The organism is Vreelandella lutescens (genome assembly GCF_014640815.1).
Classification (GTDB): domain Bacteria; phylum Pseudomonadota; class Gammaproteobacteria; order Pseudomonadales; family Halomonadaceae; genus Vreelandella; species Vreelandella lutescens.
The window spans coordinates 170,186-227,856 of the sequence record NZ_BMHM01000003.1 but is presented as its reverse complement, the minus strand read 5'-3'; the positions used below and the strand labels follow the sequence as shown (position 1 = coordinate 227,856).

The 57,671-nt window shown below is 56.4% G+C and carries 51 protein-coding genes (2 of these 51 running past the window's edge); 13 read left to right on the top strand and 38 right to left on the bottom strand.

The window, feature by feature from the left end:
- The 3 genes in view from IEW65_RS08650 to IEW65_RS08640 are tightly spaced (at most 22 nt apart) and all read left to right on the top strand, a layout consistent with a single transcriptional unit that may run on beyond the window.
- Window positions 1-2,351: the 3' portion of an efflux RND transporter permease subunit gene (locus IEW65_RS08650; RefSeq protein ID WP_188639078.1), read on the top strand. 748 nt of this gene lie to the left of the window's left edge; 2,351 of the gene's 3,099 nt are visible here — the last part of the coding sequence; its start codon lies off the left edge, out of view; it ends in the stop codon at window positions 2,349-2,351.
- Complete coding sequence (locus IEW65_RS08645) at window positions 2,351-3,775, top strand: ATP-binding protein (RefSeq protein ID WP_188639077.1); 1,425 nt, start codon at window positions 2,351-2,353, stop codon at window positions 3,773-3,775. Before IEW65_RS08650 ends, IEW65_RS08645 begins: the two co-directional genes overlap by 1 nt.
- 22 nt (window positions 3,776-3,797) lie before the next feature.
- The gene (locus tag IEW65_RS08640; RefSeq protein WP_188639076.1) at window positions 3,798-4,544 is read left to right on the top strand and encodes a response regulator; all 747 of its coding nucleotides are present in this window, start codon (window positions 3,798-3,800) and stop codon (window positions 4,542-4,544) included.
- A 4-nt stretch (window positions 4,545-4,548) separates the two neighbouring features.
- Here IEW65_RS08640 and IEW65_RS08635 read toward each other — a convergent pair whose 3' ends face one another.
- On the bottom strand, window positions 4,549-5,463 hold the full coding sequence (locus IEW65_RS08635; RefSeq protein ID WP_188639075.1) for an alpha/beta hydrolase: 915 nt from the start codon (window positions 5,461-5,463) through the stop codon (window positions 4,549-4,551).
- Between the two features lie 174 nt (window positions 5,464-5,637).
- Here IEW65_RS08635 and IEW65_RS08630 point away from each other — a divergent pair, with 174 nt between their 5' ends.
- The 3 genes from IEW65_RS08630 to dauA all read left to right on the top strand — a co-directional run bounded on the left by IEW65_RS08630 (window position 5,638) and on the right by dauA (window position 10,207).
- The gene (locus IEW65_RS08630) at window positions 5,638-6,057 is read left to right on the top strand and encodes a hypothetical protein (protein ID WP_229755512.1); all 420 of its coding nucleotides are present in this window, start codon (window positions 5,638-5,640) and stop codon (window positions 6,055-6,057) included.
- A 203-nt stretch (window positions 6,058-6,260) separates the two neighbouring features.
- Window positions 6,261-8,309 (top strand): choline BCCT transporter BetT, encoded by a 2,049-nt coding sequence (gene betT, locus IEW65_RS08625; RefSeq protein ID WP_188639074.1) that lies wholly within the window; start codon window positions 6,261-6,263, stop codon window positions 8,307-8,309.
- A gap of 158 nt (window positions 8,310-8,467) precedes the next feature.
- Window positions 8,468-10,207: a C4-dicarboxylic acid transporter DauA gene (dauA, locus tag IEW65_RS08620; RefSeq protein WP_188639073.1), complete on the top strand. Its 1,740-nt coding sequence runs from the start codon at window positions 8,468-8,470 to the stop codon at window positions 10,205-10,207.
- 77 nt (window positions 10,208-10,284) lie between these two features.
- On the opposite strand, the gene exaC is transcribed toward dauA, so the two are convergent.
- A complete protein-coding gene (gene exaC / locus IEW65_RS08615; protein ID WP_188639072.1) occupies window positions 10,285-11,805 on the bottom strand; it encodes an acetaldehyde dehydrogenase ExaC in 1,521 nt (506 codons plus the stop codon).
- 117 nt (window positions 11,806-11,922) lie between these two features.
- Here exaC and IEW65_RS08610 point away from each other — a divergent pair, with 117 nt between their 5' ends.
- Window positions 11,923-12,612, top strand: coding sequence for a response regulator (locus tag IEW65_RS08610; protein ID WP_188639071.1), 690 nt, complete (start codon window positions 11,923-11,925; stop codon window positions 12,610-12,612).
- A gap of 7 nt (window positions 12,613-12,619) precedes the next feature.
- Here the strand turns inward: IEW65_RS08610 and IEW65_RS08605 are convergent, their stop codons facing one another.
- The 11 genes from IEW65_RS08605 to IEW65_RS08555 all read right to left on the bottom strand — a co-directional run bounded on the left by IEW65_RS08605 (window position 12,620) and on the right by IEW65_RS08555 (window position 26,562).
- On the bottom strand, window positions 12,620-13,999 hold the full coding sequence (locus IEW65_RS08605; protein WP_422822612.1) for an ATP-binding response regulator: 1,380 nt from the start codon (window positions 13,997-13,999) through the stop codon (window positions 12,620-12,622).
- Window positions 13,977-15,107, bottom strand: a complete 1,131-nt coding sequence (gene nosP / locus IEW65_RS08600) for a nitric oxide-sensing protein NosP (RefSeq protein ID WP_188639448.1) — start codon at window positions 15,105-15,107, stop codon at window positions 13,977-13,979. The genes IEW65_RS08605 and nosP overlap by 23 nt, the downstream gene beginning before the upstream one ends.
- A 7-nt stretch (window positions 15,108-15,114) precedes the next feature.
- Window positions 15,115-17,355 carry a hybrid sensor histidine kinase/response regulator gene (locus tag IEW65_RS08595; protein WP_188639070.1) on the bottom strand — a complete coding sequence of 747 codons (2,241 nt, stop codon included), beginning with the start codon at window positions 17,353-17,355 and terminating at the stop codon, window positions 15,115-15,117.
- Window positions 17,345-17,830, bottom strand: a complete 486-nt coding sequence (locus IEW65_RS08590) for a putative pterin-binding protein (protein ID WP_188639449.1) — start codon at window positions 17,828-17,830, stop codon at window positions 17,345-17,347. Before IEW65_RS08590 ends, IEW65_RS08595 begins: the two co-directional genes overlap by 11 nt.
- Window positions 17,831-18,027: 197 nt before the next feature.
- Window positions 18,028-18,849, bottom strand: a complete 822-nt coding sequence (locus tag IEW65_RS08585; RefSeq protein ID WP_188639069.1) for a DUF2189 domain-containing protein — start codon at window positions 18,847-18,849, stop codon at window positions 18,028-18,030.
- Window positions 18,850-19,151: 302 nt separating this feature from the next.
- Window positions 19,152-19,580: a universal stress protein gene (locus IEW65_RS08580; protein WP_188639068.1), complete on the bottom strand. Its 429-nt coding sequence runs from the start codon at window positions 19,578-19,580 to the stop codon at window positions 19,152-19,154.
- Between the two features lie 10 nt (window positions 19,581-19,590).
- Complete coding sequence (locus IEW65_RS08575) at window positions 19,591-22,191, bottom strand: TRAP transporter permease (protein ID WP_188639067.1); 2,601 nt, start codon at window positions 22,189-22,191, stop codon at window positions 19,591-19,593.
- A gap of 134 nt (window positions 22,192-22,325) precedes the next feature.
- Entirely contained in the window at window positions 22,326-23,306 is a 981-nt protein-coding gene (locus tag IEW65_RS08570; protein ID WP_188639066.1) for a TAXI family TRAP transporter solute-binding subunit, read from the bottom strand.
- A 414-nt stretch (window positions 23,307-23,720) separates the two neighbouring features.
- Window positions 23,721-25,022, bottom strand: a complete 1,302-nt coding sequence (locus IEW65_RS08565; protein ID WP_188639065.1) for a TRAP transporter large permease — start codon at window positions 25,020-25,022, stop codon at window positions 23,721-23,723.
- Entirely contained in the window at window positions 25,012-25,491 is a 480-nt protein-coding gene (locus tag IEW65_RS08560) for a TRAP transporter small permease (RefSeq protein ID WP_188639064.1), read from the bottom strand. The genes IEW65_RS08565 and IEW65_RS08560 overlap by 11 nt, the downstream gene beginning before the upstream one ends.
- Window positions 25,492-25,551: 60 nt before the next feature.
- Window positions 25,552-26,562, bottom strand: a complete 1,011-nt coding sequence (locus tag IEW65_RS08555) for a DctP family TRAP transporter solute-binding subunit (RefSeq protein WP_188639063.1) — start codon at window positions 26,560-26,562, stop codon at window positions 25,552-25,554.
- Window positions 26,563-26,798: 236 nt separating this feature from the next.
- Here IEW65_RS08555 and IEW65_RS08550 point away from each other — a divergent pair, with 236 nt between their 5' ends.
- On the top strand, window positions 26,799-27,662 hold the full coding sequence (locus IEW65_RS08550) for a DMT family transporter (RefSeq protein ID WP_188639062.1): 864 nt from the start codon (window positions 26,799-26,801) through the stop codon (window positions 27,660-27,662).
- A gap of 9 nt (window positions 27,663-27,671) precedes the next feature.
- Here the strand turns inward: IEW65_RS08550 and IEW65_RS08545 are convergent, their stop codons facing one another.
- The 13 genes from IEW65_RS08545 to puuE all read right to left on the bottom strand — a co-directional run bounded on the left by IEW65_RS08545 (window position 27,672) and on the right by puuE (window position 38,855).
- Window positions 27,672-28,193, bottom strand: coding sequence for a DUF192 domain-containing protein (locus tag IEW65_RS08545; protein ID WP_188639061.1), 522 nt, complete (start codon window positions 28,191-28,193; stop codon window positions 27,672-27,674).
- Window positions 28,190-29,323 carry an ABC transporter ATP-binding protein gene (locus tag IEW65_RS08540; protein WP_229755510.1) on the bottom strand — a complete coding sequence of 378 codons (1,134 nt, stop codon included), beginning with the start codon at window positions 29,321-29,323 and terminating at the stop codon, window positions 28,190-28,192. Before IEW65_RS08540 ends, IEW65_RS08545 begins: the two co-directional genes overlap by 4 nt.
- Window positions 29,316-29,984: a molybdate ABC transporter permease subunit gene (gene modB / locus IEW65_RS08535; RefSeq protein WP_188639059.1), complete on the bottom strand. Its 669-nt coding sequence runs from the start codon at window positions 29,982-29,984 to the stop codon at window positions 29,316-29,318. Before modB ends, IEW65_RS08540 begins: the two co-directional genes overlap by 8 nt.
- Entirely contained in the window at window positions 29,984-30,751 is a 768-nt protein-coding gene (modA, locus tag IEW65_RS08530; protein ID WP_188639058.1) for a molybdate ABC transporter substrate-binding protein, read from the bottom strand. The genes modB and modA overlap by 1 nt, the downstream gene beginning before the upstream one ends.
- A 3-nt stretch (window positions 30,752-30,754) precedes the next feature.
- Entirely contained in the window at window positions 30,755-32,239 is a 1,485-nt protein-coding gene (pyk, locus tag IEW65_RS08525) for a pyruvate kinase (RefSeq protein WP_188639057.1), read from the bottom strand.
- A gap of 84 nt (window positions 32,240-32,323) precedes the next feature.
- Entirely contained in the window at window positions 32,324-32,815 is a 492-nt protein-coding gene (locus IEW65_RS08520; RefSeq protein WP_188639056.1) for an ureidoglycolate lyase, read from the bottom strand.
- A 95-nt stretch (window positions 32,816-32,910) separates the two neighbouring features.
- Window positions 32,911-33,756: a bifunctional allantoicase/(S)-ureidoglycine aminohydrolase gene (locus tag IEW65_RS08515; protein WP_188639055.1), complete on the bottom strand. Its 846-nt coding sequence runs from the start codon at window positions 33,754-33,756 to the stop codon at window positions 32,911-32,913.
- A gap of 104 nt (window positions 33,757-33,860) precedes the next feature.
- Window positions 33,861-34,589: an amino acid ABC transporter ATP-binding protein gene (locus tag IEW65_RS08510; protein WP_229755509.1), complete on the bottom strand. Its 729-nt coding sequence runs from the start codon at window positions 34,587-34,589 to the stop codon at window positions 33,861-33,863.
- A complete protein-coding gene (locus tag IEW65_RS08505; RefSeq protein ID WP_188639054.1) occupies window positions 34,570-35,226 on the bottom strand; it encodes an amino acid ABC transporter permease in 657 nt (218 codons plus the stop codon). Before IEW65_RS08505 ends, IEW65_RS08510 begins: the two co-directional genes overlap by 20 nt.
- Window positions 35,223-35,900, bottom strand: coding sequence for an amino acid ABC transporter permease (locus IEW65_RS08500; protein ID WP_188639053.1), 678 nt, complete (start codon window positions 35,898-35,900; stop codon window positions 35,223-35,225). Before IEW65_RS08500 ends, IEW65_RS08505 begins: the two co-directional genes overlap by 4 nt.
- Window positions 35,901-35,908: 8 nt before the next feature.
- Complete coding sequence (locus tag IEW65_RS08495; protein ID WP_188639052.1) at window positions 35,909-36,763, bottom strand: transporter substrate-binding domain-containing protein; 855 nt, start codon at window positions 36,761-36,763, stop codon at window positions 35,909-35,911.
- A 269-nt stretch (window positions 36,764-37,032) separates the two neighbouring features.
- A complete protein-coding gene (locus tag IEW65_RS08490) occupies window positions 37,033-37,917 on the bottom strand; it encodes a MurR/RpiR family transcriptional regulator (RefSeq protein ID WP_188639051.1) in 885 nt (294 codons plus the stop codon).
- A gap of 14 nt (window positions 37,918-37,931) precedes the next feature.
- Entirely contained in the window at window positions 37,932-38,855 is a 924-nt protein-coding gene (gene puuE / locus IEW65_RS08485) for an allantoinase PuuE (protein WP_188639050.1), read from the bottom strand.
- Window positions 38,856-39,118: 263 nt separating this feature from the next.
- On the opposite strand from puuE, the gene IEW65_RS08480 reads away from it, so the two are divergent.
- From IEW65_RS08480 to IEW65_RS08470, 3 genes are all read left to right on the top strand, one after another.
- Window positions 39,119-39,877, top strand: coding sequence for an aspartate/glutamate racemase family protein (locus tag IEW65_RS08480; RefSeq protein ID WP_188639049.1), 759 nt, complete (start codon window positions 39,119-39,121; stop codon window positions 39,875-39,877).
- A 155-nt stretch (window positions 39,878-40,032) separates the two neighbouring features.
- Window positions 40,033-41,403 carry an NCS1 family transporter gene (locus tag IEW65_RS08475; protein ID WP_188639048.1) on the top strand — a complete coding sequence of 457 codons (1,371 nt, stop codon included), beginning with the start codon at window positions 40,033-40,035 and terminating at the stop codon, window positions 41,401-41,403.
- 65 nt (window positions 41,404-41,468) lie between these two features.
- Window positions 41,469-42,941, top strand: coding sequence for an NCS1 family nucleobase:cation symporter-1 (locus tag IEW65_RS08470; RefSeq protein ID WP_188639047.1), 1,473 nt, complete (start codon window positions 41,469-41,471; stop codon window positions 42,939-42,941).
- A gap of 140 nt (window positions 42,942-43,081) precedes the next feature.
- On the opposite strand, the gene IEW65_RS08465 is transcribed toward IEW65_RS08470, so the two are convergent.
- The 3 genes from IEW65_RS08465 to uraH are packed head-to-tail and all read right to left on the bottom strand — an operon-like array spanning window position 43,082 to window position 45,387.
- On the bottom strand, window positions 43,082-43,798 hold the full coding sequence (locus IEW65_RS08465; RefSeq protein ID WP_188639046.1) for a GntR family transcriptional regulator: 717 nt from the start codon (window positions 43,796-43,798) through the stop codon (window positions 43,082-43,084).
- Window positions 43,799-43,822: 24 nt separating this feature from the next.
- Window positions 43,823-45,022 carry a urate hydroxylase PuuD gene (locus IEW65_RS08460; RefSeq protein WP_188639045.1) on the bottom strand — a complete coding sequence of 400 codons (1,200 nt, stop codon included), beginning with the start codon at window positions 45,020-45,022 and terminating at the stop codon, window positions 43,823-43,825.
- 11 nt (window positions 45,023-45,033) lie between these two features.
- Complete coding sequence (gene uraH, locus IEW65_RS08455) at window positions 45,034-45,387, bottom strand: hydroxyisourate hydrolase (RefSeq protein ID WP_188639044.1); 354 nt, start codon at window positions 45,385-45,387, stop codon at window positions 45,034-45,036.
- A gap of 138 nt (window positions 45,388-45,525) precedes the next feature.
- On the opposite strand from uraH, the gene uraD reads away from it, so the two are divergent.
- Window positions 45,526-46,080 carry a 2-oxo-4-hydroxy-4-carboxy-5-ureidoimidazoline decarboxylase gene (gene uraD / locus IEW65_RS08450; protein ID WP_188639043.1) on the top strand — a complete coding sequence of 185 codons (555 nt, stop codon included), beginning with the start codon at window positions 45,526-45,528 and terminating at the stop codon, window positions 46,078-46,080.
- An 85-nt stretch (window positions 46,081-46,165) separates the two neighbouring features.
- On the opposite strand, the gene IEW65_RS08445 is transcribed toward uraD, so the two are convergent.
- From IEW65_RS08445 to IEW65_RS08435, 3 genes are all read right to left on the bottom strand, one after another.
- Complete coding sequence (locus IEW65_RS08445) at window positions 46,166-46,522, bottom strand: phasin family protein (protein WP_188639042.1); 357 nt, start codon at window positions 46,520-46,522, stop codon at window positions 46,166-46,168.
- A 177-nt stretch (window positions 46,523-46,699) separates the two neighbouring features.
- Window positions 46,700-47,389 (bottom strand): glutathione binding-like protein, encoded by a 690-nt coding sequence (locus IEW65_RS08440; protein ID WP_188639041.1) that lies wholly within the window; start codon window positions 47,387-47,389, stop codon window positions 46,700-46,702.
- An 80-nt stretch (window positions 47,390-47,469) separates the two neighbouring features.
- Window positions 47,470-48,162, bottom strand: a complete 693-nt coding sequence (locus tag IEW65_RS08435) for a glutathione S-transferase N-terminal domain-containing protein (RefSeq protein WP_188639040.1) — start codon at window positions 48,160-48,162, stop codon at window positions 47,470-47,472.
- Window positions 48,163-48,570: 408 nt separating this feature from the next.
- Between IEW65_RS08435 and IEW65_RS08430 the strand changes: the two genes are divergently transcribed.
- The gene (locus IEW65_RS08430) at window positions 48,571-50,262 is read left to right on the top strand and encodes an L-lactate permease (protein ID WP_188639039.1); all 1,692 of its coding nucleotides are present in this window, start codon (window positions 48,571-48,573) and stop codon (window positions 50,260-50,262) included.
- Window positions 50,263-50,352: 90 nt separating this feature from the next.
- Here the strand turns inward: IEW65_RS08430 and IEW65_RS08425 are convergent, their stop codons facing one another.
- From IEW65_RS08425 to IEW65_RS08400, 6 genes are all read right to left on the bottom strand, one after another.
- On the bottom strand, window positions 50,353-50,877 hold the full coding sequence (locus IEW65_RS08425) for a gamma carbonic anhydrase family protein (RefSeq protein ID WP_188639038.1): 525 nt from the start codon (window positions 50,875-50,877) through the stop codon (window positions 50,353-50,355).
- A 28-nt stretch (window positions 50,878-50,905) separates the two neighbouring features.
- Window positions 50,906-53,908 (bottom strand): FAD-binding and (Fe-S)-binding domain-containing protein, encoded by a 3,003-nt coding sequence (locus IEW65_RS08420; RefSeq protein ID WP_188639037.1) that lies wholly within the window; start codon window positions 53,906-53,908, stop codon window positions 50,906-50,908.
- A gap of 14 nt (window positions 53,909-53,922) precedes the next feature.
- Window positions 53,923-55,146 carry a pyridoxal-phosphate-dependent aminotransferase family protein gene (locus IEW65_RS08415; protein WP_188639036.1) on the bottom strand — a complete coding sequence of 408 codons (1,224 nt, stop codon included), beginning with the start codon at window positions 55,144-55,146 and terminating at the stop codon, window positions 53,923-53,925.
- Between the two features lie 91 nt (window positions 55,147-55,237).
- Window positions 55,238-56,425 carry a CaiB/BaiF CoA transferase family protein gene (locus IEW65_RS08410; RefSeq protein WP_188639035.1) on the bottom strand — a complete coding sequence of 396 codons (1,188 nt, stop codon included), beginning with the start codon at window positions 56,423-56,425 and terminating at the stop codon, window positions 55,238-55,240.
- A 52-nt stretch (window positions 56,426-56,477) separates the two neighbouring features.
- The gene (locus IEW65_RS08405) at window positions 56,478-57,284 is read right to left on the bottom strand and encodes an enoyl-CoA hydratase (protein ID WP_188639034.1); all 807 of its coding nucleotides are present in this window, start codon (window positions 57,282-57,284) and stop codon (window positions 56,478-56,480) included.
- Between the two features lie 11 nt (window positions 57,285-57,295).
- On the bottom strand, window positions 57,296-57,671 hold the end of the coding sequence (locus IEW65_RS08400) for a TRAP transporter large permease (RefSeq protein ID WP_188639033.1). It continues 908 nt past the right edge of the window; only the last 376 of its 1,284 coding nucleotides appear in the window; its start codon lies beyond the right edge, outside the window — the gene reads right to left on this strand; it ends in the stop codon at window positions 57,296-57,298.

Genomic DNA, 57,671 nt, shown 5'->3' with positions numbered 1-57,671 from the left:
GCGCTCCGGTGGTGCTGGGCGATATTGCCAGAGTGAGCGAAGGGTTTGCCGAAACCGACCGGGAAGAGTTCTATAACGGCCAGCCGGGTCTGTCGGTGGATGTGTATCAAATCGGCGACCAAACGCCGACCAGTATTTCCAATGCCGTTTATGGTGAGCTTGAGCAGCTACGCGCAAGCCTACCCGACGGCGTGAGCCTGGATGTTTCCCGGGATAGCTCGGAGGTTTATGAAGACCGCTTAGGTCTGTTGCTGAAAAACGCCTGGATGGGGCTAGCACTAGTGCTAATCCTGATGGCGCTGTTTCTAGAAGCGCGCTTGGCCTTTTGGGTCACGTTAGGTATTCCCACCGCCTTTTTAGGGGCCATGCTGTTTCTGCCCTGGGTCGGCGTATCGCTCAATATGATGTCGATGTTCGCCTTTATTATCGCCCTCGGCATCGTAGTGGATGACGCCATCATGGTGGGTGAAAACATCTACAGCTACCGTGAGCAGGGCTACTCACTGCGGGATGCGGCGGTCAAAGGTGCCCAGGAAATTGCGACCCCGCTTACCTTCGCGATTCTTTCTAATATTGTCGCGTTTCTACCGCTGCTCTTCCTGCCGGGCTTTTTAGGGCTGATTTTTGCCACTGTACCCGTGGTGGTCATCACCGTGTTTATTATTTCCCTAGTGGAAGCGCTGTTTATTTTGCCCGCCCACTTGGCCCACGCCAGCAAGCCTCGACAAACCCCTGCCTGGCAGCGCCCTATCGAAGCGGTACGGCTGCGAATGCAGCGCGGTCTTCACCATTTCACCTATCAACAGTTCGAGCCCTTTTTACAGCGTGCGCTGAATCAACGCCTACTGACCGTCTCTATTGGCGTCGCCATTTTATGCGTGGCCATGGCCTGGGCGATGAGTGGACGGCTTGGTTTTTCACTGATGCCAAGGGTCGAGTCTGATCAGGTGCAAGCCACCGTCACTCTGCCGATTGGCAGCCATATCAGCGTTAGCCGTGAGCTCAGCCAGCAGCTCCTGGATGCCGCCGCCCAGCTTAGCGAGCAGGAAGAGACCCTCACCTTCAGCAGCACCCGCAGCCGCCTGGATGGAGAAAGCCTGGAAGTGCGTTTGGATATCGCCTCGGAAAGCCTGGATGCATGGCCGCCTTCACGCATTGCCCGGGAGTGGCGGGAACTGACCGGGGATCTATTAGGCGCGCAGTCGGTGCGCTTTGAGTCTGACTTTGGCGGGCCCGGCAGCGGTGCCGCTTTAAGCCTGCGACTCTCTCACCCTAACACCCAAGTACTGGAAGCCGCCGCTGCCCGTTTGGCCGAACGGTTGGGCGAGTACGGCTTAACCGATATCGACAGCGGCCTGGGTGATGGCAAGCCGCAGCTAGAAATGCGCCTTTCCGCCGAAGGGCGTTCTCTCGGGCTAACCGGCAACGACCTCGCCCAGGCGCTCCGCGGCCCACTGCAAGGGGCGACAGCAGTGGAACAGTTTATTGGCCGTCAGGAAGTCAGCGTGGAAGTGCGCCTGCCGGAGCAGGCTCGGGACAGCCTCAGCGAATTATATCGCCTGCCGGTACGTACCCCCGACGGGATGAGTGTGCCGCTCTCGCGGGTGGCGGATATCACCCTTAGCCAAGCCTCCAGCAGCCTGCAGCGTATTGATGGACGGCGCATTATCACCGTCACCGCCGATTCAGAGGGCGACCAAGCGATTAACCAAGTGCTCGCGACCCTTCAAGAGGAGGTCTTCCCCACGCTCAGCAACACCTGGCCGGGGCTTGAAGTCAGCATGGGCGGTCGCCAACAAGACACCGCCGATAACCTTGCCACCCTGCGTAACGCCATGTGGCTGATGTTAGCCGCGCTCTATGCGCTGCTCGCTATTCCGTTTAGAAGCTACCTGCAGCCGCTCTTGGTGATGGCCGCGATTCCCTTTGGTATTGTCGGCGCAGTGGGCGGTCATATGCTGATGGGCTTTGGGCTGTCGATTATTAGCCTATTAGGTATGCTAGCGCTGTCAGGCGTCGTGATTAATGATGCGCTGGTATTAATTGACTACGCTAACCGTAAACGTCGGGAAGGCATGGCACCTCGCGAAGCGATTGTAGCCGCCGCGACCCGCCGTCTACGACCCATTATGATGACCACGCTGACCACGTTCCTGGGGCTTGCGCCGATGATTTTGGAAACCTCACGCCAAGCACGTTTTATGATTCCCATGGCAATTTCGCTAGGCTTTGGCATGCTCTTCGCCACCCTGATTTTGCTGGTGGTCGTGCCGTGCCTCTATTTAGGGCTGGAAAACCTGCGTGAACGGTTAAGCGCGCCGCGACAGCCAAGCCAACAGGGCGTCAACTAATGGGTAGATTAGCCCAATTGCGCCAGTGGCGGCCTTCGCGGCTGGGGCTAAAGCTGTTCGTGGCGATTCTCAGCGTTAACGTTGCGATCGCTGCCAGCGTGTTTCTCGCGGTCTCGTACAGTATCGACCGCGGGTTTCTTGAGTATCTCAACCAGTCCCAGGAGCGGCGCGCCACCCTTCTGGCCGACGGACTGGTCACTCGTTGGGAAACTCAGGGCGACTGGGCGTGGTTAGAAGCGTCACCTGACCGCTGGCCCTACATCGTGCGCTTTGAGCTGGGCCAAGAGCACCGTGACCGCCCTTCGCCTCTTGGCGAAGCCGAGGATTTTGCCTTGCGCGATACCGAGGGCGACTATGTCGTGCCACCTGTCGACGGACCGCGCGGCTCCATGGACTGGCGCTGGCTGACGCTGTATAGCGATATGACGCCAAGCGGCCAGAGGGAAGTGATTGGTACACTCGGCTTCCGCCCGCCACAAGAGATGATGGAGCGCATGGAAAGCCGCTTTTTGGAGCGCCAGCAGCGCAATCTGGTGCTCATCGTGATCTCACTGGGCCTTGCGTCGCTGCTGCTGGCGGGCGGGCTCTCCTGGTGGCTGGGTCGACGCACCCGTGCCTTGGCCGGTGCTACGCTGCGCCTAACCGAGGGCGACTACCACACTCGCTTGCCAGAGCGTGGCAAAGATGAGCTTTCCCGCCTTGCCCGGGATTTCAACGTGCTGGCCGCCACGCTAGAAGCCAGCCGCGAAGCCCGCGCTCGCTGGGTGTCGGATACCGCTCATGAGCTGCGCACCCCGCTGGCCGTGCTGCGGGGTGAAATTGAAGCCATGCAGGACGGCATCCGCCCGCTGAATCAGGAAAACCTGAGTTCGCTGGCCCAAGAAGTCGCTCAACTAGAGCGGCTGGTGACGGACCTACGCCTGCTCTCGCAAAGCGATGCCGGCGCGCTGGATATTCAACTGGCCCCCATGAACCTGAGCGAAAGCCTTGAGAGCCGTTTGAGCGACGCCGACCGTTGGTTGGAAGAGAGCGGCCTTACCCTCTCCACTGCCCTGGCCGATGATGTGATGATTCGTGGCGATGCCCAACGGTTACGCCAGCTGTGGAGCAACTTGCTGGATAACAGCTGCGCCTACACTCAGCCACCTGGAAAATTGAGCGTCTCCCTTACCTGCGAGCGCGGAGACGCCGTGATTACTTGGCAGGATAGCGCCCCAGGCGTTCCCGAAGGTGAGCTTTCACGACTGACTGAGAGGCTCTACCGTGTGGAAGGATCCCGAAACCGCGCCAGTGGTGGCAGCGGCCTGGGGCTTTCCATTGCCAGCGCGCTGGTCACCGCCCACGGTGGAACGCTCACTCCCAGTGCTTCAGCGCTTGGCGGATTGACCTGGACCCTGCGGTTTCCACTGCTAACCGCCCTTTAAACACACCATAAGCGAGCTTGCGATGTCTCCGAGTGCACCACCCTCCGATGCCTTACCCCAAGATGGCTTATCCCAAGACGCTGCTCTGCTGATCGTTGAGGACGAGCCCAAAATCGCTCGACTCATGGCCGATTACTTACAAAGCAATCATTTTGCGCCCAGCATTATTAGTCACGGCAATGAGGTCATCCCCTGGCTCACCCAGCACTCACCTGCGCTGGTGCTGCTGGATGTGATGCTACCGGGTAAAGATGGCCTGACGCTCTGCCGTGAAATTCGTCAGCAATGGCCTACGCTGCCGATCATTATGGTCACTGCCAAGGTGGAAGAGGTGGACCGGCTGCTGGGGCTTGAGCTCGGCGCGGATGATTACATCTGCAAACCCTTCAGCCCCCGTGAAGTGGTGGCACGCGTTAAAGCCGTACTGCGCAGAAGCCATGCTGCTGCTCAGGCAGATACCCCAAACACCGCAAAACACGCTCCGGTCACGCTGGATGAAGAGGGCTGGCAGGCGTTAGCCGACGGCCAGGATTTAGGCTTAACCGCGGTCGAATTTCAGTTACTGCGCGTCATGATGCAATCACCGGGGCGCATCTTTAGCCGCGAACAGCTAATGGATCATATGTACCGCGATAACCGCATCGTGTCTGAACGCACGGTCGACAGCCATATCAAGAAACTGCGTAAAAAGATTACTGAAGCCCTCCCCGACCAAGAAATTATTCGCTCGGTTTACGGGGTGGGCTATAAATATCAGCCGGAAGGGTGAACCACTATTCAGGCTGTACCTGCTGATTAAGAAACGCGATACCGGCTTCAATGGCGCTGCCTCTCAACAGGAAGCTGGCAAAGTGGCCCCGGCCTCTTTGTAGGTACAGCTCGCTGGGAATGCCTTGGGCTTGCAGCGCGGCGTAAAAGTCGGTGGCATGGTCAACGGGCACGAGCTGATCCCAACTGCCGTGAAATAGGAAAAAGGGCGGAGCGTTCGCGGTGATTTGCCGTGCCGGAGACGCCAGTGCGTAAGCGTCAGGCTGCTCAGCTCGGGTACCGCCAATAAAATCAATGACGAGGCGGCCATCGTTAAATTTCAACAGGTCGCTGGGCAGTCCGCCTGCGACCACCGCTGCCAAACGGGCGTGCTCGCCCCCATAGGGCTCTGCCAGTGGGCCTTCACTGCCTGCAAGCGCCAACAGGCTGACCAAGTGCGCACCCGATGAAAAGCCTACGCCCACGATGCGATCGGTATCGACCTGCCACGCGCCAGCATTCTCATGTATCCAGGCCATCGCCTGCTGCAAATCATGCAGCTGCGCGGGGAAGCGATAGTCAGGTGCAAAGCGGTGCTCAATATTGACCGTCACATACCCCTGCCCCGCCAGCTGTTCGGCAATGCCTTCCATATCCTCAGGGCCGCGATTGCGCCAGCCGCCGCCATGCACCACCAGCGCGGCTGGTCGCAGCGTGTCGCTATGCGACGGTAACAGCACGGTGGCACTCAACGCCTCGGGCCAATCGTCAGGCGTATAGCGCTGGGGATCAAGGCGAGTAAACGGCTGAGTATCCTTTAGCGCGCTTTGCTCAATGGCGGGTGCCCCCTGGCTTACTTGATGAGTAGCGCCACACCCGCTAAGCAGTAAGGCCAGTGCGCTAAGGCTTAAGAGTCGGCGTATCCCAGTGAGTTCTGGCATGTATATCTCCTATTGGCGATAGGTAATGGTGTCCCCTCACCGGTTACCCGTCCCGTGTCTTGCTGCTGTTGAGAAGATCACGGTTGTTGCACACTTTGTGCAAACGATTTACACCAAGCCCGTTAATACTGACATCGTCAAATTACCATGTATTCATTAAAAACGAGGTATGCCATGAAGATGTCACTACGTCAGCTATTTGCTCCTGCCCTGCTTGCAGTGGCCCTCACTCCGTTGGCCTTTACCGCTCAGGCAGACCACCATGAAGGCCGTGGTATGGATCGTGAAGCCATGATGGAGCGCATGGAAGAGCGTCGCCAGGAAGTATATGAACGCGCAGAGCTGAGCGAAGAGCAGCAAACGGCGCTAAACGAAGCGCACGCTGAGCACCGCGAAGCCGTGCTTGCCCTGCGTGAAGAGCATCAGGCCCGCGTCGCTGAAATTCTAACGGAAGAGGAGCAACAGGCGCTGCGCGACGCCATGCACGAAATGCACGCTGAACACCGCCATGAGCGAGGAGAGGGTGAGCGTGGCAAGCACGGTCATCATGGTGATGCCGCAGAGATGGATACAGAAGAAGCCTCTGCCGAGTAAGCGTTTATTTAGCGTCAAACCCGCTCCATGCGCCCAGCCTAGCTGGGCGCATTTGTTTCTATACTCCTGTCATAGCCCTTGTTGCCACCCTGATACGTTAGCCATCGACTTGAAGTGATTGTCTAAACCGCGTATTTTATTTGAACGTTCATTCAAAAATAACGTATCACTCATCTTTGTCTTAACAACAGGAGTCCGCCTCCATGGCGAAAGACAACCCCGTTCTCCCCTCACGAGACCGCCTGAACCCCGTGGTTTTCCACGGCAGCGTCGCGGGTATTCTTGTATTTCTCATCGTGACGATGCTGTTCACCGAACAAGCAGGTGCCTTTTTTGATGCGGGCCTTGCCTGGGTAAGCAAAACGTTTGGCTGGTACTACATGCTAGCGATTGTGGCCTACCTTGTGTTTGTAGTGATCATCGGTATGTCGCGTTTCGGCAGTATTCGTTTAGGGCCTGACCACTCACGTCCTGAATTTTCGCTGCTGTCGTGGTCAGCCATGCTGTTTGCTGCGGGCATTGGTATTGACCTGTTGTTTTTCAGCGTAGCCGAGCCGGTTGCCCACTATCTGGCACCGCCCGACTTAACGCCTGAAAGCCAAGAGGCCATGCGCAACGCCGTCGTACAAACCTATCTGCACTGGGGGCTTTCTGGCTGGGGCCTTTACGTGTTGATGGGCATGGCACTGGCTTACTTCAGCTACCGCCACCGCTTGCCGCTGGCTATTCGCAGTGCGCTCTACCCGCTGCTGGGCAAGCGTATTCATGGCCCGATTGGTAACGCCGTCGATATCACCGCCGTCATTTCTACCGTTTTTGGTATCGCCACAAGTCTCGGCATTGGGGTGATTCAGCTTAACTATGGCTTGAACTACATGTTCGACGTGCCAGAAACGCTGACCGTGCAAATCATCTTGATCGGCCTGGTCGTGATATTGGCCACCATTTCCGTGGTCACGGGCGTTGAGAAAGGCATCCGTCGCCTGTCTGAATTCAACATGCTGTTGGCCTTGGCGCTGATGCTGTTCGTGCTGTTCTCTGGCGACACGCTGGTACTGCTGGATAAAGTCGTCAACAACGCAGGCGACTACCTTTCTGGCTTTGTGGCAGCAAGCTTTGATACTTATGCCTTTGCCGATGAGGGCGCTCAAGAGTGGAAGATGTGGTGGACGATCTTCTTCTGGGGCTGGTGGATTGCTTGGACGCCCTTTGTGGGACTGTTCCTAGCACGTATTTCACGCGGCCGTACTATTCGTCAGTTTGTTGCCGGTGCGCTGTTTATTCCGCTGGCGTTTATGATGGTATGGATGTCGATTTTTGGTAATAGCGGTATCGAATTGGTGGCTAACCAAGGCGTTGTTGAACTGGGTGAGCAGGCACTTAACTCGCCGCAAACCACGCTATATACGCTGCTTGAGTACTACCCCTATGTGGGCATTACCGCCGCCGTCGTGACCGTTCTGGGTATCGTATTCTTCATTACCTCGGCGGACTCTGGCGCGCTGGTACTGGCCAACTTCACCTCGATCTTGAGCGACGTGAACCACGATGCGCCGGTGAAGCTGCGTATCTTCTGGTCGGCGGTGATTGGCCTGATTACTGTGGCACTGCTGATGGCGGGGGGCCTGAACGCGCTACAAAGTGCCGTCGTGATTACGGCGCTGCCCTTCTCGGTGGTGATCTTCGCCATTATGGTGGGCACCTACAAAGCGCTGAAACTGGAAGGCAGCAAAGCCGACGCTCGCCGCATGATTGCAGGCGGTGCCCCCGGCGGCGACTGGCGTGAGCGTCTAGATCGCGCGCTGGATACCTCCAACCGCGCAGGTGCCGCCGCGACCATTGAGCACTCGATTCGCCCGGCGATGACACAGTTTGCCCAAGAGCTTGAGAGCCGAGGCCAAACCGCTAACGTCACTGAAGAGCAGGTTGAGGGGGAATCCCTGCCCAACCTAATGCTGCAGGTCGACTTTGGCGACGCCACCAGCTTTGTCTATCAGGTTTGTCCGCATCGCATGCGTACACCGAACTTCATTCCAGCAGACGATGATTTCTACGTGCGCTTGGATGTGTACCTTGCCGAAGGCGGTCAGGATAAAGACCTCAACGGCTACACCCGAGGTCAGGTGATTGGTGATCTTGTGGCAGAGTACGAACGCCACCTGCACTTCCTCACCCTGGCGGGCCAGCAAATGGGCCATGTACAGGCAATGCCGGGCACTATCGGCGAACCGCCTGAAGACGCTCAGATGTAGTACCCGCGTTAACTGTAAGAACAATCCCGGCCTGCGTGCCGGGATTTTTTTGTCACCATGTCGAGACTAACGCCTTGTTGTGAGCGCCCGAACTCAGGCGTAGCGTAATAGCTCGTTTTCTTTATGGCTATTTCTTTATGGCTAGGGAGGGCTGCGCCATGTCTCGCGACCATCGTCCTTCGGGATATGTTTTCCCGATGCCCGGCAGTGCGCTGTTACAAGCGTGGCGTGAAGGGTATACGCTGGGCAAGTTGAAACGCGATGTGATGGCGGGGTTAACAATCGGCGTGGTCGCCGTGCCGCTCTCCATGGCATTAGCGATTGCCACGGGCGTGCCGCCTCAACACGGGCTATACACCGCGATTGTCGCGGGCGCGGTGATTGCGCTCTCCGGCGGGTCTCGGTTTAACATCTCAGGCCCTACCGCGGCTTTTGTCGTGATCCTCTTCCCTATTGTCGCCAACCATGGCTTGGGTGGGCTACTCATCGCCACATTAATGGCAGGCGCTATTTTGGTGGCGCTGGGGCTTTCCCGGCTGGGCAGCCTGATTCAGTACGTTCCCTACCCGGTGATTCTTGGCTTTACCGCAGGTATCGGCGTGGTGATTGCGCTGCTGCAGCTGCCTGACTTTCTCGGCTTAAGCGGCGTCGCACTCGGCGACAGCACCCTACATAATCTCGTGTTAATTGGCCAAGCGCTGCCGACCCTGTCGGTAGCAGAAATCAGTGTAGGGCTTGTCACGTTGGCAGCGCTGTTAACGTGGCCACGCTTAAAAACGCCGGTTCCCGCGCCGCTGGTCGGCTTAGCCGTGGGCACTCTGGCTGCCACGCTATTACTGTGGGGCGGCATCGAAGTGGACACCATCGCCTCGCGCTTTAGCTGGGAGTTCGAGGGAGAGAGCGGCACTGGTATTCCCCCGTTCGCGCCCAGCTTTACCGCGCCCTGGCATTTTCCGGGGGCAGATGGCACGCCGCTTGAGATCAACTTTGCCCTCATTCAATCGCTACTGGGCCCCGCCTTAGCGATTGCGCTACTCGCCGCCATTGAGTCGCTGCTGTGTGCCGTGGTGGCGGACGGTTTAACCCGAACCCGCCATGACCCAAACGCAGAGCTGATCGGCCAGGGGCTTGGCAACTTAGTGGTGCCCTTTTTTGGCGGCATCACTGCGACAGCCGCCCTGGCCCGCACCGCCACCAATATTAAAAGCGGCGCTTTTTCACCGATAGCTGCCGTGGTGCATTCGCTGGTGGTATTACTGGCCGTGGTTGCACTGGCAGGCCTGCTAGGGTTTGTGCCGATGGCGGCGTTGGCTGCACTGCTGTTTATCATTGCCTGGAACATGAGTGAAGCTCGCCACTTTATGCATACGCTAAGGAGCGCCCCCGCCAGCGATGTGTGGGTACTGGTGATCTGCTTCGCGCTGACGGTCATTTTTGACATGGTCATCGCGGTGGCCGTGGGCATTGGCCTAGCCGCTGCGCTGTTTATTCGTCGTATGGCCCAGTTAACCCATACACAGCGCTTAGCCGCGCCTTCTTCAGGCGAGCACTTCCCGCCGGAAGTCGCGCTTTATAAAATCACTGGCCCGCTGTTTTTCGGCGCCGCAGAGAAAGCCATTGCCACCTTGCGGGTGATTGATCACAACGTGAGAGTTGTGGTGCTGGATATGCGCGATGTACCGAGCCTGGATACCACCGCGATGGTGGCACTAGATACGTTACGCCGGGAACTGGGTGAGCAAGGTGTGGGCGTTATGTTTGTCGGGCTGCCACCCCGGTTGGCGCTGAAAATAAAGCGTGCGGGCATTCATCGTGAAGTCGGTAAATTGGCCGTGGTAAGCAACCTTGCCCACGCCGAGCGCATGGCCCGCCGCTGGTTGGGTCACGCACCACGCTAAGGGGCCACGCCAAAAAAAACATCCCGGCGATAGGTTTATCGCCGGGATGCGGTGGGGTTATAACGAATCGTTAACGATTAAAAGAAGCCCAGCGGGTTGATGTCGTAGCTGACCAGCAGGTTTTTGGTTTGCTGGTAGTGTTCAAGCGCCACTTTGTGGGTTTCGCGGCCCACACCGGATTTCTTGTACCCACCGAAGGCTGCGTGGGCGGGGTACTGGTGATAGCAGTTGGTCCAAACGCGACCTGCTTGAATGCCACGCCCCATACGGAAAGCCACGTTAATATCGCGGCTCCACACGCCTGCGCCCAAGCCAAACTCGGTGTCGTTGGCAATCGCCAGCGCTTCTTCCTCATCTTTGAAGGTCGTGACCGCGACAACCGGCCCAAAGATCTCCTCCTGGAATACGCGCATCTGGTTATTACCTTTCAGCAGCGTGGGCTGAATGTAGTAACCGCTGTTAATGCTGTCATCCAGGGTTTCCTTGTTGCCGCCAGTGAGGAATTCCGCGCCCTCATCCCGGGCGATGTCCATGTACGACATAATCTTATCGAACTGCTCTTGAGACGCCTGCGCGCCCACCTGAACATCGGTATCCAGCGGGTTGCCGCGCTTGATGGTTTTGGTGCGCTCAATCACCTTCGCCATGAACTCGTCGTACATGCTTTCTTGAATCAATGCCCGCGACGGGCAGGTACACACTTCGCCCTGGTTAAAGAAGGCCAGCACGAGCCCTTCTACCGCTTTATCAATAAACGTCGGCTCGGCGTTCATAATATCGGCAAAGTAGATATTGGGAGACTTGCCGCCTAGCTCTACCGTAGAAGGAATAATATTCTCTGCCGCGCACTTCAGAATATGCGAGCCCACCGGCGTCGAGCCGGTAAAGGCGATCTTAGCGATGCGTTTACTGGTAGCCAGCGCCTGACCTGCTTCTGCACCAAAACCGTTGACGATATTCAGCACGCCAGGGGGCAGCAGGTCGCCGATCACTTCCATCACTTTCAAAATAGACGCAGGGGTCTGTTCAGCAGGCTTGAGCACCACGCAGTTACCCGCTGCCAGCGCCGGGCCTAATTTCCACGCCGCCATCAGAATGGGGAAGTTCCACGGAATAATTTGCCCTACCACGCCCAACGGCTCGTGGAAGTGGTACGACACCGTGTTAGCGTCGATATCCGCCGCAGTGCCCTCTTGGGAGCGCAGGCAGCCCGCAAAGTAGCGGAAGTGGTCAACGGCCAGCGGAATATCCGCATTGAGGGTTTCACGGACAGCTTTACCGTTGTCCCAGGTTTCGGCCACGGCCAGCATTTCGAGATTTTGCTCAAGGCGGTCGGCAATTTTGAGCAGAATGTTACTGCGCTCTTGAACCGAGGTTTTGCCCCATGCCGGTGCGGCTTTGTGGGCGGCGTCCAGCGCTTTTTCGATATCTTCAGCGCTAGAGCGAGGAATTTCACAGAACACTTTGCCGTTGACTGGGCTAATGTTGTCGAAGTATTGGCCCTTCACCGGGGGAACAAACTCACCGCCGATGTAGTTGCCATAGCGTTTTTCAAACGAGACAACAGAGCCCGCTTCACCTGGGTTGGCGTAGATCATGGTACTGCTCCTGCGTATTATGATTATTAAAAGGTGCCTACCCAGTGTTGGTCACTCACGCCATTCACGATATAGCCCGATGGCAGGACGCACCCTCATCCTTTGGAAGGAGACGCCATGTATTCGCTGTTAGTTGCAGATGACCATCCGCTGTTCCGCGATGCGCTGCACGCGGTGATCAGCAGTGGTTTCACCGACACTCAACTGCTGGAGGCCGACAGCCTCGCGGGGGCCATGGCACGCATTGAAGCCTTGGAAGGGTTAGATCTGCTGCTATTAGACTTGAGCCTGCCGGATGCCGATGGGTTAGAGGGGCTGAAAACCCTGCGGGAGACTTTCCCCTGGCTGCCCGTTGCCATTGTATCGGCCCATCAAGAGCGCCAGCTGGTGCTGGATGCGATTACGCTGGGGGCCGTGGGCTATATTCCTAAATCGACCCCCAGAGAGCAGCTTCTCAACGCGCTGCATCAAATTCTTCAGGGCCAGCTCTACCTGCCCGCCGATATTATGCGCCGCCCGCCTCCTCGCGGTATGCCCTCTACTACAACAGAGGGCGCGGACAGCAAACCAACCCGATTGCCGCGTCTCACCGACAAGCAACTGGATGTATTGAGCTGTATGAGCCAGGGGATGTCGAACAAGCAGATAGCCCGCGAGTTAGCGATTGCTGAAACCACGGTAAAGACACACGTATCGGCCATTTTGCGCAAGCTAGGGGCGACCAGCCGAGTACACGCTATTGTGGTCGCCGGAGAGGAAGATTTAAGCGGTTTTCTCGCCAAACGTACGGCGCTAGCGAAGGGATAGCGAAGGATTAGCGGCTATCTAACAGCGTGCCTAGCAACATTTTTAAGCGCAGCGGTTTGAGTGGCTTTAACAGGCAGTGCATACCCGCCTGCCGCGTGGCGCGTTTCACCGCCGCTTCATGGTTAGCGGTAATTACCACCGTGGCTAAACCCGGATAACGCCGACGCAGCCGGGCCGCTAAATCAATGCCATTTTCCCGATGTTCCCCTAGGTGATAATCCACCAGCAGTACCGCAGGGCGCTCCCCGTCGCTGGCGGCTTCCAGCGCGCTTACCGTTGCTGCGGCCCGTACTCGACATCCCCAACTACCCAGCAGCGCCTGCATACCCTCAATAATCGCGGGGTCATCATCCACTACCCACACCACGCAGCCGTGTAACGGATCGTCGTCCCAGTGCGCAAAAGGCGGCGAGTTAGGTGCTCTTTCAACACTGGCACGCGGCGCTGCATAAGGCACTAAAATAGAAAACAGCGAGCCACGACCTAGCTGTGACGCCAGCGTTACAGGGTGGTCGAGCATGGTACTAATACGGTCAACGATGGCCAGGCCCAGCCCAAGGCCTCGACTATGATTGGCCTGGGGCTGGCTGGCACGGCGAAACTCTAGAAAAATCGCTTTGCGCTGGGGCTCAGGAATACCAGGGCCGGTATCGCCTACCATAATTTCGAGCCCGGTCGCGCGGCGTCGGCAGCCTAACAGTAAGTGGCCATACTCGGTATAGCGCACCGCATTACTGAGAAAATTGCGCACCACCCGCGCGAGCAGCGCCAGGTCGGAGTCTACCCACGCACTGGAGGGAACGTAGTGCAGCGACAGCCCTCGCACAGCGGCCACTTGCCGATACTCTTCCGCCAGAGCATCCAGCAGCGTGCTTACGGCAAACGGCGCTTTATCGGCATGCAGCACCCCGGCATCCAGTCGCGATATATCCACTAGCGTGCCCAACAAGCCCTCAACATCTTTTAACGAACGACCAATATGGCCGACCAGCGCCTGGGAGGATTCAGGCAGCGCATGGGTTTCCAGAGCGCTGGCAAACAGCCGTGCGGCGTTTAGGGGCTGCAATAAATCATGGCTGACGGCGGCCAAGAACTTAGTTTTCGAGACGTTGGCGGCCTGCGCCTCCGCATTCGCCGCCAGCAGGCGTGTATTCACCTGGCTGAGTTCATCCAGCGTACGATGCAGCGCATCGGTGCGCTCACGCACCTGTTCAGCCAGCAACACCGAGCGCTCGAAGGCCGCATAGGGAGCACTGTTGGGACTACCCCCTGACTCCACTCGCTCCATTAACGCTTCGCATACTTTGCGTAAGCGGCGATTCTCCTCATGCAGGGCAGCTATGTCATCGGGGCATCGCTGTGTATCAGGGAGTTGGAACAGTGCCAAAAGCCACCCCCGTAAACGTCTGGTTTACATGCATGCCGTGGTGCTGCTCGCCGTAGGTATTGAACCCCACCACGCGGGCTTGGCTCAGCAGCGAGGAGGCTTGATCAAGCTGGCCCAACGACTCCAAAGCCATCCGACGTAAAAAGCAGTCGCAGCCAATGATCGCAGCGGGCTGGCCCAGGCGTGCGGTGACCCGCTCCAGCATGTGCGCTAAATCCGACAGTAGCGGTGTGGGCTGCATCGCGGTCAGCACAATGCCGTTTTCTACCGCGCAGTAGAAACTCAGGCTACCGTCATCATTAACGCGCTGAATTGAGCGTATATAGTGTTGCCCGCCTAGATGTACCGCGAGCGGATGTTGGGCAAAGATAGCAGGCTCAAGCGCGGAAACCGGGCAACCCACCAGCGCGGCATAAAGCTCAGCCGCGGGAACACCATTGAGCTCAAGTACCCGACGGCGCTCTCGGTCAGCCGCTGTCACCACCAGCTTATGCGTGAGTGGCTCAAGGTGATGGGTTGAGAACACTTCAAACGGCAGCTTGGTATTAAGCATCACCACCACCGCTGCCCGGGTATAAAAACGCCCGTTAGCATACACATGGGTATGGGTTAAGTGGTTGTCATCCCCTGCGGAGCCGCCAAAGCTGGGAATTCGCCCAAGCGCGGCATCCAGCGTTGCCAGCACCTGCTCTTCTCGGCTGGATAACCCATCTAACAGCGTCAGGGCAAAACTGTGCTCGTTCACCGGGGCGACGGCCTGACGACGGCAACGCTCTAACAGCGTATCCACCAAGGGCTGTGCGGTAGGTAGGTCAAAGTGTTCTAGGTCATCGATGAGCGCCGTTTCGACGGCAAAAAATCGCCGATCAAAGCCAATCGCGACGATAGAACCGCGATCATAGCCATGAGGCGTTAGCTCTCCTGCCGTGGTGCAGCCGCTAATAGGAAGCGTGCCAAACGCACTGCTCATCGCTTGGGCAAGCTCAGCCAGCGGGTACTCTGCGCTACAGAAAAACAGCACAAAGCCCACATTCTCGTGGCCCAATATGCTGGCCAGCTCATTAGCGGCCCGTCGCGGGTTGGGATCACGGCTGGCGGCCGCCACCATGCCGCTGCTAGTGAAGCTTTTGGTCACGACGCCATTGCTCCAACGCAGCGTGGGTGCTGGCCGCACAGTGGCACAGCGTCTTCAAGCACGCCTCTAGCTGTTCCAATGACGCGTGATCATTGGCCGCCAGCCTCTCTAAGTGCTTCGCTTGAGCAGCAAACTGATCAGCACCAATGCTCACTGACTCTCCTCGTAATTGGTGCGCAAGCCGTTTTACCTGTTGCCATTGATCACGCTTAAGATCATCACCAAACGCGAGATAGCCTTCCAATTGGGCCATGTAATCACTCACCTGCTGGTGATAGAGCGCGATCAGTTGATGAACGCTGTCGATGCCCAGTGAGCTCACTAGCGTCTCAAGCGTTACTGCATTCATCAACGCGGCGTCGTTCTGCTCATCACCTGCTGCCACGGGAGGGTATGAGGGAGGCGTCGACGACAGTTGAAGCGCCAGTACGTTGCTTAACGCTAGTAGCGACAGCGGCTTAGTGATGTAGTCATTCATGCCAGCAGCCAAGCAGCGGCTGCGATCATCTTCCGCACCGCCCGCCGTCATTGCCACAATAGGCACTGTGCTGCACCAACCACCTCTGGCGCGCAGCTGCTGGGTCACCGCCACACCATCAATATCAGGCAGCTGTATATCCATAAAGATCAAATGCACCTGCTGACGATTCACCCATGCCAGCGCATCGTGCCCATTTTCAGCGCAGATGACTTCGCACCCTAGCCGTGATAGCAGCCCGACCGCTACTTTACGGTTCACCGCGTTGTCTTCGACCAGTAGCAGTGAGGTACCGCTAAAATCTTGGGTCGGCTCAGCAGGCAACGGCGTAGTCACCGGGTTGGCCTCCAACAGCGGCAGCTCACACCAGAATGTACTGCCCTGGCCTGGCAGGCTAATGACGCCTAGGCGACCCTGCATGGCCTCGCTTAACCGCTTGCAAATCGCAAGCCCCAGCCCTGTACCGCCATAGCGGCGCGCTACGCTCTCATCGGCCTGCTGGAAGGGCTCAAACAGCGTCTCCTGCTGTTCACTATTGAGCCCACATCCGGTGTCGCTAATCTCAAACGAGAGGTGCTCTACCGTGGAAGACACCTTAATAGTGACGCTGCCGTGGTCGGTAAATTTGATCGCATTAGCGATCAGGTTCAGCAAAATTTGGCGTAACCGCCCAGCATCAATCATGACCCAGGCGGGCACTAACGGGTCAACGTGTAACGAGAGCCGCAGGTCTTTCTCATGGGCGCGAGGCTCAAAGAGCGCCATCACCCCTTCCACCAAGGGCTTGAGCGCAGTGGGCGAGGTTTCAAGCGTTAAGTGCCCTGCTTCAATTTTAGAAAAATCGAGAATTTCATTAATCATCGCCAGAAGCTGGTTGGCGCTGTCGTGAATCGTACGGGCGTAATCCTCCACTTGGACGGGGCTTGCCGGTTCACGCAGCAGCTCGCTCATGCCAATCACCCCATTGAGCGGCGTACGAATTTCGTGACTGACCATCGCTAGAAAATCTGACTTAGCATGGTTAGCCGCTTGAGCCTGCTTGGCAGTGACTTGAAGCTGTTTACCTAACTGCTCTTGCTCACGGCGCGCCGCTGCGCTTTCGCGCATTTCACGCACCAGAAAGATAATGACCAGCAGCACCGCGAAGCTCATGCCGATCAGTAGCGAAATTAAGAGCTTATACAGCGTACTCAAGAGTGCCCGCTCTTCAGTGGCTGACTCTGCCAGATATCCATTAATGGCGATCACAAACCGTTCAGTCAGCCGCGTAAGCACATGCAACTCGGTTTCCAGCCCAGTGACTGGCAGCGGTGCCAACACGTCATGGGGCTCGAACATCGGGTCTAAGATATCAAGCTGTTGCTGAATTTGATCTAACAGCTCACGCGCAGCACTAATGCTCTGCAAAAGCGAGCTAACTTCCCCTTCTCTTAACAGGGTGATCCGGCTGTAGAGCAGTTCAAAACGTAGGTTGAGTTCATCTTGGGCCGCTGGGGAAAGGGGGCCTCGCGTGTCTGCTAGCAAGTGGTTCAGTAGCTGTACGGCGTCGCGGTCAAGTTTATAGACCACCCAGGCGGTGTCTTCTCGCAGGCTCTGTGTCAGATTATCCTGCCGCCATGCAGACAACGCGGCCACCACTAAGGCGGCCGCAAACAGCAGGACCGTAATGATAGCAACTAACTTAAGGCGACGCGGGTAGCGCAGCAGGCGAGGCGCTCGTGTTACGGAATCACTAACGGACATTAATATGCATTACCTGCCATACCGCTCTAAAGCGCATACGCTCACTGAGCAACGCTTCGTCATGGTCAAAGGGATACAGCACCCACAACGGCCCATACTCCCGAATAGGAATCGTCTGATCGTCCCGCTTGAGGGCTAAAATAACCTCGTAGTCGTAGAAGTCGGCGACAGGAATTTCAGCTTCATAACCGTTCAATGCAGCAACGTTAATAGTCTCGCCCTCGGCCCCCACATGCTCAAGCAGGGTACGCATGAGTGGCCCCTGGTAGTGGCTGGCACCTTCTGTCCATGGTGTGCCGGTGGTGAAGTCATGCTGCGCAAGTTCACTCAGCATCGCGCGATCAAAATGGGCTTCTTCGCCTACATTGGTCGCTGCAATATCACCATCAATTTTGAGTATCACTGGCCCACTCGGTGCTGCCAACGTTTCTGCCGCCTCAGCTAGCCCCGTATGGGGAATGCTGTACGCCAGCATAGTCCACCCCAATAACAACGCTTTCACTACTGTTTCCTCATATCGTAGTGCCCTAGGCGACGAAGCCACGAATGCCAACGAACGCGCAAAGCAATAAAAAAAAGAGATGGCGCTAGGGTACGCCATCTCAATTCATAGGTCAGGCTAATGTCGATCTTTTTGGTAAACAGTCAGTAACATAGGTGGCGTGTAAGTCGTTAAGTTTTCAGCTTTTCGATAGGCTCAAAGCGTACTAGCTCCTCATAGGCATGCCAGCTTGCATGGCCCAACACTGGCAGAATCAGGGCCAAACCAATATAGAAGGTCATAACGCCGACTAATACGCAGCCGGTCAGTATGGTCGCCCACAGCAGCATAGGGCGAAAGTTTCTGGCCACGCAGCGAACGCTGGCTTCAATACCTTCCATAAATGTAAGGTCTTGATCCATTAATGTGGGAATGGCAACCACGCTAATAGCGAAGGCACCAAATGCCAACACACCGCCTGCCATCGTACCGACCGCCAACATCCCTAGCCCTTCCGGTGTGGTCACCATCGTGGTGTAGAGGGTCGCTGGGCTGGGCACTTCAAAGCCGAAAAACAGCGCAAATAGCAGCGTGGCAAGGCGAATCCAGGCGAGGAAGAAAATCATCATCATAACGCCCATCATGGCTAACTGCCCTGCATGAGGACGCCAACTACCAAACGCATCGCCTAAATTAGGGACACGGCCACACTCAAGCGCGCGACTAATCCCATAAGAGCCCACCGCGACTAACGGCCCCACAAACATAAAACCTGAAATCATCGGGAGCAGCCAGTACCAGTAGCCTAGCGTGTAGGTTCCCAAGGTAATCGCAATGCTTAACCCTACCCAAAACATACCGTAGGCAAGGCTTATAGAAGATGCCCGACGGAAATCCTCCATCCCGGCGGCAAGCCAGGCTCTGGGCCTGTCCATCCCCACTTTATTGATAATAATTTTAACGTTGGGCGCACCGGCTGAGTGGTCGTGTGTTTTTGTTGTTGCTGCATTCATGGCGTAACTCCTGTGATTTACCCCAAATGGCTGTCACTGACCCAAGCACCAAGGTAAATAGCTACCATGTGTGTTGATGACCATTAATCCAACGTTAATGGCTTAATGTTCTATTAATGTAGCTGAGCCGCTGCTAAGCGGGTGCTTTTCGATGGACTCAGTACAAAAAATCCTCCACTCGCGCTGTTAACAACAATTAATTCGATGCGTTAGTAAGTTTTAATATGGGAATTACTCTCTGATCGCCAGACAAAAAAAAGCCCCAGGCCAGAAACCTGAGGCTTTTACGATGCACGTTACGTTTAGCGCACGATCATCACCGACACCTTTGCGTGATGAACGACGTGCTCAGCGTTAGGACCCAATACGTAATCAACGAATTTACGCTTGGTATGCGACGCCATCACAATGAGGTCAGCATCAATTTTCTTGCCAACCTTGATAATGGCCTCCCACGGCGAGCCATCCACAATCACGCTCTGGGTTTTCACCCCTTCGGGCACCTGCTCCTGAATAAACTTATGCTGTGCTTCTTTCATCGCCGCATGCGCTTTTTCAGAGAAGTTTTTCGGAAAATAAGCGCCCACCATCGGCATTTTAAATTCCGGCAGTACCGTGACCACATGCAGCGATGCGCCAAAGGTTTGACACAGCGTTACCGCAGTGGGCAGCGCTTTCTTCCATGAAGCTTCTTCGTTTAAGTCCACGGGGAGCAGCACTTTATGGTACATAGCAACCTCCTTAAGCAGCAGCCACTTCGTTCGATTTCTCATGACGCCGACGGCGACGCTGCATGACAACAACCAGACCAAAAAGGCCAAGCGCAGGTAACCACATCCACTCTTTGGTCCAGCGATCAACCGGAGCGAGCACTTCGAGGATCTCTTGATCGAAATCGAAACCAAGGTCAGCCGCTTGGCTACCAAACTCTACAAAATCGACGAGCGTTTGATCACCATCGGTGTAAAGCTCCATGCCCAGATTCGCCATGCGCTCTTCGCCGTTATCGCCACGGGGCACAGGCACCAGCATATAGGTCGTCATAGGCGAGCCAAAGGCATCTTCACCAGCAATTTGTACCCGAAGGTTGCTGCCGTCTTCCACACGATCAAGGGCCTCTACGAATTGGGCCGGTGGCACCGATTCGTAAGGGTCATGGATTTTATCCATCCAGAATCCCGGACGGAAAAGGGTGAAGGCAACCAACAACAATAGCAGCGACTCGTACCAACGATTACGGGTCAGCATGTAACCTTGCGTGCCTGCCGCAAAGATCAGCATGGCAATAGTGGCCACTATAAACACCACAATGCCCTGTATCACCGTGACATCAATCAATAGCAAATCGGTGTTGAAGATGAACAAAAATGGCAACGCAGCCGTACGTAAGCTGTAGTAAAACGCCTGGAAGCCAGTACGCAACGGGTCCCCACCTGATACGGCGGCCGCTGCAAAGGAGGCTAAACCTACCGGAGGCGTCACATCCGCCATGATGCCGAAGTAGAACACAAATAGATGCACGGCAATCAGCGGTACGATCAGACCATTCTGCTGGCCAAGCATGACGATGACGGGTGCCATCAGTGCCGAGACCACGATGTAGTTGGCAGTCGTTGGTAGACCCATGCCTAAAATCAGACTGAGCAGTGCCGTTAGCAGCAGAATCATCATCAGGTTACCGCCAGAGAGGATTTCCACCACATCTGCCAGCACTAAGCCTACCCCGGTTTGTGACACCGCACCCACGACAATACCTGCAGTGGCGGTAGCAATACCGATACCGATCATATTGCGCGCGCCCGTCACCAGGCCATCCCACAGATCCTTAAAGCCTTCTTTAATATCTGCGGCCATTTGGCTACGACCACGGAAAATCGCAATAATCGGACGCTGCGTCACCATGATGAAGATCATGAACATGGTGGCCCAAAACGCGGACAGACCAGGCGAAAGACGCTCAACCATCAAACACCATACCAGTACAACAACGGGTAGGATGTAATGCAGTCCTACCATCACTGTCGGACGAGTTTGCGGTAATTTAATAACTTCAGAGTTAGGGTCGTCCATCTCCAGTTCGGGGTAGTTAGCGCCTACTTTCAACAGCCCGACATAGACAATCGCCAAACCAACAGAGACTACCCACGGGGTCGCATCGCCCAGCAATGGCTTCAGCCAGCCCAGGCCATAGTAAACAGCGATCGAGAGGCCCATGAGCAGTAACAGCCCGGTCATAAAGCCAATCACTTTATTCAGCAACGGACGCGCCGGGTTGCTTGACGGCAGGCCCTTCATGTTGGCTTTCAGGGCTTCCAAGTGGACGATATAGATCAGGGCAATATAAGAGATGAGGGCAGGCAGAAAAGCATGCTTAATGACATCGACATAAGGAATGCCCACGTACTCCACCATCAGGAAGGCGGCTGCCCCCATCACGGGCGGCATGATCTGACCGTTCACTGAAGAGGATACTTCGACCGCACCCGCTTTTTCTGCACTAAAGCCGACTCGCTTCATCATCGGAATCGTAAACGTACCGGTGGTCACGGTATTGGCAATCGACGACCCCGAGATCAAACCGGTCATACCAGAGGCCACCACAGCCGCTTTGGCCGGGCCACCTTTGAAGTGGCCCAGCATCGAGAATGCCACTTTGATGAAGTAGTTACCGGCACCTGCTTTATCCAGCAGCGCACCAAACAGCACAAATAGGAAAACAAAACTGGTGGAAACCCCCAAGGCAATACCAAACACCCCTTGAGTGCCCAGCCACTGGTGGTTAATCAAACCGCCCAGGCTAACGCCACGGTGGGCCAAAATACCCGGCATGTAAGGGCCAAACAGCGAGTAGGCAATAAACACCGCCGCCACAATCATCAGGGGCGGCCCTAATGCTCTGCGGGTCGCTTCCAGCAGCATCAGTATGCCGACAACACCAATCACAATATCTTGAGTAATGGGTCGACCGGGACGCTGCGCTAGATCCGAATAGAAAAGAAACAGGTAAGCACCGCAAAAGGATGCTACCGCTGCCAACACCCAATCGGCTAAGGGTACACGGTCACGGGGCGAGCGCTTAAAGGCGGGGTACGCCATAAAGGCTAAAAAGAGCGCAAACGCTAAATGAATCGAGCGCGCTTCCGTGGCGTTAAACACGCCAAAATTAACAATAAACGGGAGTGGCGATGCAATCCATAGCTGAAAAAGCGACCAGACAGCTGCAATACTTACTAGCAGCTTGCCAGGTGCGCCTAGGGGTTTCCGTGCCCCTGTATCACTGGAAGCGACCATATCCTCCAGGTCGTTTTCAGCGGCTGCCGAAGGTTGTTTGTCATCACGCATACGCTTGCCCTGCCTAATGGTCAGCGCTGACAATCAGCGCTCTCAACAAGAAGCGCGGACACCCAAGGTGCCCGCGCTTTGCAACTCAAAGCGACGCTACTCACCTTCCGTCAATAGCGTCACTCTTTTACGATTTACTCGATCCAGCCACGCTCACGGTAGTAACGTGCTGCGCCATCGTGCAGCGGAGCCGTTAAACCGTCGGAGATCATGTCTTCTTCGCTGAGGTTCTCAAACGCTGGGTGCAGGCGCTTGAAACGATCAAAGTTTTCGAAGACCGCTTTCACAGTTTCGTAAACGATGTCTTCATCAACAGCAGTAGAGGACACGAAGGTTGCCGCGACACCGAAGGTTTCAACGTCTTCGTCGTTACCACGGTAGAGACCACCCGGGATCACAGAACGGGTGTAGTAGGGGTACTCTTCAATCAGACCGTCGATCTCTTCGCCCGTCACAGAGACAAGACGTGCATCGATAGTGGTGGTCGCTTCCTGGATAGAGCCGTTCGGGTGGCCTACCACGTACACCATGGCATCGATGTTGTTGTCAGACAGGGCAGCCGCCTGCTCAGCAGCATCTAACTGAGAAGCCAGTGCGAAGGTGTCTTCGTCCCAACCGAACGCATCCATGACTACATCCATGGTGTTGCGCTGGCCAGAACCAGGGTTACCAATGTTGACACGCTTGCCCGGGAAGTCACTGATGTTTTCAATGCCGGAATCTGCACGTGCAACAACAGTCAGCGGCTCGCCGTGCATGGTGAAGACAGCGCGCATATCTTCCCAAGCGCCTTCTTCTTCAAAGTTAGCTTCGCCGTGGTAAGCGCGGTACTGAACGTCGGACTGTACAACGCCCATGTCCAGCTCGCCGCTCTTCATGCCGTTGACGTTAGCCACGGAGCCACCGGTAGACGGGGCATTACAGCGAATGTTGTGCTCATCGCTGCCACGGTTAACCATGCGGCAGACCGACTGGCCAACCACGTAGTAAACACCGGTTTGGCCGCCGGTACCGATAGTGATGTAGCGCTCTTGGGCAACCGCCGGGGAGGCAAACGTTGCCGCAGCAATGAACGCGCCTGAGAAAGCCGCGGTAGAAAATACATGGCGTTTCATGAACACACCTCTTTATCTTGATGTTGTGAGCGTTATGCGCTTTGCAACCACCTGCAGAACGGTTCCCTTCAGGTGCTTCGGTTCCAAAACGTTGTCAAGACAGTCTGTTATCAACCTCGGCATTTAGTGCCGACTGTTCCTACTTTAGCGAAAAAAAAGCTAATTGGCGAAGCACGATGCATTTTTGCCCTTGCTGCAGTGCAATAGTGCGGCTTGCTCACCTTAGATTTCTCAACTCGCTGAGTACGCCTGTGGGGATGCCTTTCTTAAACGGTTGCCCTCTATTTCAGGCCCCATCACGGTGTCATGACCTTGTATTAGTTTAGCGGCCTGTAACGTTTAGTAAACGTTAAACCTCATCAACCCCGCATGCCATATCGGCATAGGGCATCCCTAATTGATTACCCCTTACGACTAAACGTTGTAACCCAGTACCGTTGGCAGCCACAGCGCAATGCTGGGAAAGATAGCCACTAGCGCTAACGCGCACCCCATCGCGACCACAAACAAGAGCGCCCAGCCAATCGTATGCTCTAGACGTATCTTCGCCACTTCAGTCGTGACCATTAAATTCACTGCCACGGGGGGGGTAAACTGGCCAATCGCGATATTCATCGCCAGCAAGATGCCGAACCAGACAGGGTTCCACTCGAAATGCTGCATTACCGGAATCAAGATCGGCATCATGATCAGGTAAATAGAGATGGCATCGAGCAACATGCCGGCCACCAGCACCGCAAGCATGACAAGGATCAGCAACAGCACGCCGTTATCCGTCAGGCTAATAATCCACTCGGCTAGATGACGGAACGTACCCAGCATGGTACCTGCCCAGGCAAAAATACCCGCCAGCGCGATAATCAGCATCACCACGCCTGAAATAATCGCCGCTTCGCCCAGAAGCTCCCAAAGGTCACGAAATGAAAGCTCTTTAGTGAGCAGAAGCCCCACCAGCGCCCCGTAAGCAACCGCCACCACGGCGGCTTCTGTGGGCGTAAACAGGCCTGAGCGCAGCCCACCTAAAATCAGCACTGGCGCAAACAAAGCAGGCAGCGCCTCGCGGAAGGTTCCGCGTACCGTCAGCTTTTCGGCTCCGTCTACCGGTGTGCCTTCCCAACCGTAACGCTTGGCGACCAGCATCGCCGGTACCAGCAGTGCAAGGCCCGCCAAAATACCGGGGAATAACCCCGCAGCAAACAGCGCACGCAGATCAACGCCCGGCACCACAATCGAGTAGAGAATCAGCGCCACCGAAGGCGGAATTAAGATAGCCGTGGAGGCCGAAGCCGCAATGAGCGTGGCCGAAAACGGCTTGGGGTAGCCTGCTTTCGTCATGCTAGGCAGCATCACCATGGCTACGGCAGCGGCGTCAGCGGGGCCAGAGCCACTCATGCCGCCCATAATCATGCACACCAATACCGCAACCAGCGCCAACCCACCGTGGCGGGGCCCAATGAGCGCCTGGGCAAAACGCACCAAACGCAGCGCCACGCCTGCTCGCTCAAAAATCAGCCCGGTAAGAATAAATAGTGGAATCGCAATGAGAGGGTATTTAGCGATGCTGTTATAGGTATTGGTACCCAGGGTGGCCAGCATATCCGGCGAGAGCCCAAGCACAATACCCACCGCACCAGAAAGCGCTAGAGAGAAAGCCACCGGCACTCCAGCGATTAACAGCCCCGCAAAGGCGAGAATCATCCAGATATCAGGTGTCACTGATTAATTCCCCTTTCAAACGGTCGCGGGTTTGCTGCACTAAACGCCATAGCATGGCGGCAGACAAAATAGGCAACCACACCAAGTACCACCACTGAGGCAAGCCTAACCCGGGCGACAGCGACTCCCACTGATACTCCTGCCACGCCAACTTGCCGCCATACCAGGTAATTAAACCCAGGACGATCAGTCCACACAGGGCTTGAAAGAGAATCAGCGCGCCCCGCCACCGCTCAGGCAAAGCACGCTCTAAAAAGCCAATGCGGATATGCCGGTCGCGGCGTAACGCTACCGACGCACCGGCAAAGGTCAGCACGACCAATAGGAAGACAGAAAACTCTTCCGTGAACGAAAATGAGCCACCTGTTAGGTAACGCGTTATTACATTACCCAGGCTAATCAATGAAATAACAATCAGCGCCAGCGCACCTAGCCAGCGCTCTGGGCGTGCATCAGGAAAGCCTTTCATGGCAGCCTCACAGCAAAGAACTGCCGCCCTTGTTAGGCGGCAGTCAAAACACTCGAAGAATTAACGTGCGTCGATAGCGGCTTGGGCGGCGTTCACTACTTCTTCACCAATGCGCGGGGCCCACTTTTCATACACTGACTGAGTGGCATCCACAAACGCCTGGTACTGCTCATCGGTCAGCTCGGTCACCGTGACGCCACGCTCTTGAATCGCGGCTAACCGCTCACTCTCCTGCTCACGGGTCATGGCAATTTCCCACGCGCCCGCTTCTTCGGCTGTCTCACGCAGCATCGCCTGCTGCTCTTCACTCAACGACTGCCATACCTGCTGGTTAACGGCAAAAATCAGCGGGTCATTCATGTAGTTCCAGAGCGTCAGATGCTCTTGGCCCACCTGGTCAATACGCGCTACGTCAAATACGGAAAGCGGGTTCTCCTGGCCATCTACCGCGCCTGTGGTGAGAGCGGGCTGAGCATCGGTCCAGCTCATCTGCGTAGGGTCAGCGCCTAAGGCGGAGAACGTATCCTGGAACAGCGGCGAGCCCACTACGCGGATCTTCAGGCCATCCAGATCATCCGGCTGGCTGATCGGGCCACGGGAGTTGGATACCTGACGAAAGCCATTTTCACCCCAGGCCAGCGGAATAACGCCACGGGACTCAATCGCCTCGAACACCAGGGTGCCTGCGTCACCGCCGGTCACAGCATCGACGGCAGCTTCATCAGGGATAAAAAACGGTAGCGAGAATAGGTTAAGTTCGGGCACCTGCGGCGACCAGTTAATCGTCGAGCCTACAGCGGCATCGATCAATCCAGAGCGCATGGCAGAGAACTCGCGGGTTTGGTCACCCGACACCAGCTGAGAGTTGGGGTAAACCCGTAGCGTGAGTTCACCACCGCTGCGCTCTTCTACCAGCTCTGCCCACTTTTCAGCGGCTTGGCCCCAAGGAAAGGCCTCTGAAAGCACGGTAGAGACCGACAGTTCACGAGCCTGAGCAGAGAAGGCCGCAGAGAGCAGTGCAGCGCCAGCTAAACCAGCGGTAAAACGAGCCATAGAGCGTGTCAGCGTCATTATTATCATTCCTTTTTTCTTTTTTATGAGATGTTCATAAGGATGTTAGGGCAAGCTTACACCCTCCTGCCCTAGTATCGTTCAGTGGTGGGCAGTCGCCATAGCGAACGACATCCCATTGTAGGCACTCAACGGTTGAAAGAAAGCCATTGATTAGGCTTTTAACTATCAACTTTCGATGCACCGCGTGCTTGCTGATAAGCTGTCGGCTCCTTTAGCGTTTCAAGGATAGATACGTGCCGCTTCGTGATTTACTGCTAGGCCTGCTGGTCATTGCCATCTGGTCGCTGAACATTATTGTGATCAAGGTGGGCGTGGCAGAACTTCCCCCACTGCTGATGACGACCCTGCGCTTTATTTTAGTGGCCGCGCTGCTGGTACCGTTTTATCCGGTAGCCCGGGCGCAGCTGCCGTTTTTAGTGCTGCTATCCATCACGTTTGGCAGCCTACACTTTGCGCTGCTGTTTATTGGGCTGGGCCAAGCCGAGGCAGGTACGGGGGCACTGCTGGTGCAGATGGGTACGCCGTTTGCCACGCTGCTGGCGGTAGTATTTTTGAAAGAGAAGCTAGGGCTTAAACGCCTAGCAGGCCTACTGCTCTCTTTTGCGGGGGTGGTGGTACTGGCAGGCGGGCCTACCCTGCCCTCGCCAATACCGCTGACGATTTTGCTATTAAGCGCGTTTGGCTGGGCGGTATCGCAACTGTTGATTAAGCGCGGACCGCCCATTGCACCACTGGCGCTAGCAGGCTGGGTAGCCCTGTTTGCCGTGCCTCAGGTAGCCGTGGGTTCTTGGCTTTTTGAGCACAACCAGTGGCAAGCGATCACTCAGGCAAGCTGGCTGGGATGGGGCGCGGTGGCGTACACCGCCATTATGTCGTCGATTGTCGCTTACGGCATTTGGTATGCGCTGCTGCGCCGCCACCCGGTGAATCGCGTGGTGCCAATGACGCTGCTTACCCCGGTGTGTGCCGTTGGCCTTGGGGCGCTGCTAATGGGCGACCCGATGGGATTCCATAAGCTGGTGGGCGGCGGACTAGTGGTCGCGGGTGTGGCCCTGATTGTGCTGAATGTAGGCAAACAGCGGCCAACCAGGGCGTAACAAAGCGCGTTACTCGGGGCGGCAGAACCCGGCCAGTGCAGGTACCGAGACACAGTCACCTACCTGGATACCACGCTCAGCAAAGTAGCCGGCATTCACTTCTAACGCGGCATGATAGGCAGCACCCGCAGGGTACGACGGGCACTCGCGCGGCGTATCCGACTCGCACGGCGGCATGGTGTTAATGGCCACAATGCGCCCTTCGCCGTCAATATAGGCGATATCTAATGGGATCAGCGTGCGATACATCCAAAAAGCGTTACCGGCGGGCTGCTCACTCTCGAACCGAAACAGCATGCCGCGAGCCTCGGGCAGGTGCTCGCGCCCCATTAAGCCACGCTGGCGTTGCGAGACTGTTTCCGCCACTTCCACATCCAGGCGGTGTGGGCCACCTTCGCTATGGATCGCAAGCGGCAGCGTGTTAGCAAGCGCGGGCTCAGCTGCCCAGGCTGCTAACAGCGGCAGGGGCAAACAGGCGGCAAGCGAAACGCCTACAGCAGTTTTTAGCAATTGGCGGCGAGTCAGGGTCATAACAGAGTCCTTTTGTTGTGTGGTGCCTGGGAGGTAGGTTGCGCCGGCATAAGATGGATCCCCTCCGCTAACAGCGAAACATACACTGACGCTCCCAGAGTGAGCTGATTGCGTTTAGCCGCGTGGGTGGCGATGTCGAAACGTAGCATATCTCCGTGAGAAACACGCAGCGAGATTGACGTCATGCTGCCCAACACCACCATTTCGCTTACCGTGGCAGCTACCGGATTTTCCCGCTCACCTTGAGAGGGGCGCTCCCGGCGATGCAGCACGATATCCGAGGGCGGCAGATACCAAGTCAGTGTCTCGCCTATGTCGCCACTTTCTAACCCGTTAGCGACTTCCAAGTACCACTCCCCCCACTGTAAGCGCCGCCCTGCGGCGGTCTCGACGATTTTCCCGGCAAACACGTTATGGCGATCCAACAGCTTGGCAACTGTCGCTGAGCGAGGCCGCCGAAACAGCGCCTCGGGGCTGCCTTGTTGCAGGCTCACGCCGTTGTGCAGCACGCAGATTTGGTCGGCGAGCGCAGTGGCCTCTTCTAGGTCATGGGTAACGAGAATGATGGGGATAGAGATTTGCTGGCGCAGTAGCGCCAACTCGCGCTGCAAGCGGCGGCGGGTGACTTGATCCACCGCGGAGAACGGCTCGTCCAGCAGCAGCGCTTGCGGCTCTCTGGCCAACGCACGGGCCAGTGCCACTCGCTGACGCTGGCCGCCGGAAAGCTCACTGGGGTAGCGCGCCTCTAGCCCCTGTAAGCGTACGTTTGCCAGCCACTGGGCCGCTTGTGCAGAGCGCTGAGCGCGGGGCACATGTCCCATAGCGAGCTGAACATTCTGCTGGGCCGTTAAATGAGGAAACAGCGCATAGTCCTGAAACACCATCCCAATCTGGCGCGCTTGCGGTGGCAGGGAGTGGTGCTGCCCTTCTTCCGCCAGAAACCACGCTTTTTCCCCACAGCTCACACGGCCTTGCTGTGGCTGATACAGCCCGGCAATGGTGCGCAGCAAAGTGGTTTTGCCACTACCTGACGGCCCCACCAACGCGAGCAACTCTCCAGGCGCACAGCTAAACGTCGCCTTAAGAGGAATCGGCCCGGCCTGATAAACGTCCACGGTGAGGTTACCCACGCGCCCACCTGCGCTTGCCAGCGAGCCCATACACAAGGCCCAGTGTGGCCAGGGAAATCACCAGCAACAGCGCAGACATGCTCGCCGCGCCCTGCTCATCAAAGGCCTGTACGCGGTCATAAATAGCAATAGAGAGCGTTCGGGTCTCGCCATCAATCGCGCCACCTACCAGCAAAATCACGCCGAACTCCCCGAGGGTGTGGGCAAAGGTCAGCGCTGCCGCCGAAAGAATCCCAGGCCACACCAGCGGCAACTCGATACGCCACAGAGTTTGCCAGGGGCTAAGCCCACTGCACCATGCAGCCTCACGCAGGTTCGCAGGCACATGCTCAAAGGCACGCTGAATGGGCTGGATAGCAAAGGGGAGATTGGCGATCAAAGAGGCCAGCAAAATACCGCTAAAGGTAAAGTTGAGCCCGCCGCCCGTCAGCGCCGCCCAGGCACCGCCTAGCGGTGCATCGCGGCCAAACTGCTGTAGCAGGTAAAACCCTAATACCGTGGGCGGTAGCACCAGCGGCAGCGCAATCAGTGCTTCACACAGCCCTTTGCCGCGAAACTGTGCCGTGGCCAGCAAACGCCCCAGCCAAATGCCGAGGGGTAATAAGAAGAGACAGGTCAACGCCGCAAGCCGCAGCGATACCGAGAGCGCCGACCAATCCATTAATCGGTACTGAATCCGTAGGTGTGAAAAATCGCCTGTGCTTCAGGCTGCTGCAGCCACTCATAAAACGCTTTCGCCACCGCACCGGCTTGATGTGTCAGCACCATGCGCTGACGTAGTGGTGCGTGCCACGTGTCAGGGATAAGCACGTACTCACTACGCTCTCTGAGGGCCGGAGCGAGCGCCAGTGAATACGCGACTAAACCACCCGAGGCATCATCAGAAAGCGCAAACTGCGCCGCTTGGGAGACGTTTTCACCCAACACAATTAGTGGCTCAGCGCGCTCCCACAGCCCTGCGTATTCAAGCGCTTGCTGAGCAGCCACGCCGTAGGGCGCATGCTCAGGATTCGCCAACGCAATGCGCACAGGGTCGCCGCTGGCGTGCCTTTCCACGGCGGCAGATACCGCCGCAAGCGGCGTCTCTTCAGAAGGTACATCCCCCTGCCCAACACGTTGCAGCCAAACCAAACGGCCAATGGCGTACATCACGCCTTGATCTGGGGTGTGACCTTCTGCATACAGGTCATGAACGTAGCGTTCGTCTGCAGAGAGGTACAGCTCAAAGGGTGCCCCTTGGGCGATTTGGCGACGAAAATTCCCCGACGAACCAAAGTTCAAACGCAGCGAATGGCCGGTTTCTTGGCGAAACTGTGCTGCGGCTTCCGTCAGTGCAAACTGCAAATCAGACGCTGCAGCCACAATAGGCGCACCGGCAAATGCCGGTGCACTTAGCAGCCAACCGCACAGCCACAGTAGTACGCGCATGCGTTACGCCTTAGCGTTTTCGGCGTGCTGCTCGTTGATCACCATTACTTTCATGGTGTTGGTGCCGCCGTGGGCATTCATATGGTCGCCACGGGTCAGAATGACGTGATCACCCGGCTTGGCGACGCCCTGCTTCACCAGTAGCGTGAGGGCTTGGTCGTTCAGCTCGGTAGCGCTCATTTCCGAGGTATCGAAGGGAAGCGAGACCACGCCGCGGTACATGGCCATACGGCGTTGGGCAATCGGATTGTGAGCAAGGCCCACGATGGGCAAGCCCGAGCGGATGCGCGAGGCAATCAGAGGCGTGTAGCCAGAGGCCGTCATACAGGCAATCGCTACCACGCCTTTCATGTGGTTAGCAGCGTACATGGCCGACAGTGCAATGGTTTCATCCGGGCGGGTAAAGCCTTCATGGATACGGTGACCCGACTCTTGGGCGACCCGCTCACGCTCGGCACCCAGACATACACGCGCCATCGCTTCTACGGTTTCCAGCGGGTAGTCGCCCGCGGCGGTTTCCGCCGAGAGCATGACCGCATCGCTGCCATCCAGCACCGCGTTAGCCACGTCGAAGACTTCGGCGCGGGTGGGCAGCGGCGCGGAGATCATGCTCTCCATCATTTGGGTAGCGGTAATCACCGCACGGTTGAGCGAGCGGGCGCGTTTAATCATGCGCTTTTGCACGCCTACCAGCTGGGCATCGCCAATCTCAACGCCAAGATCACCACGGGCGACCATCACCGCTTCAGAGGCTTCGATAATGCCATCCAGCGTGGCTTCATCGGCCACCGCTTCAGCACGCTCCACCTTGGCAACGAGGCCAATTTCCTTGCCCTCTTCGCCCAACAGGCGGCGGGCCTCTAGCATATCTTCTGCGGTACGAGGGAAAGAGATCGCCAGGTAATCGACGCCAATCTCAACAGCGGTTTTGAGGTCGGTTTTATCTTTTTCGGTCAGCGCGGGGGCCGAGAGCCCGCCGCCCTGCTTGTTAATACCTTTGTGGTTAGAGAGCTTACCGCCCACGACCACTTGGGTGTGTACCTGCTTGCCCTCTACACGGGTGACATCAAGCACTACCCGGCCATCGTCCAGCAGCAGACGGTCGCCCGCGGTTACATCATCCGCCAGGGTTTTGTAGTCACAGCCAACGCCGTGGATATCGCCAGCATCGCTGTCCATGGCCATATCCAGTACAAATGGCTGGCCCTCTTCTAAATACACGGCACCCTCTTTAAAGCGGGCAACGCGGATTTTAGGGCCCTGCAAATCCCCCAGCGCGGCCACGCTGCGGCCGAGCTGAGCGGCGATTTCACGCACGCGGGCTAGGCGGCGGCGATGGTCGTCGGCGGTGCCGTGAGAAAAGTTTAGGCGAACCACATCCACCCCCGCCTTCAACATGGCTTCCAGCACGCCTTCACGGTCGCTGGCAGGGCCGAGGGTCGCGACAATTTTGGTACGACGAAGGGGGATATGGGTGTTTGCGCTCATAAATGTCCTAACCGTTCATAAAGTGGAGTGTCAGCTTATCAGCATAACCCAACCAAGATGACACTCGCATGCTCTTGCAGTGGGCTATTGCGCTAAAGTGACGGTAACATCTAGAGGATATTCGTCACAGTTATTGCCATCCCCACCGCGGTCCACCACCAAGAACTCCCCTTCGCGCTCCAATACCGATTGAATCGCGTGCCAAGTACCGGCGCGATAATTCACTCCTTGGCGGCCATCGGTCACAAACGCCTGCACCTCGTCTAGCGCAATCGTCTCGCCAGGCGGGGCAACCACAATAATAAAGCGCTCCTGGCGCAGCGGCATAAACGCTTGGCTGCCCTGAGGGTGGCGCTCCAAAAACGTGAGGGATAGCGGCAGTGACACCGGCTGGCTGACGAAAATATTGATCAGCGTATGGGCGTTATCGCCGAGGGTTTCTACCTTGGCGAGATCATGGTGGCGCTGGGTGCGCCCGGCGTTAATTGGATACGACGCGGACGTGCGGGCATCCAGTACATCCCCAAACGGTGCAAAGGCGTCTGCCGTGAGCAGCTTGGCTTCAAGCGTTAACATAACGGTATCCCTTTAACCTATGTGATGCTCCCGATACGGTAGAAGGCCGCTAACCTGCGAGCATCTACCGTGGGAGGTAGCTTAACTCGCGCCTATTAGCGGACACCCAGACGTAGCGCCGCATGACGGTTAACGTCTTTGTACAGCAGGTAGCGGAACGGGCCGGGGCCACCGGCATAGCACGCCTGAGGGCAGAAGGCGCGTAGCCACATAAAGTCGCCCGCTTCTACTTCGACCCACTGCTGGTTCAGGTGATACACCGCCTTGCCTTCCAGTACGTAAAGGCCATGCTCCATCACATGGGTTTCATCAAACGGGATCACGCCGCCCGGCTGAAAGGTGACGATATTGACGTGCATATCGTGGCGCACGTCGTTGGGGTCGACAAACCGCGTAGTGGCCCAGCGCCCTTCGGTGCCCGGCATCTCAATCGGCGCAATGTCTTGTTCGTTAGTCACGAAGGCTTTCGGGACCTCCAGACCTTCCACATACTCGTAAGCTTTGCGCACCCAGTGGAAACGCACCGGCTCGCGACTTTCATTGCGCACCAGCCAGTGGCTGCCAGGAGGAATAAACGCGTAGCCACCCGGCCCCATCGTATGGCGCTCGCCCGCTAAAGTGAGCGTTAACTCACCCTCCACAATAAACAACACGCCTTCCGCTTGGGGGTCCAGTTCAGGCTTATCGCTACCGCCTTCGGGCTGCACTTCCATAATGTATTGGGAGAAGGTTTCCGCAAACCCCGACAGCGGGCGCGCCAGCACCCATAACCGGGTGCCTTCCCAAAACGGCAGGTTGCTGGTCACGATATCGCGCATCACCCCTTTGGGAATCAGTGCATAGGCCTCGGTAAAGACAGCACGATCAGCGGTGAGCTGGGTTTGCGGCGGGTGCCCGCCCGTTGGGGCGTAATAGTGAGCGGGTTGGCGTGTTGTTGGCATTGTCTCTCCCTGGAGTGAGTGGCGTACTCAGCGGTCATGGCAGCATGAGGATGCTGCGCCTATTTCTTGTATACAATATTACGCGGTGCGACTTCAGACAAACCTTAAAGCACCGCAGAGATAAACTGCTTAAGCTCTGGGGTTTTAGGGTTACTGAACAGCTCGGCAGGCTCACCCTCTTCGTGAATACGCCCTTGGTGCATAAACACCACGCGGTCGGCCACATCCCGAGCAAAGCCCATTTCGTGGGTCACCAGAATCAGTGTCATGCCTTCTGCCGCCAACGCTTCCAACACGCGCAATACCTCGCCGACTAACTCAGGGTCTAATGCCGAGGTCACCTCGTCACACAGCAGCACCTTTGGGCGCATGGCCAGCGCCCGGGCAATCGCCACCCGCTGCTGCTGGCCGCCGGAAAGCTGTGCGGGGTAGGCATCGTACTTATCTGCCAGACCCACTTTATCCAGCACTTCTCGGGCGACTTTTTCGACATCGGCACGGGCTTCGCCACGCACCACCACGGGAGCCAGGCACACGTTATCGCCCACGGTTTTATGGGGAAACAGGTTAAAGCTCTGAAACACCATCCCAACATTTTCACTGAGCTCTTTGGGCGACATGGAACCGGCATCGAGCTGCTGTTCGGCAATGGTAATCTCGCCGCTATCGTGCTGTTCGAGCTGGTTCAAGCAGCGCAGCAGCGTACTTTTGCCCGAACCGCTGCGGCCAATAATGGCGACCACTTCCCCCTGGGCAACGTTGAGGTCGATACCCTTGAGCACTTGCAGGTCGCCAAAGGCTTTATGAACGTTATTAACGCAGACCAGCGTCATAGAGCTTTTTCTCCAAATGGCGCGCGTAGCAAGAGAGCGGGTAGCACAGCGCGAAGTAAAAAAGGGCCACGAGGGTGAAGATAGTGAACGGTTCAAACGTTGCGTTATTGAGCATCGTGCCCGCTTTGGTAAGCTCCACAAAGCCGATGATGGACGCCAGCGCGGTGCCTTTAATCACCTGAACCGAAAACCCGACCGTGGGCGGAATCGAGAGCTGCAGCGCCTGGGGTAAAATCACATGGCGCATGGTTTGGAAGTAGTTCATGCCCAGCACGCGGGCGGCGTGCCACTGCCCTTTGGCCACGGCTTCCAAACAGCCACGCCAGATATCGCAAAGAAATGCGCTGGTAAAGAGCGTCAGTGCGATGGAAGCGGCCCACCAGGCAGAGATGGGGTGCCCCATAGCGGCCGCGCCAAAAAAGATCAAAAACAGCTGCATCAATAGTGGCGTGCCTTGAAACAGATCCACATACAGCGAGGTAAAACGCTGCAGCCAGCGGCGGCTGGAAAGACGCATGAAGGTAAGCACCAGCCCCACGGTGGCACCGCCAACAAAGGCAATCAGTGACAGCACCACCGTCCAGCGGGCGGCGAGCAGCAAATTGCGCACGATATCCCACAGCGTGAACTCAATCATCGTTGCTCTCCTTGCTGATACGCGAACACACGCTTACCTACCAGCATAAAGGCACGGCGCATACCGAACGCCAGCAGCAGGTACACCAAGGTAATCAGCAGATAGACTTCAAAGCTTCTAAAGTTGCGCGACTGAATAAAATTGGCCGCGTAAGTGAGGTCAAAGACGGAAATTTGCGACACCACCGCCGAGCCCAGCATGACGATAATGGCTTGGCTAATCAGCGAGGGGTACACCCTGGCAAAGGCAGGTACCAGCACCACATGGCGGTAACTTTGCAGGGTGCTCATGCCCAGCGCTCTGGCGGCTTCTAGCTGCCCTTTCGCCGTGGCGCTGATGCCTGCGCGTAAAATCTCGGCGCTGTAAGCGGCCAGATTCAGCGTCATCGCAATAAACGCGGCGGTAATGGCATCAATTTTGATACCCAGCCCCGGCAGGCCAAAAAAGATAAAAAACAGCTGCACAATAAAAGGCGTGTTACGGGTGACTTCGACATAGCCGCCTAACCCCCAGCGCATCCAAGGCTGCCCGTTCACACGTAAATACGCAACCGCTACTGCCAGCCCAAGCCCGGTTAAGGTGGTCACCACGGTCAGTACGACCGTGGTGGTTAAGCCTTTGACCAGCTCACTGACGTAGGGCAACAGGGTGAGAAAATCGAGTGTTGGCCCCATACCGCCTCTCAGCTACCGAAGTTGTCAGGAAGGTCTGCGCTGAACCAGCGCTGAGAAAGCTCGTTAAGCGTGCCATCTTCCAGCGCCTGGGCAATTAAGCGGTTTACTTCGGCCTGCAGCGCCGCTTCGTTTTTATTCAAGCCAATGTAGCAAGGGGAATCTTTCAACTGATACATCAGTGAAGGCGCACGGCGACTGTTGCGCTCGGCAATTTCTGCCGCAACCACGTTACCGGTGGCGACATAATCCACTTGGCCAGAAAGGAACGCCGAGATGGTGGTGGCATTATCTTCAAAGCGCTGAATAGTGGTGGAGTCGGGAGCGACATTAGAAAGCTCCATATCCTCAACCGCACCACGGGTAACGCCTATGGTCTTATCAGCGAAGCCTTCGGGGCCCTCGACACTCTCGTCTGCATCCGCACTAAACACGCCCAGGAAGAACGGCGCGTAAGCATCAGAGAAATCAATCGCCGCTTCGCGCTCCGGGTTTTTACCCAGGCTTGAGATCACCAGATCCGCCTGCCCTGTTTGCAGATAAGGGATGCGGTTGGCGCTGGTCACGGTAATCAGTTCCAGAGTGACGCCCATCTCGTCGGCAATGTAGTTGGCCATATCGATGTCGTAACCGCGCGGCTGTAGATCAGTGCCTACCGAGCCAAACGGGGGGAAATCCTGCGGCACTGCGATACGAATCGTGCCGCGAGATTCAATGGCTTCCAGCGCATCGGCATGGGCCGCCGTGCTAGCGCTCAGCCCACCCACGGCCAGGGTGGCCGCCATACCGGTGGCCACTACGCCGGTGTGAAGACGTTTCAAGTAGTGCTGAACCGAATCTTTAAAGCCCTGAGGGGTAGTTCCCATGACGCTCTCCTGAAAGTGAGTCGCAAGCCAATGCCGAGAAGAAGTAACGTGTGTGATGCAGTCCACTGAAAGCTTTGTTGCACAAAGCCAATCAAAGAAACTTTTGTTTCACACGACCACCAGCATTAGCAATAACGAGACCAGCCGTAGAGAAAGCAGCTTAAGAACAGCGCGTTAGGTCACTATCAGGCAGGAGAGCACGCAAGGTAACCCAGCGTGCGTTCAGTAAAGCGGTTATATTTGGTGCAGCAGGCAGGCACATCGCACCATTATTGATGGGCGTCCCAATCCACGCTCATGACGGGCGATGCCAGCTCGTTTAATTCCGCGTACTGGTCGCTAATCGTGCTGATCCGTTCGCGACCATCCGCTAAGCGTTGGTGCAAAACGGCATTCGCCAACAGGCAAACCACGCTGTTGGCGGTGGCATAGCTGTCAAACGCTGAGAGGCTCTCAAGCGGTACTTCTAACCACCACGTCACTTGCGTAGCAAACTGCGAGGCGGTGGGGTCAGCAATCAAGAGCACGTTAGCGGGTGAACGCTCCAGTGCAGCGACTAACGCTGCAAACGCCGATGGGCGGCGACGAAAACCAAACAGCACCACGGTATCGTGCTCGGTTAAATCCACCAGCTCTTCGGCCAGCGACTGGTTAGGCTGCGGTGCCAAACGCACGTGGCTACGGGCTTGGACGAGCTGCTGACGTAAGTGCAGCGCCAGCGGGTAGCTGTTGCGGAAACCGACGATCACGACCTGATGAGCCACCGCTAACGCGTCGACCATCGCAGCAAAGTCCTGGGGGGCAAGGCTCGCGAAACAGCGCTGCAGATTTTCCTGCTCCCGCTGGAGGTGGCGCTGGAACGGCGCACCGCTCTCGCTCTCCTCCTCCATGGCATGGGCATCAATCACCAGCGGTACACCCAAATTACGCAGCTCGCGGGCGTGATCTTTTACCGTCCGGTAGCTTTCAAACCCTAGCCGCTTGAACAGGCGGCTAACGGTCGATTTTGACACCCCCGTCAAACGCGCCAGATCAGCGGCGCTATACACGGCCAAATCATCAAAGTGATCCAGAATAAAGCTCGCCACACGCTGCTCTTGGGCGCTAAGTGCATCAAACTGGGCGGCAATCCGTTGTCCGATATGGGGTGTCATAGTGTCCTGTTTCGTTATTTGGGCGCGGGATGATGCTCTGCCCAGTGGCGAGCAATATCGACCCGGCGAGCCACCCACACACGGTCGTGGGCTTCGATATGGTCTAAAAAGCGCTGCAGCGCACGGAACCGCCCGGGGCGACCCAGCAAACGGCAGTGCATACCAATGGAGAGCATTTTCGGCGAATCCTCTCCTTCGGCATACAGTACATCAAAGGCGTCACGCAGGTAGGTAAAGAAGTGGTCCGCCGTGTTGAACCCTTGCGGAGCAGCAAAGCGCATGTCGTTGGTATCTAAGGTGTAGGGCACAATCAGGTGGTTGTGCTCAGCGCCCTGGCTATCGCTCACTGTGGTCCAGAATGGTAGGTCGTCGCCGTAGTAGTCACTGTCGTAGAGGAAGCCACCTTCGTCCAAAATTAAACGGCGGGTATTGGGGCTATCGCGCCCGGTGTACCAACCTTCAGGCTTTTCACCGTACAAACGCTGGAAGATCTCCATGGCTTTTTGCAGATGCTCACGTTCGACGTGCTCCGGGGTCTCTTGGTAGTGAATCCAACGGTAGCCGTGGCACGCCACTTCATGGCCCAGCTCTTTAAATGCCTGGGCCACATCCGGATGGCGCTCTAGCGCCATCGCCACCCCAAATACGGTCAGCGGCAGCCCACGGCGCTCAAACTCGCGCAGAATACGCCACACGCCAGCGCGAGAGCCGTATTCGTAGATGGACTCCATGCTCAGATGGCGGTCTGGGTAGCTGGCCGCGCCAATAATCTCGGACAAAAACTGCTCCGAGCCTGAATCTCCATGCAGTACGCAGTTCTCACCGCCCTCTTCATAATTCAGTACAAATTGAACGGCAATCTTAGCCTTGCCCGGCCAGTTAGCGTGGGGCGGCGTGCGGCCATAGCCGATTAAATCGCGTGGGTAATGAGAGGACATGGTCAGGCTCCTTAATAAAGGCAGAGCGTTTTAGTTTGTATACAAAATAGCCATTTTAGCGAGTGGCCGCAATTCAACGCAGGGCTAATTCGCTGAGATATCGACGCTTTTAGCTGCGCTAACGCGCTAAACCCTTGAAACCTGAACGATTGGTCAACTTCATAACGCGCTACAGCCGCCAAAATGGGGCTTGCGCTTATTAAAAAAGCCCCCTATTTTCGTATACAAGATTACAAATATTGTTCACACGCGAGTGTCTCAACGTGCATATACGCCTGATTAACCCCAACACCACAGAAGCCATGACAGCCACCATCCGTCATGCGGCTGAACAGCTGGCCGGCCCATCTACCACCATTAGCGCCACCCAGCCCGACGCAGGCCCGGTTTCCATCGAAAGCCACTTTGATGAAGCCATCAGCGCGGTGGGCGTGGCCGAAGAGGTGCTGAAAGGCGAGCGCGAGGGCAATATTGATGCCTACGTAGTGGCCTGCTTTGGTGACCCCGGCCTGCTGGCCGCCCGCGAGCTGACCCGCGCCCCAGTGATTGGCATTGCCGAAGCCGCTTTTCACATGGCCACCTTGATTAGCACGCGCTTCTCGATTGTGACCACCCTAGGCCGCACCGGCATTATTGCCGAGCACCTGCTTGAGCAGTACGGCTTTAGCCACCACTGCCGTCGCATTCGCGCCGCTGAGATTCCGGTACTGGATTTAGAAGACCACCCTGACGCTGCCTTTAGCCGCATTGTGCAAGAGTGCTGCCGTGCCCGCGATGAGGATGGTATCGGCGCGATTGTGCTGGGCTGTGGCGGTATGGCGAACCTCACCCACGCCATTAGCAGCGAAGTTGGCCTGCCCGTGGTGGAAGGGGTAAGCGCGGCGCTAAAGCTTGCCGAATCGCTGGTGTCGCTGGGCTTACATACCAGCAAATACGGCGATTTAGACTATCCACGCCCGAAACCCTTTACCGGCAAGTTCGCGGATTTTTCCAACCTTACCTTGCCACCCACACGCCGTTGAAACACGCAACATGACGCTAAAAACACGCAACACAGCACGACCAAAAAGATAACAACGTTACGAATACCGCCATTAGCACGCCACGCCGCAAGCGTCTCTTGGGCAGACACTGCCCAGGTTACCAATAACATCGATAATCTTGCGAGGACGGTAACATGAGCACTTCAACCTCTGCTCTTACCTCAGATGAAGCACCGGGAGCGGCTAGCCCCGCCACTGCCAAAGCCGTTGGGGCCGAAAGCTTAGCGCCACAAAGCACCCGTATTATGGGGCGCACCTCCTACTTTTTAGCCTGGTTTGGGGGGTGTGTCTCTATTGGCACCTTCGCCATGGGTTCAAGCGTGGTGGGTACGCTCAACCTGCTGCAAGCCACCCTGGCGATTGCCATTGGCTGCTTTGTGATTGGCATTGCGCTCGCCATTAACGGGGCTGCCGGTTACAAATACGGCATTCCGTTTATGGTGCAGGCACGCAGCGCGTTCGGTTTTACCGGCACGCGTATTCCAGGCCTTGTGCGCGCCGTGCCTGCCATCGTCTGGTACGGCTTTCAAAGCTGGATTGGCGCAGGCGCGCTCAACATGGTGTCGGCCACGCTGTTCGGCTTCGATAACCTGATCTTCTACTTTATTACCTTCCAGTTTTTGCAGATTGGCCTTTCGGTACTGGGCTTTCAGGGCATTAAGTGGCTGGAGAACATTGGCAGCGCGTTTATTCTTTGCTCGCTGATGTATATGTTCTACGCCACGGTGCAGCGCTACGGCGACGAGCTTTCCACCAGCCTGCTGACCATGGAAGGCTCTTGGGGGATGCCCTTCTGGAGCGCCACCATGCTGTTTTTGGGTATCTACAGCACCATGATGCTGAATGTGAGCGATTACTCCCGCGAGCACAAAAAAGGCACGGCCCAAAGCCTGCTTACCACCATTTACGCGATGTCGATTCTGCCCTGCACGCTGTTTATGGGCCTGATTGGCTACATGGTGTCGCAAGCCACCGGCACCGCCGACCCTATCCAAGTGTTCGCCAACGCGGTGGATAACACGCCACTGCTGATGATCACACTGCTGTTTATCGCCTTCGCCCAGGTAACCACCAACGTGCTGAACAACGTGGTGCCGCCCACCTACGTGCTGATGGACGTGTTCAAGCTCAAGTTCCCCGTCGCCACCGTCATTGTGGGCCTGCTCGCCTTCGCTACCTTCCCCTGGAAGCTGGTGCAGCCTGAATCGGCCGCAGGGTTGCAGCTCTTTGTACAAACCTACTCCGCGTTCCTTGGCCCCATCTTCGCCATTCTGGTGGTGGACTACTACGTGATTCGCCGCCGCACGCTGGATATCGGCAAGCTCTACGATGAAAACGGCCCCTATCAAGGCATTAACCAAGCGGCGCTTATAGCGACAGCGGTAGGTATTGTCGCAGCGCTCTCGTTTTCGGCGGTCTCTTGGTATGCCAGCCTTATTCCTGCCGGGCTGACCTACTATCTGCTGATGAAACACTGGCCCGCCTGCCAGCGCTTCACCCAGTAACCCGCCCTGCCCGCGCCTGCCACCTTCGTGTGGCAGGCGACCATTTCCGGATAACGAGCCTTGCAATGAATGAACAACCCAGCCAAAGCGACCTAAATATTCAGCAGATTGACCCAACGCTCTATAACGAAGACCTCGCCCCTTTAAAACCGGAGCACCGCACCTGGGGTGCTTTTGAGATTTTTAACGTTTGGTCTAACGACATTCAAAGCCTGTTTGGCTATACCCTGGCAGCCTCACTGTTTCTCACCTACGGCCTGAACGGCTGGGCCGTGATGGCCGCGATTATTTTAGCTGGGGTGATCGTGATGTTTCTGGTCAACCTGACCGGTAAGCCCAGCGTGAAATACGGCATACCTTTCCCCGTCATGGTGCGCGCCAGCATGGGCGTGCGTGGTGCCAACCTGCCCGCCATGCTGCGCGCCATTGTGGGTATTTTTTGGTACGGCGTGCAGACCTACTTCGCCTCCACCGCCGTGGCGCTGCTGATTACCGCGCTGTTTGGCGTGGGCAACGGCGGCACCTTTCTTGGCCTTTCCGGGGTGGCGTGGCTGTCGTTCGTGATTGTGTGGCTGTTTCAGATCGCGATTTTTTGGCAGGGCATCGAGCGCATTAAACACTTCCTAAACTGGGCAGGCCCGCTGGTCTACGTGGTGATGGTGGTGTTGATGATTGTGGTATGGGTACAAGCCGGTAGCGAGCTACTCCCCGCCATTAGCACCATCTTTAGCGGCAGCGGTGAACAGGGCGGCCTGGGTGCGTTTCTCGCCATTGTGGGTACGATGGTGGCCTACTTCGCCGCAGTGGTGATCAACTTCGGCGACTTTACCCGTTTTGTGAAAACCGAGCGCCAGATGAAGCTGGGCAACCTGCTGGGCCTGCCCTTGAACGTAGCGTTCTTCTCGTTTATTGCGCTGATTATTACCGCAGGCACGCTAGTACTGTTTGGCGAAGCGCTCACCAACCCGGCGGATATCGTGGAACGCGTCGATTCACTGCCGCTGACCATTGTGGCTGCTCTCACCTTCTTTGCCGCCACGGTGGGTATCAACCTCGTTGCTAACTTCATTCCCCCCGCCTACGACTTAGCCAACCTGTTCCCCAGCAAAATCAGCTTCAAAATGGGCGGCCTGATTACCGCCGTCATTGCCTTTTTCGTGGGTGCGCTGTGGATCTCGGTGATCAGCCAAATTGGCGTGCCGGGCTTTGTGAATGCGTTGGGCGCTATCGTCGCGCCGTTCTACGGCATCATCGTGGTGGACTACTACCTGATCAAACGCCAGCACCTCAATATGCAGGAGCTATTCTCCTCAGCCCCCAGCAGCGCCTACTACTACGTCAACGGCTGGAACACCCGCGCCCTTATCGCCTTTGGCGTGGCGGCGATGTTCTCGCTCTCTACCGTATTAGTCCCTGCACTTTCAGCCCTTGGTGGTTTTGGTTGGATGATTGGTGCCGCTCTAGGTGGGGTTTTCTATTATGGTCTTATGAAGCGGTTTAAGGCAGCGACTGTGATGGCTGAGCAGAAAACGCACTAAGCCATGTAGTGATGACTCACTGCACAACATAGATAACCACTAAAAACGCCACTGGATAAGCTCCGGTGGCGTTTTACGTTAGTCGGGAGTCTCGAAAAGCGGCCTAGCTGTCATCACAGTGGAGCAGAGCTACGTCGTCGCTAAACACCAAAAATCTGCTGCAGATCCGGTACGTTCTCTTCCTCTTCGACCATGGAGAGCGAGGCTTCGATGGCTTTGAGGTGGCGGCTCATAAAGGCTTTGGCACGCTCGCCGTTGCCGGTTTCAAGATAGCCAATCAGGTCGTCGTGGTCGTGAGATTCGCAGCCTAAGTGGCCGCGATGGCCATAGACAGCGAGGATCAGCGATGAACGTGAGCAGAGGCGTTCAACAAATTCCGCCAGGGTGGCGTTGCCGGAGAGTTGGGCTAAGCGCACGTGAAAATCTGCCGAGAGGCGAATGGCCACGCTCTGCTGGCCGCTGCGCAGGGCTTGGCGCTCTTGGCGGGCCATCTCGCGAAGCTCCGCTGCCGCGGCGGCGTTCATTCGCCTGGCAACATCGGGCATGAGGCCGCACTCGATCAGTTGGCGGGCATCGAACACGTCTTTGGCTTCCTCGGCGGTGGGTCGCGTTACGCTGGCCCCACGGCGCGGGGTAAGTGTAACAAGCTGTTCAAGCGCCAACCGCTGAAGAATTTTACGAATCCCCGTGCGGCTAATACCAAATACTTCCGCTAGCGCATCTTCACGCAGCCGAGCGCCGGGCTTTAGGCGCTGCTCCACAATGGCATCGCTGACCGCCCGGTAAATCGCTTCGTGGCGCTCGTCGCCCTCTTTGTCAGTGGGCCGTCGTTTTAACGCCGTCTGCGCATCGCTCATAGTGTCTCCTGTCTGCGACTCTGATCACTCCTCCCAGGCCGCTATGATATCGCGCTCTTCATCACTCATGTTGGTGATATTACCCAGCGGCATGTAGCGGCTAGCCACCACCTGCTGTATTGACGCTTTGTGGCCTAGAATATCCTCCCAGCTATCAAAGGCATAGCCTGCTGGCGGCGCAGAGAAACCGGCGTGTGCAGGGTTACGGGCATGGCACTGGGTGCAGTGTTGCTCAATGAGCCCAGAGACCTGTGCTTGCGTAGGCGCATCGCCAGCGCCTTCTACGGCGGCACGTGGGCTAGGCGCTGCCACCCAAAATGCGAGCAGAATCAGGCCAACCCCTACCGCCGGGTAGGCAGGCTGAATTTTACCGGCATGCATCAGCACAAAGAACTGACGAATCAACGCTCCGGCAAAGATAAACAGCACCATCACCACCCAAGAAAGCTCATGAGCGTAGATAAAGGAGTAGTGATTACTCACCATCAGCAACACCACGGGCAGCGTGAAGTAGGTGTTATGTACCGAACGCTGCTTGCCGCGTTTGCCGTCTAGCGGGTTGGGAGCCTCGCCTGCCTTCATGGCTTTCACCATGCGCCGCTGGCCGGGAATGATCCAAAAGAAGACGTTGGCCGACATGGCCGTGGCCATCACCGCGCCGGTGAGCAAAAAGGCCGCCCGCCCGGTAAACATCTGGGTGCTTAGGTAGGCTACCACCACCATCATCACCGCCACGGCAATGCTTAGCAGGCCATCGCGCTCCATGTTGGGGCTGATGCGCTTACATAGCTCGTTGTAAACCACCCAGCCGCCTAGCAGGAACCCAAGCGCCAGCAGGTTGGCCTGCCAACCGGTCAGGTTAGCCGCCCAGGCCCAATTGCTGTCTGGGTTCACCAAGTAGAAGCCGGGGTTCACCATGTAGAGAATGACGAACAGCGCAAAACCCGATAGCCACGTGGTGTAGGCTTTCCAGAACGACCAGTGCAGGTCGTTGGGTAGCTTGGCCGGGGCCGTGGCATATTTCTGGTTATGATAGAAACCGCCACCATGCACAGCCCACATCTCGCCAAAGATCCCCTTCTCACGATCTTCAGCGGCTTTGGGAGTGCGCAGGCCGTTATCCAGCATCACGAAGTAGATCGATTCGCCGATCCAGGCAATGGCCGCAATCACGTGCAGCCAGCGCAGCAGCAGGTTTACGAATTCAATGATGTACGCTTGCATGATTCGCCCTCTTAACTACCGCGATAGGTCGAGTAGCCATACGGCGAGAGCAGCAGCGGCACGTGGTAGTGTTGGCTTGCATCGGCTACGCCAAAGCGCAGCGGAATCACGTCTAAAAAGCGTGGCTCGGCGGCTTCGACACCCTGACGGCGTAAATAGTCCCCCGCGTGGAACACTAACTCATACTCACCGGGTGTGAGCGCCTCGCCTTCTAACAGGGGCGTATCACAACGGCCATCGCTGTTGGTGACGGTGGAGCCTAAGTGCTCGCGGTGGCCACCCGCTAGCCGAAAGATTTCAATGGTAATGCCTTGGCCGGGCTGCCCTTTGGCGGTATCCAGCACGTGGGTAGTTAAGCGTCCCATCGTCACTCCTTACATTGGCGGGGTTATTGGTGTTATGGATAGAGGTGATGCGTAGAGTTTGACCTATTGGTCAAAGAGTACCGTTGATGCTATTTATTGTATACAGCATTTCCTTTTTCGCACGCCTGGAGAGTTTTTGTGTCGACCGCTACCCCACTCACGTTATCCCCTGCCCCCAGCCAGTGCAGCCTGGAAGCCTTCGTTGCCCACTATGGCGATGTGTATGAGCACTCCCCCTGGGTAGCTAAAGCCGCTTGGCAACATGGCTTGAGTCAAACGCATGATGCACCTGATGCACTGGCTGAACTGATGGGCCTGATGCTGCAGCAGGCCACGCCCGAGCAGCAAATTGCCGTTATTAAGGCCCACCCCGATTTAGCAGGCAAGGCAGCGCTGGCGGGAGAGTTGACCCACGACTCCACCAGCGAGCAGGCAGGCGCGGGGCTCGACCAGTGCTCACCTGAGGAGTTTGCTCGCTTCGAGCGGTTGAACGCCGCTTATAAAGAGACATTTGGCTTTCCCTTTGTGATTGCCGTGAAAGGGCTGGACCGTTACGACATTCTCGCGGCGTTTGAAAAGCGCTTGGAGAACGGCTTGGCAGAAGAGCGTGAAACCGCCATTCAGCAAATTATTCGCATAGCGCGCTTTCGGCTCCGAGCACGCGCTGGCGAGGCATCGCGATCACCGCGATGACGCCTGCCTAATCAAAAAGCACGCAAAAAAATGCCGCGCCTTGGAGCTATCCAGGGCGCGGCATCCTTTCAATTAAGCGGGGTGATTACTGCTTGGCAGTCTCAACCGCTTTCTTGGTGGTTTCTTCAGCCATTTTCTGGCTGTCTTGCATAAAGCTTTGGCTGATAGAGGTCACTTTTTCAGAGTCGCCTTTCATGCGCTCCATCAGGTCAGTAGCGGTTTTTTGCTGGCTTTCCATCGCTTTTTTGAAGCTGTCCGCGTCTTTCACGTCTAACCATGTGCGTGCTTGTGCAATGGTCATGTCCGAGTAAGCGCGTGCAGCGTCCATTTGCGCGCCTACCAGCTGCTCGTAGTAGTTCAGTGCCGCCAGCGTGTAAGAACGCATGGGGGATACAAACACTGACTCAAACTGCTGGCTGGTTTTCTCTGCGGCCTTGTTCATCACGTAATCTCCTTGAGTGAGCTAGCGATTCGGCTTGCGTTGAGGCAGGCCGATAGTGGGCGTTTGCCGTTGCTACCCACAAAGCTAGCAGTGCTTTTTGTGCAGCGCAACATGATTTTTTATCATGCTGCGCTTGCCAAGCTGCCGCTCACTCACACGCTTGAAAAGGCCGTTTTATTAACGGTTGCCAAACAGATGCTTACGCGCCTCAGCATCCATCGTGACACCTGCCTGCGGATTAATGTCTTCCACTATTGCGTAGGCTTTACGCACTGCCGGGCGTTGCGACACCTCTTCAAACCAGCGTTCAAGGTCAGGGAACTCTTCCAGAGTTTGGCGCTGTTTCTCCCAGGGTACTATCCAGGGATAGATCGCCATATCGGCAATCGAGTAGCGGTCACCGCCTACATAATGCTGTTGGGAAAGACGCTGATCCAACACGCTATAAAGCCGATTCGTTTCACGCACATAGCGTTCGATGGCGTACTCAATTTTGTTCGGCGCATAGTGGCAGAAGTGATGGTTCTGCCCTGCCATAGGGCCAAGGCCGCCCATTTGCCAGTGAAGCCACTGCAACACCACGTAGCGCTCGCGCCCTTCTACCGGCAGAAACTGGCCGGTTTTATCGGCGAGATATTCTAAAATAGCGCCTGACTCGAACAGCGACATGGGTTGGCCGCCATCTTTAGGGGCGTGGTCAACAATGGCGGGAATGCGGTTATTGGGTGCAATCGTCAGAAACTCAGGGTCAAACTGCTCGCCGCGGCCAATATTAATCGGCTTGATGCGGTAAGCCAGCTTTGCCTCTTCAAGCATGATGGAGATTTTGTGGCCGTTCGGGGTTGTCCAGTAATACAGGTCAATCATCGCCATCTCCTTTCACACAAACGGCCTAGGCCGTTTGTGTTTGCCTGTGGGTAGTCGGCGGCTTGTGGCCGCCTTCACTATTATAGATCACGAACAGTCAGGGCCTTGCCTGCCACTGAATCGTGCACTTCTAGCATACGCTTAAACCACGCAGCGACGGGGTCCTTTTCATCCACCAGTGTCTCAGTCGAAACGGTGTAGGCCCACATCATGCTGCCAAACAGTAGGTAATCGGCACCGCCTGGGGCATTCCCATCCAAAAACGGGCTCTCTTTCAATTGAGCACTTACCGGCACCAGCGCCTGCTTCAGTAGCTGCCGCCCCTGCTCAGGGTTATTAACAGCCTCCAACGTCGCGCCAAAGCGCGCTTCACGGGTTTTACGGAAGTAATCACGATCATCCGGATGAATTGCAGCTAACAGATCTAATGCGACGATTTTAAACAGTGCAGGCGTAATGCTGCGTTCTACCAGTTGTTTAAACAGCATTAGGCGCTGAAAGCTCACCCCTTCACCTACCACCGGTGCAGCCGGGTAGGCGCGATCCAGATAGCACATGATATCGAAGCTATCGGTCACCACCGTGTCACCATCAGTGAGTACGGGCACTTTGTCGTAGTCGGCAAATGCGAGCACGTCTTTTTCCTGGAAGCGCCACGCCACGGTCGTGCACTCAAGCCCTTTATGGGCCAGTGCCATCCGCACGCGCCAACAGTAAGGTGAAAAACGTAGGCGCTCATCGCGGCCACACAGGTCATAAAGTGTTATTGCCATCTGATCGTACTCCTTTCATCGAGTTGAACTCGCTATTACATTGAGTCGAAGTAGTAAGTGACGCAAGTACCGAATCCCGCCTGTGCCATTAAGCCATGCAAAGAGGACATGGGACATTTAGATCTGCACCGCTCTTTCTAAGGCCAACTGCACTGTCTATTAGTCTAATGGGCGTTGTGAAGCAAGCGTACTCACGAAAAGTTCAAAGTCTCTAAAAAACAATATGTTAAATTAAAACGACCGCTTAGTTTACAAGCCAATTCGCCCCACGCCACTGGTAAGACCAATTTTCCAATGTAGTCATTCTGCCCGCCTAACCGTATCTTTCACGCTGACCCAACTATGATTGAAATGACAAGTTGGCGACTGCGGAGCACACCAAATCAATAACAAGGGGCCGTTCCTCCCATGAATGAAAACATACTTGCTCTTCTGGCATTTCTGCCGCTGTTACTGGCTGGGATTTTGCTCATAGGCTTTAAAATCCCGGCTAAAATAGCGATGCCGATTGTCTTCCTTACGGCGGCCGTTATCGGCCTGACCGCGTGGGATATGTCGTTTAGCCGCGTGGCGGCATCCACTGTGCAGGGCCTCATTCAAACCGCGGGCCTGCTGTGGATTATCTTTGGCGCTATTTTGCTCCTTAATACGCTTAAGCACTCTGGAGGCATTACCGCCATCCGTAACGGCTTTTCGGGCATTAGCCCTGACCGCCGTGTACAAGCGCTGATTGTTGCCTGGCTGTTTGGCTGCTTTATTGAGGGCGCGTCCGGTTTCGGTACACCGGCTGCTGTTGCGGCTCCGCTGATGGTAGCGCTTGGCTTCCCGGCTCTTGCTGCCGTGGTCGTGGGTATGATGATTCAGTCCACACCGGTATCTTTTGGCGCCGTGGGCACACCGATCGTGGTCGGTGTAGGTAGCGGTGTAAACCGTGCCGACATTACCGCGCAGCTAGAAGCGAACGGCTCTACCTGGGACGTCTTCTTCCAGCAGGTCACCAGCTCTGTCGCCATCACTCACGGTATTGTGGGTATTTTAATGCCGCTGATTCTGGTGCTGGTGATGGTGCGCTTCTTCGGTGCCAACCGCTCTTGGAAAGAAGGGCTCTCTATTGCGCCTTTCGCAATCTTTACCGGTATTGCCTTCGTAGTGCCTTACATGCTGGTGGGTGTGCTGCTTGGGCCGGAATTCCCGTCCATGATTGGCGCGATGGTGGGCTTAGCGATTGTGGTGCCCGCTGCACGTAAAGGCTTCCTGCTGCCCAAAGATACCTGGGACTTCCCAGAATCGACCTCTTGGCCAGATGAGTGGATCGGTAACCTGCAAATCAAGCTGGACGATGTGGCCGGTAAAGCACCGATGTCCACCTTTAAAGGCTGGGTACCTTACGTGCTACTGGCGCTGTTCTTAGTAGCTTCACGCACCGTTGAGCCGCTACGTGTAGCTCTGACCTCGATTAACCTGAACTGGGCCAACATTTTCGGTGAAACGGGCGTTAGCGGCGGTGTTCAACCGCTTTACCTGCCGGGCGGTATTATCCTGGCCGTCGTGTTTATCACTTACTTCCTGCATAAGATGAACCCACGTCAGATGAGTGCGGCGGTATCTGAGTCCACCAAAACCATCTTTGGCGCTGGCTTTGTACTGATCTTTACTGTGCCGATGGTGCGTATCCTGATTAACTCTGGCGTTAACGGTGCCGACTTAGTCTCGATGCCTGTCATGATGGCGCAAGCAGTCGCTAACGGTGTGGGCGGCATCTACCCGTTCTTTGCGCCTGCCGTCGGGGCGATGGGTGCCTTTATTGCGGGCTCCAACACGGTATCTAACCTTATGTTGGCGGAGTTCCAGTTCAGCATTGCTGAAACCCTGGGGCTATCAACGGCCATGATGATCGCACTGCAAGCAGTAGGTGCAGCGGCGGGTAATATGATCGCGATTCACAACGTTGTTGCGGCATCCGCGACCGTCGGCCTGCTTGGCCGTGAAGGGACCACGATTCGTAAGACGATTCTCCCAACCATCTACTACTTGGTATTCACCGGCATTATCGCGATGATCGCGTTTTATGTCATCGGGGTGACTGACCCATTGATGTAACCCCTGTTTGACCCCGTAAAACGATTTACCCCCAGGCATTGCCTGGGGGTAAATTTTTAGTGCTTTGCTTACCTGACTTAAGAGACGACCTCAGTCAATACGCTTCAGCGTTGTCGCGTGCTGCTGCCCGCGGATCACATAGCTTTGCGCATTGAGCTTTAACGCTTCCACTGCCTCCGCCGAGAGCTCTCTCACCACTTTGGCAGGCGAGCCGACAATCAGTGAGTTAGGCGGAAAGACAGCCCCCTCTTTGATGAAAGCACCCGCACCTACCAAGCTGTTTTCACCAATCACGGCCCCATTGAGCACCACCGCCTGAATACCAATTAAACAGCCATTGCCCACGGTACAGCCGTGCAGCATCGCTTGGTGGCCTACCGTGACGCCTTTGCCGACTTTTAACGGATAGCCTGGGTCAGCATGCAGCACCGCACCATCTTGAATATTGCTCTCTTCACCGATTTCCAGGTGGTCGCTGTCGCCGCGTAGCACGGCTTGGTACCACACGCTTGAGCGTGCTTTCAGGGTGACTTGGCCAATCACATCGGCCGTGTCGGCAATGTACACATCGTCATGAATAGCAGGCTGATGTTCGCCAAATTGATAAATGGCCACGTGACACTCCTTTTATGGGTTGTTGTACTTAGGCTAGCGCTTGCGCCAGCAGGCGAGCAACGTGAATGGCTTCGCGCCCGCTGCCATCCTGGATTTGGTGGCGGCAGCTGGTGCCATCGGCCACTAACACCGCATCATCACCCGCGCTGCGCACAGCAGGCAACAGCGTCAGTTCGGCCATTTTCATGGAGGCCTCGTAGTGCTCGGCTTCATACCCGAAACTGCCCGCCATACCGCAGCAGGACGACTCAATCGTCTCAACCGCCACGCCAGGAATCCAGTTCAGCACTTGTTCGACAGGGCGCAGCGCATCAAACGCTTTTTGATGGCAGTGCCCATGTAGCATCACACGCTGGCCTTCCATAGGTTTTAGCTGCAGCGGCAGCTCACCCGCCGAGTGGGCGTGTACCAAGAATTCCTCAAACAGATAGGCCGATGCTGACAGCGCCTGGGCCTGTTCCCCAAAACCATACTGCAAGAACTCATCGCGCATGCTGAGCAAGCAAGAAGGCTCCAGCCCCACCACGGCCACGCCGCGCTCGACAAACGGCATCAGGAAATCCAGCGTACGCTGCGCCTCGGCCTTAGCTTTCTCGAACTGACCCGAAGAGAGATAGGTGCGGCCACAGCAGAGCGGCCGCTGGCCTTGGGTAACGTTGAGATGCACGTGATACCCCGCCGCCTCTAGCACTTGCTTGGCGGCGGACGCATTGTCGCCCTCCATGTAGTTATTGAAGGTATCAACAAACAGCAGCACTTCCCGCTCAGCGGTTGCTGGGGCAGGCGAAGCGGAGGCCGTGGCTAAAAAATTACTGTTAAACATGGGTAGCGATCTTTGCGGGGCGAGCTTGAGCGCTTGCTTAATACGCTTTGCCAGCATGGGAACCCGCTCAACGCGGTTCACCACGCTGGAAAAGCGGCTAGCCCAAGGGGCGTAACGGGGCATTTCCCCTACCATACGGTCACGCAGCGAAAGTCCTTTGGAACGCACTCGAGCCGCCCGCGCTTCAATCTTAAACTTAGCCATATCAACGCCTGTGGGGCAGTCGCGCTTGCACCCTTTACAAGAGACACATAGATCCAGCGCCTCTTTCACCTCATCGCTGGCAAGCCCTTCATCGCCCAGCTGCCCCGAGAGCACTTGCCGTAATGTGTTCGCTCTGCCCCGGGTCAGGTGCTGCTCTTCTTTAGTAATACGGTAGCTGGGGCACATCGTCCCCGCGTCAAACTTGCGACAGTGGCCGTTGTTGTTGCACATCTCTACCGCCATGGCTAAACCATGGGTGGTATCTCCAGCGCTACCCGGTGGCGTTTGCTCACCGGTGAGCGGGTCACGCTTGACGTTCCAGGGGGACCAATCAAACACCGGCGTCACGGGAATACGTTGATACGTGGATGGAAAGCGGAAGTAGCGCTCATCATCCATTTTTGGGGTATCGACGATTTTCCCAGGATTGAGCAGATTTTCCGGGTCAAAGAGCTGCTTCACTTCGCGGAAGGCATTGTTGATGGTGTCACCAAACTGCCAAGCGACCCACTCGCCACGGCAAATACCGTCGCCGTGCTCACCGGAATACGCGCCCTTGTACTCACGCACCAGCGCAGAGGCCAGCTCTGCGATTTCGCGCATCTTTTGCGCTCCGTCGCGGCGCATATCCAAAATAGGGCGAACATGCAATGTCCCTACCCCGGCGTGGGCATACCACGTGCCCTCGGTGCCGTAGCGGTTAAACACATCGGTGAGTTTGGCGGTGTATTCGGCAAGATGCTCAAGAGGCACCGCGCAATCTTCAATGAACGAGACCGGTTTTCCGTCGCCTTTCATGCTCATCATGATATTGAGCCCGGCCTTGCGTACGTTCCACAGGGCTTTCTGCTCCGCAGCTTCCGGCATATTCACCACGCTGCCGGGCAGGCCTAAATCACCCATCAGCTCATTAAGGCGTTGCAGCGCCTCAAGCTGGGCATCACGATCCTGCCCGGCAAACTCCACCAGCAAAATAGCTTCCGGCTTGCCTATCAGCGCTTTCTCAATGACCGGCCTGAAAGCGGGATTCTCTAACGAGAGCTCGATCATCGTGCGGTCTACCAGCTCGACCGCCATCGGGCCCAGCTTGACGATGTACTGAGTGAAATCCATGGCTTGGTGAAAGGTAGGGAAGTTCACCACGCCCAGCACTTTCTGCTCAGGCAAGGGCGACAGCTTTAGCTTAATCCGCCGACTCACACCGAGCGTCCCTTCGGAGCCTATGAGCAGATGCGACAGATTCGCCCGCCTATTTGGGTCGTAGGGTTTCGGGTTTTGGCAATCAAACAGGTCGAGGTTATAGCCGCCCACTCGGCGCAGCACTTTAGGGAAGTGGTCGCGAATATCGCCCCCCACCCGCTCAGCAATCGCTTTCACCTGCTGAGCAAGCTGCTGCTCCCGCGAGCGGTCAGCAATCCCATCCACAAAGCTGAAATTCACCTCACAGCCATCGGCAAGAATGGCCTCAATGCCTTCGACATTGTGAACCATGTTGCCGTAGTAAATAGAGCGCGATCCGCAGGAGTTATTGCCTGCCATACCGCCGATGGTGCACTGAGCGCTGGTGGATACATCCACCGGATACCAAAGCCCATGGGGCTTAAGCCAAGCATTGAGGTGATCTAGCACCATGCCAGGCTCTACCACCACGGTGCGTGCTTCTGGGTCAAACTCCACCACTTGGTTGAGCCAGCGCGTGGTGTCAATCACCAGCGCTTCCCCCACGGTTTGACCGCACTGGCTAGTGCCCGCCCCGCGCGCTAATACGGGCACATGAGCATCACGGGCAATATCCAGAGCAATGGTGAGGTCTTCTTGGTGGCGTGGGATCACCACGCCAACGGGGGTTACCTGATAAATAGAAGCATCAGTGGCATAACGCCCCCGAGTCGCCTGATCAAATAAGACATCGCCCGCGAGCTCTCGCGAAAGCCGGTCAGCTAGACCGCTGATCGGCTTAATTTTGGCATCTCTAGGCGCATGTTGGCTGGTCAGTGACGTCATGACACTCCTCCCCTTTAGCGCGCCGCTTGATCGCTGGCGGACTGCAGCGGGTTCGCTGCAAAGTAGTCCAGCGCTGCCAATACACCGCTGCCGCGAAGTGAAACGCCTGCCATCTTCATGCCCGCCTCGCAGCCGCCCAGCGTGGCAATCAGGGTCAAGTCATTACAATCGCCTAGGTGCCCGATGCGGAACATCTTGCCTTTCGCCTTGCCAAGGCCCATCCCCAACGAGAGGTCAAAACGCTCATAGATGATCTTGCGCACGGCATCTGCATCGACGCCTTCCGGCATCACCACCCCGGTGAGTACCGGGGAGTACAGCGCAGGGTCTTGGCACTGAATCTCTAATCCCCACGCTTCGACCGCCGCACGCACCCCAGCCGCCCAGCGCTGGTGGCGGGCCAGTACCTGAGGCATGCCTTCATCCAGCAGCATGTCGAGCGCTTCGTTAAGGCCATACAGGAGGTTGGTGCTGGGGGTATAAGGCCAATAACCATTTTGGTTGGCTTCCAAGATTTCATCCCAGGCCCAGAAACTCTTGGGCAGCTTGGCCTGCTTGCTCACCTCGATCGCTTTGGGTGAGAGCGCATTAAAACTAATGCCCGGCGGCAGCATTAGGCCTTTTTGTGAGCCGGACACCGTGACATCCACCCCCCACTCATCGTGGCGGTAATCGGCGCTGGCCAAACCGGAAATGGTATCCACAATCAATAAGGCAGGGTGATTGGCCTCATCAATAGCTCGGCGAACCGCCGCGATGTCACTGGTGACCCCCGTGGAGGTTTCGTTGTGCACCACACAGACCGCTTTAATCTCGTGCTCAGGGTCGTCTTTTAGCCGCTCTTTAATCATCTCGGCCTGCACCCCTTGGCGCCAGCCTTCATACCCCGGCAGGCCAATGAATTCCGGCGTCAGATCCAGGCGCAGCGCCATCTTGTGCCATAGCGTGGCAAAGTGGCCCGTTTCAAACATCAGTACCCGGTCACCAGGCGACATGGTGTTAGCCAGCGCCGCTTCCCACGCGCCCGTGCCAGAGGCGGGGTAGACCACTACCGGGTGCTCGGTCTTGAACACCTGCTTGGTTTTTTCGAGCAGCTCGCGCCCCAGCGCGCCAAACTCTGGCCCACGGTGATCAATCGTCGGCAGGCTCATGGCCCGCAGAATGCGATCAGGCACCGGAGACGGGCCAGGAATTTGCAAGAAATGGCGGCCGGAGGGGTGAAAATCGAGTTTTAACATGGTGTCGCTTCCTATTGTTGTTGTGAATGCGGTTGTCGCGAAATAGCACAGTCAAACTGGATAATGAATGCAAAAATGGTGTTTAAAAAAACTATTTAATGCACCCTTCAGCGCGTAGCGTGTCCCGCTCTTCACCCGACAGGCCTAATTGCTCAAGCACTTCATCAGTGTGCTGAGCAAACAGCGGCGCGGAAGAGCGAATCTGCGCAGGCGTGCGCGAAAATTTGCTCGGAAAACCAATGGTTTTCATTTTTCCGATGACAGGGTGGTCCATCTCTTCCACCATGCCACGGGCTAGATAGTGCTCATCCTGCATGGCTTGGGCGAAATCATTGATAGGCCCTGCGGGTACGCCCGCGGTATCACAAAGCGCCAGCCACTCCTCCACCGTGTGATGCGCCATCAGCTCTTCGAGCAGCGCCTCTAGCTCATCCACATGTTGGCCGCGGTCATGGTTGGTCAGAAAACGTGGGTCTTCCATTAGTGATGCATGCTTTAACACATCACCGCAAAATCGCTCCCAGGTCCGCTGATTGGCGCAGCCCAACATCAAATAACCATCTTTAGCCTTCACCGCCTGATAAGGCGCTGACACCCGATGACGCCAGCCGGTGGGGCCAGGCACGGTGCCCTCGGAAAAGTAAGCCGCCGCTTCCCAGGTAAACCAGGGCAAACCACATTCGGTAATGGCGATGTCGATATGCTGGCCCTCTCCCGTATTCATCTTGTGAATATGGGCCGCCAAAATAGAGTAAACCGCCGTGATGCCGCCGCCGATATCGTAGACCGCAATGCCGGTTTTTAGCGGGCGTCGCCCGGCCTCACCGGTCATGGACATCAGTCCGGTCATGCCTTGCGCTACTAAATCAAACCCACCCTTATGGCTGTAAGGGCCCGTTTGGCCGTAGCCTGAAATAGAGCAGTAAACGATGCCTGGGTTGATCGCTTTGATGGTGTCGTAATCAATCGACAGCGATTTGGTGACCCCGGGGCGATAGTTCTCAACGATGACATCCGCATCGGCCGCCAGCCGATAAAAAATTTGGCGAGCGCGCTCATCTTTGAGATTCAGGGAAATGCTTTTCTTGTTGCGGTTAATTTGTGAAAAGCAGGTCGACTCGCCATTTACATACGGGCCCATCTGGCGGCTGTCGTCGCCGCCATTGAGCTTCTCTACCTTAATGACCTCAGCCCCCATATCCGCCAGCACCATGGTGCAGTAGGGCCCCGCCATAATTTGAGACACATCCAGTACTTTTATATTCTGTAAAGGAAGCATGCGCTTTCCTCCTTAAGCCTGTTGTAAGCAGCGACGTGGAGCGTCGACGACGCTATTGCCCCCGCCACTCAAACGGCGTTTTATTGACAAACTTGTTCACGGCTGCCGAAAAGTCCTGGCTCATGTAGCAAGTCGCCACCCAATCATCGCTCGCCTCTGGCGGGAGCCGACGTTGGGCTTGCACGCGATTAATCAGTGCCTTACTGGCCTGAAGGGTCAGCGGCGCGCGCTTGGCAAATTCGCCAGCCGTTTTGGCGACTTCTGAATAGATGTCCTGTGCCGCAAACAGCTGGTTGATTAAGCCCGCCTTTAACGCCTCGTCTGCGGTTATTAGCTTCGCCATCATGAGCACTTCTTTGGTGCGGGGAATGCCGACCATATCCACCAGCCGAGACACGTTGGTAATGGAGAGCGTATTGCCTAACGTTTTGGCGATAGGCACACCAAATTTCATCGTGTCGGTGGCATAGCGAAAATCGCATACCAGCGCTAACGCTGCCCCGCCGCCGACACAGGCCCCTTCAATCAGCGCCAGCGTAGGCTTAGGGAAGGTCTCTAGCTTCCCAACGACGCGGTCAATTCGTCGCTCGTACCCAATGGCGTCCTCGGCTTCGGCAAAATGCGCAAACTGGGTAATGTCGGTACCGGCGACAAAGGCCTCTCCCCCAACGCCGTGCAGCACTAGCGCATGAATATCGGCATCCTCTGCCAGCGTGTCGCAGTAGTACTCCAGCGCGTTATACATTTCCCACGTCATCGCATTTCGGCTTTGAGGGCGGTTAAAACCAATCCAGGCCACCCCATCTTTTACGTCAAACTGAACGCTATCGGTGGTGGGTGCTTGCGGTTGCTGTGTCATTTGCGCGCCCCTTAGCCGTAGATGAAGTTAACCAATGCCAGAGCAAAGGCGGGAATGTAGGTATTGATCATCAGAATCGTGAACAGCACGGCAATAAACCAAAGGTTGGTTTTAGACGTGGCCCAAATGTCTGATTTCGCGATCGAGCAGGAGGCGATCAATACGCTGGCCACAGGCGGGGTTTGCTGGCCAATAGCAAGGTTCAACGTGACGATCAAACCAAAGTGCAGTGGGTCAATGCCCACCTCAATGACCAGTGGTAGCACAATGGGGACCACCAGGATAATGGCCGCCGCTGAGTGTAAGAACACGCCTAAAATCAAGAAGATGACATTCAGCAATGCCAAAATCACATATTTATTGCTAGTCAGATCACTGATTTGTAAC

Excerpts from the sequence above, each read along its gene's own strand:
- IEW65_RS08645 (WP_188639077.1), top strand. The coding sequence starts at position 2,351 with ATGGGTAGATTAGCCCAATTGCGCCAGTGGCGGCCTTCGCGGCTGGGG.
- IEW65_RS08640 (WP_188639076.1), top strand. The coding sequence starts at position 3,798 with ATGTCTCCGAGTGCACCACCCTCCGATGCCTTACCCCAAGATGGCTTA.
- IEW65_RS08635 (WP_188639075.1), bottom strand. The coding sequence starts at position 5,463 with ATGCCAGAACTCACTGGGATACGCCGACTCTTAAGCCTTAGCGCACTG.
- IEW65_RS08630 (WP_229755512.1), top strand. The coding sequence starts at position 5,638 with ATGAAGATGTCACTACGTCAGCTATTTGCTCCTGCCCTGCTTGCAGTG.
- betT (WP_188639074.1), top strand. The coding sequence starts at position 6,261 with ATGGCGAAAGACAACCCCGTTCTCCCCTCACGAGACCGCCTGAACCCC.
- dauA (WP_188639073.1), top strand. The coding sequence starts at position 8,468 with ATGTCTCGCGACCATCGTCCTTCGGGATATGTTTTCCCGATGCCCGGC.
- exaC (WP_188639072.1), bottom strand. The coding sequence starts at position 11,805 with ATGATCTACGCCAACCCAGGTGAAGCGGGCTCTGTTGTCTCGTTTGAA.
- IEW65_RS08610 (WP_188639071.1), top strand. The coding sequence starts at position 11,923 with ATGTATTCGCTGTTAGTTGCAGATGACCATCCGCTGTTCCGCGATGCG.
- nosP (WP_188639448.1), bottom strand. The coding sequence starts at position 15,107 with ATGGTGGCGGCCGCCAGCCGTGATCCCAACCCGCGACGGGCCGCTAAT.
- IEW65_RS08595 (WP_188639070.1), bottom strand. The coding sequence starts at position 17,355 with ATGTCCGTTAGTGATTCCGTAACACGAGCGCCTCGCCTGCTGCGCTAC.
- IEW65_RS08590 (WP_188639449.1), bottom strand. The coding sequence starts at position 17,830 with ATGCTGGCGTACAGCATTCCCCATACGGGGCTAGCTGAGGCGGCAGAA.
- IEW65_RS08585 (WP_188639069.1), bottom strand. The coding sequence starts at position 18,849 with ATGAATGCAGCAACAACAAAAACACACGACCACTCAGCCGGTGCGCCC.
- IEW65_RS08580 (WP_188639068.1), bottom strand. The coding sequence starts at position 19,580 with ATGTACCATAAAGTGCTGCTCCCCGTGGACTTAAACGAAGAAGCTTCA.
- IEW65_RS08575 (WP_188639067.1), bottom strand. The coding sequence starts at position 22,191 with ATGCGTGATGACAAACAACCTTCGGCAGCCGCTGAAAACGACCTGGAG.
- IEW65_RS08570 (WP_188639066.1), bottom strand. The coding sequence starts at position 23,306 with ATGAAACGCCATGTATTTTCTACCGCGGCTTTCTCAGGCGCGTTCATT.
- IEW65_RS08560 (WP_188639064.1), bottom strand. The coding sequence starts at position 25,491 with ATGAAAGGCTTTCCTGATGCACGCCCAGAGCGCTGGCTAGGTGCGCTG.
- IEW65_RS08555 (WP_188639063.1), bottom strand. The coding sequence starts at position 26,562 with ATGACGCTGACACGCTCTATGGCTCGTTTTACCGCTGGTTTAGCTGGC.
- IEW65_RS08545 (WP_188639061.1), bottom strand. The coding sequence starts at position 28,193 with ATGACCCTGACTCGCCGCCAATTGCTAAAAACTGCTGTAGGCGTTTCG.
- modB (WP_188639059.1), bottom strand. The coding sequence starts at position 29,984 with ATGGATTGGTCGGCGCTCTCGGTATCGCTGCGGCTTGCGGCGTTGACC.
- modA (WP_188639058.1), bottom strand. The coding sequence starts at position 30,751 with ATGCGCGTACTACTGTGGCTGTGCGGTTGGCTGCTAAGTGCACCGGCA.
- pyk (WP_188639057.1), bottom strand. The coding sequence starts at position 32,239 with ATGAGCGCAAACACCCATATCCCCCTTCGTCGTACCAAAATTGTCGCG.
- IEW65_RS08520 (WP_188639056.1), bottom strand. The coding sequence starts at position 32,815 with ATGTTAACGCTTGAAGCCAAGCTGCTCACGGCAGACGCCTTTGCACCG.
- IEW65_RS08515 (WP_188639055.1), bottom strand. The coding sequence starts at position 33,756 with ATGCCAACAACACGCCAACCCGCTCACTATTACGCCCCAACGGGCGGG.
- IEW65_RS08510 (WP_229755509.1), bottom strand. The coding sequence starts at position 34,589 with ATGACGCTGGTCTGCGTTAATAACGTTCATAAAGCCTTTGGCGACCTG.
- IEW65_RS08505 (WP_188639054.1), bottom strand. The coding sequence starts at position 35,226 with ATGATTGAGTTCACGCTGTGGGATATCGTGCGCAATTTGCTGCTCGCC.
- IEW65_RS08500 (WP_188639053.1), bottom strand. The coding sequence starts at position 35,900 with ATGGGGCCAACACTCGATTTTCTCACCCTGTTGCCCTACGTCAGTGAG.
- IEW65_RS08495 (WP_188639052.1), bottom strand. The coding sequence starts at position 36,763 with ATGGGAACTACCCCTCAGGGCTTTAAAGATTCGGTTCAGCACTACTTG.
- IEW65_RS08490 (WP_188639051.1), bottom strand. The coding sequence starts at position 37,917 with ATGACACCCCATATCGGACAACGGATTGCCGCCCAGTTTGATGCACTT.
- puuE (WP_188639050.1), bottom strand. The coding sequence starts at position 38,855 with ATGTCCTCTCATTACCCACGCGATTTAATCGGCTATGGCCGCACGCCG.
- IEW65_RS08475 (WP_188639048.1), top strand. The coding sequence starts at position 40,033 with ATGAGCACTTCAACCTCTGCTCTTACCTCAGATGAAGCACCGGGAGCG.
- IEW65_RS08470 (WP_188639047.1), top strand. The coding sequence starts at position 41,469 with ATGAATGAACAACCCAGCCAAAGCGACCTAAATATTCAGCAGATTGAC.
- IEW65_RS08465 (WP_188639046.1), bottom strand. The coding sequence starts at position 43,798 with ATGAGCGATGCGCAGACGGCGTTAAAACGACGGCCCACTGACAAAGAG.
- IEW65_RS08460 (WP_188639045.1), bottom strand. The coding sequence starts at position 45,022 with ATGCAAGCGTACATCATTGAATTCGTAAACCTGCTGCTGCGCTGGCTG.
- uraH (WP_188639044.1), bottom strand. The coding sequence starts at position 45,387 with ATGGGACGCTTAACTACCCACGTGCTGGATACCGCCAAAGGGCAGCCC.
- IEW65_RS08445 (WP_188639042.1), bottom strand. The coding sequence starts at position 46,522 with ATGAACAAGGCCGCAGAGAAAACCAGCCAGCAGTTTGAGTCAGTGTTT.
- IEW65_RS08440 (WP_188639041.1), bottom strand. The coding sequence starts at position 47,389 with ATGATTGACCTGTATTACTGGACAACCCCGAACGGCCACAAAATCTCC.
- IEW65_RS08435 (WP_188639040.1), bottom strand. The coding sequence starts at position 48,162 with ATGGCAATAACACTTTATGACCTGTGTGGCCGCGATGAGCGCCTACGT.
- IEW65_RS08430 (WP_188639039.1), top strand. The coding sequence starts at position 48,571 with ATGAATGAAAACATACTTGCTCTTCTGGCATTTCTGCCGCTGTTACTG.
- IEW65_RS08420 (WP_188639037.1), bottom strand. The coding sequence starts at position 53,908 with ATGACGTCACTGACCAGCCAACATGCGCCTAGAGATGCCAAAATTAAG.
- IEW65_RS08415 (WP_188639036.1), bottom strand. The coding sequence starts at position 55,146 with ATGTTAAAACTCGATTTTCACCCCTCCGGCCGCCATTTCTTGCAAATT.
- IEW65_RS08410 (WP_188639035.1), bottom strand. The coding sequence starts at position 56,425 with ATGCTTCCTTTACAGAATATAAAAGTACTGGATGTGTCTCAAATTATG.
- IEW65_RS08405 (WP_188639034.1), bottom strand. The coding sequence starts at position 57,284 with ATGACACAGCAACCGCAAGCACCCACCACCGATAGCGTTCAGTTTGAC.